The sequence below is a fragment of the Ruegeria sp. CDSA021 genome (assembly GCF_059612325.1).
This window is the reverse complement of sequence record NZ_JBXWQJ010000013.1, coordinates 1-54118: the sequence shown is the minus strand read 5'-3', so window position 1 is coordinate 54118 and position 54118 is coordinate 1. Positions and strand designations below refer to the sequence as shown.

66 protein-coding genes (1 of these 66 cut by a window edge) are annotated in these 54118 nt (G+C 58.0%); 36 read left to right on the top strand and 30 right to left on the bottom strand.

Annotated elements, in window-relative coordinates; translation table 11 throughout:
• The 3 genes from AC2FLD_RS16810 to AC2FLD_RS16800 form a co-directional block, all read left to right on the top strand.
• A protein-coding gene (locus tag AC2FLD_RS16810) for a chromosome segregation SMC family protein (RefSeq protein WP_496671014.1) crosses the window boundary here: on the top strand, window positions 1–2713 show its 3' portion. Its footprint begins 743 nt before the window's first position; the window shows 2713 of its 3456 coding nt (coding positions 744–3456); its start codon lies beyond the left edge, outside the window; the stop codon is at window positions 2711–2713.
• 53 nt (window positions 2714–2766) lie between these two features.
• Window positions 2767–3117 carry a hypothetical protein gene (locus AC2FLD_RS16805; RefSeq protein WP_050605248.1) on the top strand — a complete coding sequence of 117 codons (351 nt, stop codon included), beginning with the start codon at window positions 2767–2769 and terminating at the stop codon, window positions 3115–3117.
• 223 nt (window positions 3118–3340) lie between these two features.
• Window positions 3341–3679, top strand: a complete 339-nt coding sequence (locus AC2FLD_RS16800; protein ID WP_496671166.1) for an acyl-CoA thioesterase — start codon at window positions 3341–3343, stop codon at window positions 3677–3679.
• A 6-nt stretch (window positions 3680–3685) separates the two neighbouring features.
• Here the strand turns inward: AC2FLD_RS16800 and AC2FLD_RS16795 are convergent, their stop codons facing one another.
• Genes AC2FLD_RS16795 through AC2FLD_RS16785 form a run of 3 tightly spaced genes read right to left on the bottom strand, consistent with a single transcriptional unit; the run spans window position 3686 to window position 6743 of the window.
• Window positions 3686–4849, bottom strand: coding sequence for a lytic murein transglycosylase (locus AC2FLD_RS16795; RefSeq protein WP_496671017.1), 1164 nt, complete (start codon window positions 4847–4849; stop codon window positions 3686–3688).
• Between the two features lie 11 nt (window positions 4850–4860).
• Window positions 4861–5781, bottom strand: a complete 921-nt coding sequence (gene cbiB, locus AC2FLD_RS16790; RefSeq protein WP_496671020.1) for an adenosylcobinamide-phosphate synthase CbiB — start codon at window positions 5779–5781, stop codon at window positions 4861–4863.
• Window positions 5778–6743, bottom strand: coding sequence for a threonine-phosphate decarboxylase (locus tag AC2FLD_RS16785; protein ID WP_496671023.1), 966 nt, complete (start codon window positions 6741–6743; stop codon window positions 5778–5780). The genes cbiB and AC2FLD_RS16785 overlap by 4 nt, the downstream gene beginning before the upstream one ends.
• A 185-nt stretch (window positions 6744–6928) precedes the next feature.
• On the opposite strand from AC2FLD_RS16785, the gene AC2FLD_RS16780 reads away from it, so the two are divergent.
• Window positions 6929–7291 carry a response regulator transcription factor gene (locus tag AC2FLD_RS16780; RefSeq protein ID WP_050605244.1) on the top strand — a complete coding sequence of 121 codons (363 nt, stop codon included), beginning with the start codon at window positions 6929–6931 and terminating at the stop codon, window positions 7289–7291.
• On the opposite strand, the gene AC2FLD_RS16775 is transcribed toward AC2FLD_RS16780, so the two are convergent.
• Window positions 7273–8262 carry a glutathione S-transferase family protein gene (locus tag AC2FLD_RS16775; protein ID WP_496671026.1) on the bottom strand — a complete coding sequence of 330 codons (990 nt, stop codon included), beginning with the start codon at window positions 8260–8262 and terminating at the stop codon, window positions 7273–7275. The two genes, AC2FLD_RS16780 and AC2FLD_RS16775, sit on opposite strands and share 19 nt — an antisense overlap.
• Before the next feature lie 212 nt (window positions 8263–8474).
• Here AC2FLD_RS16775 and AC2FLD_RS16770 point away from each other — a divergent pair, with 212 nt between their 5' ends.
• Window positions 8475–8828 carry a hypothetical protein gene (locus AC2FLD_RS16770; protein ID WP_496671029.1) on the top strand — a complete coding sequence of 118 codons (354 nt, stop codon included), beginning with the start codon at window positions 8475–8477 and terminating at the stop codon, window positions 8826–8828.
• Here AC2FLD_RS16770 and AC2FLD_RS16765 read toward each other — a convergent pair.
• Window positions 8825–9319, bottom strand: a complete 495-nt coding sequence (locus tag AC2FLD_RS16765; RefSeq protein ID WP_496671032.1) for a L,D-transpeptidase family protein — start codon at window positions 9317–9319, stop codon at window positions 8825–8827. The two genes, AC2FLD_RS16770 and AC2FLD_RS16765, sit on opposite strands and share 4 nt — an antisense overlap.
• Before the next feature lie 36 nt (window positions 9320–9355).
• Window positions 9356–10528: a MalY/PatB family protein gene (locus AC2FLD_RS16760; RefSeq protein ID WP_496671035.1), complete on the bottom strand. Its 1173-nt coding sequence runs from the start codon at window positions 10526–10528 to the stop codon at window positions 9356–9358.
• Between the two features lie 94 nt (window positions 10529–10622).
• On the opposite strand from AC2FLD_RS16760, the gene def (AC2FLD_RS16755) reads away from it, so the two are divergent.
• The 6 genes from def (AC2FLD_RS16755) to speB are packed head-to-tail and all read left to right on the top strand — an operon-like array spanning window position 10623 to window position 13912.
• The gene (gene def / locus AC2FLD_RS16755) at window positions 10623–11141 is read left to right on the top strand and encodes a peptide deformylase (RefSeq protein ID WP_496671038.1); all 519 of its coding nucleotides are present in this window, start codon (window positions 10623–10625) and stop codon (window positions 11139–11141) included.
• Window positions 11138–11632 (top strand): peptide deformylase, encoded by a 495-nt coding sequence (gene def, locus AC2FLD_RS16750; protein ID WP_050605239.1) that lies wholly within the window; start codon window positions 11138–11140, stop codon window positions 11630–11632. The genes def (AC2FLD_RS16755) and def (AC2FLD_RS16750) overlap by 4 nt, the downstream gene beginning before the upstream one ends.
• A gap of 2 nt (window positions 11633–11634) precedes the next feature.
• A complete protein-coding gene (fmt, locus tag AC2FLD_RS16745) occupies window positions 11635–12549 on the top strand; it encodes a methionyl-tRNA formyltransferase (RefSeq protein ID WP_496671041.1) in 915 nt (304 codons plus the stop codon).
• A 6-nt stretch (window positions 12550–12555) separates the two neighbouring features.
• Window positions 12556–12792: a hypothetical protein gene (locus tag AC2FLD_RS16740; protein WP_170344822.1), complete on the top strand. Its 237-nt coding sequence runs from the start codon at window positions 12556–12558 to the stop codon at window positions 12790–12792.
• A 1-nt stretch (window position 12793) separates the two neighbouring features.
• Window positions 12794–13030: a GlsB/YeaQ/YmgE family stress response membrane protein gene (locus AC2FLD_RS16735; protein WP_496671045.1), complete on the top strand. Its 237-nt coding sequence runs from the start codon at window positions 12794–12796 to the stop codon at window positions 13028–13030.
• Window positions 13031–13090: 60 nt separating this feature from the next.
• Window positions 13091–13912, top strand: coding sequence for an agmatinase (gene speB / locus AC2FLD_RS16730; RefSeq protein ID WP_496671048.1), 822 nt, complete (start codon window positions 13091–13093; stop codon window positions 13910–13912).
• Window position 13913: 1 nt separating this feature from the next.
• Here speB and AC2FLD_RS16725 read toward each other — a convergent pair whose 3' ends face one another.
• From AC2FLD_RS16725 to AC2FLD_RS16695, 7 genes are all read right to left on the bottom strand, one after another.
• The gene (locus AC2FLD_RS16725) at window positions 13914–14516 is read right to left on the bottom strand and encodes a COG3904 family protein (protein WP_496671053.1); all 603 of its coding nucleotides are present in this window, start codon (window positions 14514–14516) and stop codon (window positions 13914–13916) included.
• A 65-nt stretch (window positions 14517–14581) separates the two neighbouring features.
• A complete protein-coding gene (locus tag AC2FLD_RS16720) occupies window positions 14582–15205 on the bottom strand; it encodes a trimeric intracellular cation channel family protein (RefSeq protein ID WP_496671061.1) in 624 nt (207 codons plus the stop codon).
• On the bottom strand, window positions 15202–15669 hold the full coding sequence (gene rnhA / locus AC2FLD_RS16715) for a ribonuclease HI (protein ID WP_496671063.1): 468 nt from the start codon (window positions 15667–15669) through the stop codon (window positions 15202–15204). The genes AC2FLD_RS16720 and rnhA overlap by 4 nt, the downstream gene beginning before the upstream one ends.
• Window positions 15662–16249, bottom strand: a complete 588-nt coding sequence (locus AC2FLD_RS16710; RefSeq protein WP_496671066.1) for a class I SAM-dependent methyltransferase — start codon at window positions 16247–16249, stop codon at window positions 15662–15664. Before AC2FLD_RS16710 ends, rnhA begins: the two co-directional genes overlap by 8 nt.
• The gene (locus AC2FLD_RS16705) at window positions 16246–16698 is read right to left on the bottom strand and encodes a DUF3429 domain-containing protein (protein ID WP_496671069.1); all 453 of its coding nucleotides are present in this window, start codon (window positions 16696–16698) and stop codon (window positions 16246–16248) included. The genes AC2FLD_RS16710 and AC2FLD_RS16705 overlap by 4 nt, the downstream gene beginning before the upstream one ends.
• Window positions 16695–17645: a 4-hydroxy-3-methylbut-2-enyl diphosphate reductase gene (gene ispH / locus AC2FLD_RS16700; RefSeq protein WP_496671072.1), complete on the bottom strand. Its 951-nt coding sequence runs from the start codon at window positions 17643–17645 to the stop codon at window positions 16695–16697. Before ispH ends, AC2FLD_RS16705 begins: the two co-directional genes overlap by 4 nt.
• 188 nt (window positions 17646–17833) lie before the next feature.
• Entirely contained in the window at window positions 17834–18409 is a 576-nt protein-coding gene (locus tag AC2FLD_RS16695; RefSeq protein ID WP_050605228.1) for a LabA-like NYN domain-containing protein, read from the bottom strand.
• A gap of 139 nt (window positions 18410–18548) precedes the next feature.
• Between AC2FLD_RS16695 and folK the strand changes: the two genes are divergently transcribed.
• The 11 genes from folK (at window position 18549) to AC2FLD_RS16640 (ending at window position 26865) form a co-directional block, all read left to right on the top strand.
• On the top strand, window positions 18549–19118 hold the full coding sequence (gene folK / locus AC2FLD_RS16690) for a 2-amino-4-hydroxy-6-hydroxymethyldihydropteridine diphosphokinase (protein WP_496671075.1): 570 nt from the start codon (window positions 18549–18551) through the stop codon (window positions 19116–19118).
• A 94-nt stretch (window positions 19119–19212) separates the two neighbouring features.
• Window positions 19213–19566 (top strand): DNA-directed RNA polymerase subunit omega, encoded by a 354-nt coding sequence (rpoZ, locus tag AC2FLD_RS16685; RefSeq protein ID WP_050605226.1) that lies wholly within the window; start codon window positions 19213–19215, stop codon window positions 19564–19566.
• 26 nt (window positions 19567–19592) lie between these two features.
• Window positions 19593–21725, top strand: coding sequence for a RelA/SpoT family protein (locus tag AC2FLD_RS16680; protein WP_050605225.1), 2133 nt, complete (start codon window positions 19593–19595; stop codon window positions 21723–21725).
• 16 nt (window positions 21726–21741) lie between these two features.
• The gene (locus AC2FLD_RS16675; RefSeq protein WP_496671078.1) at window positions 21742–22434 is read left to right on the top strand and encodes a DUF2062 domain-containing protein; all 693 of its coding nucleotides are present in this window, start codon (window positions 21742–21744) and stop codon (window positions 22432–22434) included.
• Window positions 22434–23180 (top strand): pyridoxine 5'-phosphate synthase, encoded by a 747-nt coding sequence (locus AC2FLD_RS16670; RefSeq protein ID WP_496671081.1) that lies wholly within the window; start codon window positions 22434–22436, stop codon window positions 23178–23180. Before AC2FLD_RS16675 ends, AC2FLD_RS16670 begins: the two co-directional genes overlap by 1 nt.
• Complete coding sequence (locus AC2FLD_RS16665) at window positions 23177–23800, top strand: LysE family translocator (RefSeq protein ID WP_496671084.1); 624 nt, start codon at window positions 23177–23179, stop codon at window positions 23798–23800. The genes AC2FLD_RS16670 and AC2FLD_RS16665 overlap by 4 nt, the downstream gene beginning before the upstream one ends.
• 64 nt (window positions 23801–23864) lie before the next feature.
• The gene (locus AC2FLD_RS16660) at window positions 23865–24332 is read left to right on the top strand and encodes an ABZJ_00895 family protein (RefSeq protein WP_496671087.1); all 468 of its coding nucleotides are present in this window, start codon (window positions 23865–23867) and stop codon (window positions 24330–24332) included.
• Between the two features lies 1 nt (window position 24333).
• Entirely contained in the window at window positions 24334–24753 is a 420-nt protein-coding gene (gene acpS, locus AC2FLD_RS16655; protein ID WP_050605221.1) for a holo-ACP synthase, read from the top strand.
• A 60-nt stretch (window positions 24754–24813) separates the two neighbouring features.
• Window positions 24814–25653, top strand: a complete 840-nt coding sequence (gene lepB, locus AC2FLD_RS16650; protein WP_496671089.1) for a signal peptidase I — start codon at window positions 24814–24816, stop codon at window positions 25651–25653.
• Window positions 25650–26342, top strand: a complete 693-nt coding sequence (rnc, locus tag AC2FLD_RS16645; RefSeq protein WP_496671092.1) for a ribonuclease III — start codon at window positions 25650–25652, stop codon at window positions 26340–26342. Before lepB ends, rnc begins: the two co-directional genes overlap by 4 nt.
• 4 nt (window positions 26343–26346) lie before the next feature.
• Window positions 26347–26865, top strand: coding sequence for a GNAT family N-acetyltransferase (locus tag AC2FLD_RS16640; RefSeq protein ID WP_496671095.1), 519 nt, complete (start codon window positions 26347–26349; stop codon window positions 26863–26865).
• Window positions 26866–26867: 2 nt separating this feature from the next.
• Here the strand turns inward: AC2FLD_RS16640 and AC2FLD_RS16635 are convergent, their stop codons facing one another.
• Window positions 26868–28250: a multicopper oxidase family protein gene (locus tag AC2FLD_RS16635; RefSeq protein ID WP_496671098.1), complete on the bottom strand. Its 1383-nt coding sequence runs from the start codon at window positions 28248–28250 to the stop codon at window positions 26868–26870.
• 160 nt (window positions 28251–28410) lie between these two features.
• On the opposite strand from AC2FLD_RS16635, the gene era reads away from it, so the two are divergent.
• Both era and AC2FLD_RS16625 read left to right on the top strand, forming a co-directional pair.
• Window positions 28411–29319, top strand: coding sequence for a GTPase Era (gene era, locus AC2FLD_RS16630; RefSeq protein ID WP_496671100.1), 909 nt, complete (start codon window positions 28411–28413; stop codon window positions 29317–29319).
• Complete coding sequence (locus tag AC2FLD_RS16625; RefSeq protein ID WP_050605215.1) at window positions 29316–29645, top strand: DUF1491 family protein; 330 nt, start codon at window positions 29316–29318, stop codon at window positions 29643–29645. The genes era and AC2FLD_RS16625 overlap by 4 nt, the downstream gene beginning before the upstream one ends.
• Window positions 29646–30086: 441 nt before the next feature.
• Here the strand turns inward: AC2FLD_RS16625 and AC2FLD_RS16620 are convergent, their stop codons facing one another.
• Window positions 30087–30623, bottom strand: coding sequence for a VOC family protein (locus tag AC2FLD_RS16620; protein ID WP_496671103.1), 537 nt, complete (start codon window positions 30621–30623; stop codon window positions 30087–30089).
• Between the two features lie 165 nt (window positions 30624–30788).
• A complete protein-coding gene (locus AC2FLD_RS16615) occupies window positions 30789–31040 on the bottom strand; it encodes a hypothetical protein (RefSeq protein ID WP_050605213.1) in 252 nt (83 codons plus the stop codon).
• A 194-nt stretch (window positions 31041–31234) separates the two neighbouring features.
• Here AC2FLD_RS16615 and recO point away from each other — a divergent pair, with 194 nt between their 5' ends.
• Window positions 31235–31960, top strand: a complete 726-nt coding sequence (gene recO / locus AC2FLD_RS16610; protein ID WP_496671106.1) for a DNA repair protein RecO — start codon at window positions 31235–31237, stop codon at window positions 31958–31960.
• Here the strand turns inward: recO and AC2FLD_RS16605 are convergent.
• From AC2FLD_RS16605 to AC2FLD_RS16595, 3 genes are all read right to left on the bottom strand, one after another.
• The gene (locus AC2FLD_RS16605) at window positions 31944–32336 is read right to left on the bottom strand and encodes an META domain-containing protein (protein WP_496671109.1); all 393 of its coding nucleotides are present in this window, start codon (window positions 32334–32336) and stop codon (window positions 31944–31946) included. The genes recO and AC2FLD_RS16605 overlap by 17 nt on opposite strands.
• Before the next feature lie 37 nt (window positions 32337–32373).
• Window positions 32374–32928: a hypothetical protein gene (locus tag AC2FLD_RS16600; RefSeq protein WP_496671112.1), complete on the bottom strand. Its 555-nt coding sequence runs from the start codon at window positions 32926–32928 to the stop codon at window positions 32374–32376.
• Window positions 32929–33165: 237 nt separating this feature from the next.
• A complete protein-coding gene (locus tag AC2FLD_RS16595) occupies window positions 33166–34857 on the bottom strand; it encodes an acyl-CoA dehydrogenase family protein (RefSeq protein ID WP_496671115.1) in 1692 nt (563 codons plus the stop codon).
• Between the two features lie 144 nt (window positions 34858–35001).
• On the opposite strand from AC2FLD_RS16595, the gene AC2FLD_RS16590 reads away from it, so the two are divergent.
• Window positions 35002–35766, top strand: a complete 765-nt coding sequence (locus tag AC2FLD_RS16590; protein WP_496671118.1) for a sulfite exporter TauE/SafE family protein — start codon at window positions 35002–35004, stop codon at window positions 35764–35766.
• Between the two features lie 4 nt (window positions 35767–35770).
• On the opposite strand, the gene AC2FLD_RS16585 is transcribed toward AC2FLD_RS16590, so the two are convergent.
• The 3 genes from AC2FLD_RS16585 to AC2FLD_RS16575 all read right to left on the bottom strand — a co-directional run bounded on the left by AC2FLD_RS16585 (window position 35771) and on the right by AC2FLD_RS16575 (window position 38615).
• Complete coding sequence (locus AC2FLD_RS16585) at window positions 35771–36325, bottom strand: hypothetical protein (RefSeq protein ID WP_496671121.1); 555 nt, start codon at window positions 36323–36325, stop codon at window positions 35771–35773.
• A gap of 24 nt (window positions 36326–36349) precedes the next feature.
• Window positions 36350–36736 carry a hypothetical protein gene (locus AC2FLD_RS16580; RefSeq protein ID WP_496671124.1) on the bottom strand — a complete coding sequence of 129 codons (387 nt, stop codon included), beginning with the start codon at window positions 36734–36736 and terminating at the stop codon, window positions 36350–36352.
• A 280-nt stretch (window positions 36737–37016) separates the two neighbouring features.
• The gene (locus tag AC2FLD_RS16575; RefSeq protein ID WP_496671126.1) at window positions 37017–38615 is read right to left on the bottom strand and encodes a phosphoenolpyruvate carboxykinase; all 1599 of its coding nucleotides are present in this window, start codon (window positions 38613–38615) and stop codon (window positions 37017–37019) included.
• Between the two features lie 342 nt (window positions 38616–38957).
• Between AC2FLD_RS16575 and AC2FLD_RS16570 the strand changes: the two genes are divergently transcribed.
• The 7 genes from AC2FLD_RS16570 to AC2FLD_RS16540 are packed head-to-tail and all read left to right on the top strand — an operon-like array spanning window position 38958 to window position 44379.
• A complete protein-coding gene (locus AC2FLD_RS16570; RefSeq protein ID WP_050605206.1) occupies window positions 38958–39662 on the top strand; it encodes a response regulator transcription factor in 705 nt (234 codons plus the stop codon).
• Between the two features lie 58 nt (window positions 39663–39720).
• Window positions 39721–41412 (top strand): ATP-binding protein, encoded by a 1692-nt coding sequence (locus tag AC2FLD_RS16565; protein WP_496671169.1) that lies wholly within the window; start codon window positions 39721–39723, stop codon window positions 41410–41412.
• Between the two features lie 3 nt (window positions 41413–41415).
• Window positions 41416–41886, top strand: a complete 471-nt coding sequence (locus AC2FLD_RS16560; protein ID WP_496671129.1) for an HPr kinase/phosphorylase — start codon at window positions 41416–41418, stop codon at window positions 41884–41886.
• Window positions 41883–42764, top strand: coding sequence for an RNase adapter RapZ (gene rapZ / locus AC2FLD_RS16555; protein WP_253276898.1), 882 nt, complete (start codon window positions 41883–41885; stop codon window positions 42762–42764). Before AC2FLD_RS16560 ends, rapZ begins: the two co-directional genes overlap by 4 nt.
• On the top strand, window positions 42761–43153 hold the full coding sequence (locus AC2FLD_RS16550) for a PTS sugar transporter subunit IIA (RefSeq protein ID WP_496671131.1): 393 nt from the start codon (window positions 42761–42763) through the stop codon (window positions 43151–43153). Before rapZ ends, AC2FLD_RS16550 begins: the two co-directional genes overlap by 4 nt.
• A gap of 16 nt (window positions 43154–43169) precedes the next feature.
• Entirely contained in the window at window positions 43170–43439 is a 270-nt protein-coding gene (locus tag AC2FLD_RS16545) for an HPr family phosphocarrier protein (protein WP_050605202.1), read from the top strand.
• A gap of 40 nt (window positions 43440–43479) precedes the next feature.
• The gene (locus AC2FLD_RS16540; RefSeq protein WP_496671134.1) at window positions 43480–44379 is read left to right on the top strand and encodes a lysophospholipid acyltransferase family protein; all 900 of its coding nucleotides are present in this window, start codon (window positions 43480–43482) and stop codon (window positions 44377–44379) included.
• A 50-nt stretch (window positions 44380–44429) separates the two neighbouring features.
• Here the strand turns inward: AC2FLD_RS16540 and AC2FLD_RS16535 are convergent, their stop codons facing one another.
• Window positions 44430–45305 (bottom strand): 3-hydroxybutyryl-CoA dehydrogenase, encoded by an 876-nt coding sequence (locus AC2FLD_RS16535; protein ID WP_496671137.1) that lies wholly within the window; start codon window positions 45303–45305, stop codon window positions 44430–44432.
• A 164-nt stretch (window positions 45306–45469) separates the two neighbouring features.
• Between AC2FLD_RS16535 and AC2FLD_RS16530 the strand changes: the two genes are divergently transcribed.
• Window positions 45470–46273: a DUF6473 family protein gene (locus AC2FLD_RS16530; protein WP_496671140.1), complete on the top strand. Its 804-nt coding sequence runs from the start codon at window positions 45470–45472 to the stop codon at window positions 46271–46273.
• 52 nt (window positions 46274–46325) lie between these two features.
• Here the strand turns inward: AC2FLD_RS16530 and AC2FLD_RS16525 are convergent, their stop codons facing one another.
• From AC2FLD_RS16525 to AC2FLD_RS16500, 6 genes are all read right to left on the bottom strand, one after another.
• The gene (locus tag AC2FLD_RS16525) at window positions 46326–47255 is read right to left on the bottom strand and encodes an electron transfer flavoprotein subunit alpha/FixB family protein (RefSeq protein ID WP_496671143.1); all 930 of its coding nucleotides are present in this window, start codon (window positions 47253–47255) and stop codon (window positions 46326–46328) included.
• Complete coding sequence (locus AC2FLD_RS16520) at window positions 47255–48013, bottom strand: electron transfer flavoprotein subunit beta/FixA family protein (protein WP_050605198.1); 759 nt, start codon at window positions 48011–48013, stop codon at window positions 47255–47257. The genes AC2FLD_RS16525 and AC2FLD_RS16520 overlap by 1 nt, the downstream gene beginning before the upstream one ends.
• 271 nt (window positions 48014–48284) lie before the next feature.
• A complete protein-coding gene (locus tag AC2FLD_RS16515) occupies window positions 48285–48857 on the bottom strand; it encodes a cob(I)yrinic acid a,c-diamide adenosyltransferase (protein ID WP_496671146.1) in 573 nt (190 codons plus the stop codon).
• Entirely contained in the window at window positions 48858–49061 is a 204-nt protein-coding gene (locus tag AC2FLD_RS16510; RefSeq protein ID WP_050605196.1) for a twin transmembrane helix small protein, read from the bottom strand.
• Between the two features lie 77 nt (window positions 49062–49138).
• Window positions 49139–49966 (bottom strand): SDR family NAD(P)-dependent oxidoreductase, encoded by an 828-nt coding sequence (locus tag AC2FLD_RS16505; protein WP_496671149.1) that lies wholly within the window; start codon window positions 49964–49966, stop codon window positions 49139–49141.
• 69 nt (window positions 49967–50035) lie between these two features.
• The gene (locus AC2FLD_RS16500; RefSeq protein WP_496671152.1) at window positions 50036–50683 is read right to left on the bottom strand and encodes an SH3 domain-containing protein; all 648 of its coding nucleotides are present in this window, start codon (window positions 50681–50683) and stop codon (window positions 50036–50038) included.
• Window positions 50684–50888: 205 nt separating this feature from the next.
• Here AC2FLD_RS16500 and AC2FLD_RS16495 point away from each other — a divergent pair, with 205 nt between their 5' ends.
• Window positions 50889–53237 (top strand): DNA topoisomerase IV subunit A, encoded by a 2349-nt coding sequence (locus tag AC2FLD_RS16495; protein WP_496671155.1) that lies wholly within the window; start codon window positions 50889–50891, stop codon window positions 53235–53237.
• A 97-nt stretch (window positions 53238–53334) separates the two neighbouring features.
• Window positions 53335–53928, top strand: coding sequence for a hypothetical protein (locus AC2FLD_RS16490; protein ID WP_050605193.1), 594 nt, complete (start codon window positions 53335–53337; stop codon window positions 53926–53928).
• An 8-nt stretch (window positions 53929–53936) separates the two neighbouring features.
• Here the strand turns inward: AC2FLD_RS16490 and AC2FLD_RS16485 are convergent.
• Window positions 53937–54118 (bottom strand): hypothetical protein (locus AC2FLD_RS16485; protein WP_496671158.1); only part of this gene is annotated, 182 nt, incomplete at its 5' end.

The following is a 54118-nucleotide window of genomic DNA, read 5'->3' as shown; positions in this document are numbered from 1 at the left end:
AGAAAAGTTGCGCGAACGGATCACCGAAGCCTCCCGCGCCGAGGCTGAAGCCCGAGCGGCCGCCGCCAAACGGTCCGAGATCGAAGAAGCCCTGCCACCTTTGCGGGAAGAAGAGGCCATTGCTGCGGCTGTTCTGCAACGTCAGCAGGTGCAGCGCGATCAGCTTTCGGATCAGGAAACCCGCGCGCGGCAGACCATTGAGACACTGACGAACCGTATTCAGCAGCTTGGCAACGATATTGAGCGTGAAACCGGTCTGAACCGCGACGCGGGTCAGATGATCGAGCGTCTGGAATGGGAAGCGCGCGAGCTGACCAAGGCAGCCGAAGGTCATGATGAGAAAGTGGCCGAAGCGGCAGAAATCGCGCGCGAAGCGGCCTCGATCCTGCAGGACCGCGAAGACCACCTGTCGCAACAGACCGAAGATATGGCCCGCCTTGTTGCCCGGCACCAATCGGCGCAACGTTTGGTCGAAGACAGTCGCAAGACATTGACCCGGTCCGAGGGCGAAGAGGAAAAAGCACGGCACGCAGTGGATGAGGCCAAAACGGCCCTGACCCGCTCCAGCGAGGCGTTTGAAGCCGCGCAGGAGGGCGAGGAAGAAGCGCGCGAAGCAGCAGAAGCCGCTGACGAGGCACTGGCTGTCGCCGACGAGCTGCGCAACGAAACGCAAGCGCGCGAGGCCGAAGCGCGTGCACAGCGTTCTGAGGCTGAAGGCGAACTTGGAGCGATCCGTGCCGAAACCACCGCCCTGGCCAAGCTGGTGGAACGTGACACCGCCGAAGGTGGCCAAGTGCTGGATCTGCTGCGCGTAGAGCCGGGCTTTGAAAAAGCCCTGGGCGCGGCCTTGGCCGATGATCTGCGTGCGCCGCTGGTCGAGGGCGATGGCCCCTCCGGTTGGGTGCAGGTGGCGGGTTATGACAGTGATCAGCAGTTGCCGGATGGGGTCGAACCGCTGGCGCTACATGTATCTGGCCCGGATCGTCTCAGCCGTCGGATTGCTCAGATTGGCCTTGTGGATGCGGATCAGGGTGCACGCCTGCAGGCGGCGCTGAAACCGGGTCAACGGCTGGTGTCCCGCTCGGGTGATCTGTGGCGTTGGGACGGCTTCCGCGCATGGGCCGAAGATGCCCCAAGCGCAGCAGCGCTGCGGTTGGAGCAGCTCAACAAACTGGAAACGCTGAAGCAGGAATTGACACGCACCGAGGCGCAAGCAGATGGTGCCCGCGCTGCGCATGAGGCGCTGTCGCGCCAATTGGCAGACGTGACCGAGGCCGACCGTCGGGCGCGCGAAGCTCGCCGTGCTGCTGATCAGCGCATGGCTGAAACCGCGCGTCTGCTCAGCCGGGCCGAAGCGGATCGCAATCTGGCGCAGGGAAGGCTGGAAACCCTGACTCTCACCGTGGATCGCCACAAGGAAGACGCCATGGCGGCCCGCGCGCAATTGCGCGAAGCTGAGAGTGCATTGAGCGGTTTAGGTGAACTCGACAGCGCCCGTGCCGAGGTCGAAGACATCAAACAAACCGTCGAAGCGGCGCGGATCACAATGCTGACCCACCGTTCGACCCATGATGAGCTGCGTCGTGAGGGGGACGCACGCACTCGCCGTTCGCAGGAGGTCACAAAAGACCTCAGCGGATGGCGGCACCGATTGGAAACTGCAGAAAAGCGGATTTCGGAATTGGCCGAGCGCAAGGAAAGCTCGGAAGAAGAACTGACCGAAGCCATGGCAGCGCCCGCAGAAATCGCCGAAGCGCGGGAAGAGTTGAACGAACTGATCGAAGCGGCTGAAACGCGTCGGGCAGAGGCTGCTGACAAGCTGGCCGAGGCTGAGACCCAGCAGCGAGAGATTGTTCTGGCTGAACGTGAGGCTGAACGTTTGGCCTCGGAAGCGCGTGAAACCCGTGCGGCGGCTGAAGCACGCTGTGATGCGGCCAAAGAAAGCGTCGTCGCTGCAGCGGAACGGATCGCTGAAGATCAACAGCTGACCCCGAACCAACTGCTGAACCAGTTGGACGTGAACCCCGACCAGATGCCTGCTGCGGATGTACTGGAATCAGAGGTGAACCGCCACAAGCGCCAACGTGACGCAATGGGCGCGGTGAACCTGCGGGCTGAGGAAGACAGTAAAGAAGTTCAGGAAGAGTTCGACACGCTCAGCAGCGAAAAAGCAGATCTGGAAGAGGCCATCAAGGCCCTGCGCAGCGGTATTGCCAGCCTCAACCGCGAAGGGCGCGAGAGGTTGCTGACCGCGTTTGAACAGGTGAACTCGAATTTCGCGATGCTGTTCAAGCATCTCTTCGGCGGTGGCGAGGCCAATCTGGTCATGGTCGAAAGCGACGATCCGCTGGATGCTGGCCTTGAGATCATGTGCCAACCGCCGGGCAAGAAACTGTCGACCCTCAGCCTGTTGTCGGGTGGAGAACAAACCTTGACCGCGACCGCGCTGATTTTCGGCGTGTTCCTGGCCAATCCCGCGCCGATCTGCGTGCTGGACGAGGTCGACGCGCCGCTGGACGACGCCAACGTCACGCGTTTTTGTGACCTACTGGATGAGATGTGCCGCCAGACCGATACGCGCTTCCTGATCATCACTCACCATGCAGTCACGATGGCGCGGATGGACCGGCTTTTCGGCGTGACCATGCAGGAACAGGGCGTCAGTCAGTTGGTTTCGGTTGATCTGAAGAAAGCCGAGCAGATGGTCGCCTGACCGCTCACTGCAAATTTATGACGGTTGTGGCTGTATCGCGCTAACTTGGGAACATGACGCGTTTTTTGATCCCCGCCCTAATCGCCGCCAGCCCGGCCTTTGCCACAGACTGGTCTGTCAAATCCGGGGATGTTCCCCTGACATCATCAGAACTCGACGCTTTGGCGGGCCAAACGTTCACCTTCTACGATGACGGTCAGGCCAAATTCTCGGCTGGAGGGGCCTATTCCTTCACTTATGCCAGCGGAGACTCGGCCTTTGGGACCTATTCCATTGCCGAGGATGGCAGCGTTTGCATCGCTTATCGAAATGGGTTCAGCCGATGTGATCTGTATGTGCACAGCGGCGAGAGGCTGATCTTAATCGACGAGAAAGGCGATCGGTATCCGGTTCGACCCGAGTAAACCGGTGTGTGATCGCGGTCCAAAGACAAAGCACAAGATAGGGACTCTCTTCATTTTGACGATAAAACTTGTCAGATTGTGCGGACGATCTTTCCAGCCAAAGGCCCATGAGGGGATATAACCTGTGACAGAAGACTACGACAAACGCCTCGCTTTGGGAAAACAACGCGGATCGCATGGTCGTCAGCAAGACAAAGGTGTTCTGGTCATTCGAACGATTGCGATGCCCGCCGACACCAATCCGGCGGGTGACATTTTTGGCGGATGGTTGATGTCACAAATGGATCTGGCTGCGGGCAATATGGCAGCGCGTGTGGCGCAGGGACGATCGGCGACCGTTTCCGTCGAGGCGATGCAGTTCCTGCAACCGGTCAAGGTTGGGGACGAAGTGACGCTCTATGCAACGCTGGTCCATGTCGGACGCACATCCATACGCGTTCATGTGGATGTTTGGGCGCGTCCCAGACAATCCGACAATGGCCAAAAGGTAACGGATGCGGATTTCGTCTTTGTTGCCTTGGATGAGACCGGGGTGCCACGCCCTGTGTTTGAAGACGGTTGAAGCCGACTAAAGGCGGTTCAACAACTCAACTGTCGGCCACGCGTCTGCAGGCAGGCCCAAGCGTTGCTGTTCCGCCTGCACGGCGGCCCGCGTTCCAGCTCCCAGAATGCCGTCGACTTTGCCGACATCATAGCCCTTGGCCTGCAACTTGCTTTGTAGCTGCTTCATTTGTGCGCCGTTCAAACCTTGCGCCGGATTGCCTGCATCATAGATCTGCGCGCCTTCAAGTCGTGTGCCGAAATAGGCGGCTGTCACAACGTAGACAAAGCTTTGGTTCCACTCGAAATAAACGTCGAAATTGGGATAGGCTAGGAACGCTGGCCCGTTGCGTCCCTGTGGCAGGATCAATGAGGCTGGCAGATTGGCCAGCGACCCGCTGCGGGCCTGTATGCCCATTGCTTGCCAATCAGCCACCGAGCGTGGTTTGCCGGGGCCAGACAGGGACCAATCCATTTGTGTGGGCACTGTGACCTCTTGCAGCCACGGTTCGCCCGCACGCCAACCCAGATGCGACAGCATCTTGGCCCCGGACATCAGCGCATCAGTGGCCGAAGTTTTCAGGCGAACATGCCCGTCACCATCTCCGTCGACACCGTTTTCCAGAATGTCACGGGGCAGCATCTGGACCATGCCAATCTCTCCGGCCCATGCGCCCGTTGTACGGGCAGGGTCGAAATCACCGTTCTGATACAGTTCGATGGCAGCAAATATTTGCGGGCGGAACAGTTCGGGCCTGCGGCAGTCATGCGCCAACGTCACCAGCGCGTTGCGGGTGTTATAGTTCCCCTGAAACGCACCATAGTCTGTTTCAAACGCCCAAAAGGCCAGCAGCACCCCGCGCGAGATGCCATACTCGCGCTCGATCCGGTCAAACACAACGTCGTGTTCGCGCGACATTGCCTGCCCACGTTCGATCCGATTTCTCGTGATCAGAAGGCGTGAAAATTCGATGAACGGTTTCTGGTACACCCCCTGCGCACGGTCCGCCTTCAGCACCGCATTGTCCTGCTGCACGCCATTGAAAAACGCGTTCACGGTGGATTTATCAAAACCCTGCTGCACAGCCTCGGCTTTTAACCCCTTAACGAACGAATTGAACCCGCCACCACATTGGGCCAGAGCAGGAGAGGCAAACAGAGCTGCGGCGATCAGACCGGAAAGAAATCGCATGAAGGGACCCGTCAGAAAATCAGTTTGACCCCAACCGACACTGACACGAGCCCAAGCGCAAGCCCCCAAACGCACCACAACATGTGACATGCGCGGAAGACTTCCGCCGCGCCGATGTCGTGCGGCGCATCGCCGTTGACCCAGGCCAGATCCCTGACCTGCCCGTCATAGCTGCGCGGTCCGGCAAGGGCGACGTTCAACGCGCGGGCCATGGCGGCCTCGGGCCAGCCTGCATTAGGCGAGATATGGCGGCGCGCATCCCCTACAATTTCGCGCCAGCGCGACCGCTGGCCGGAGAGCGCCACGATCAGCACACAGGTCAGGCGGGCAGGGATCAGGTTCAGCAGGTCGTCGAACCGGGCCGAGGCCCAGCCAAACGCGCGGTACTTTTCATTGCGATAACCGATCATGCTGTCGGCGGTATTCACGGCTTTGTAGACAAGCAGCCCGGGCAAACCGGCGACCAGAAACCAGAAAGCAGGCGCAATGACGCCGTCGCTGAGGTTTTCCGCCGCGCTTTCGATGGCCGAGCGCGCCACCTGCGCCTCGGTCATGTCCCGCGTATCGCGTGAGACGATCATGGCCACCTGTGCCCGCCCTTCAGCCAATGAGGTCAGCAGCCCGTCACCCACCGCACGCACATGTGCAACTAGCGATTTCTGTGCCAGCAGGATCGCACAGAGCAAGACCTCGACAACCGGCCCCAGCAGAGACAGCGCCCAGCCCAGCCCCAATGCACCGCAGACCAGCAGGGCAAGCACACCCACCCCTTTCAGCCGACGTCCGGCCCCATGGTTCAAACGTTTATCCAGCCAGCTGATCAGATTGCCGATCATCACAGCCGGGTGTTTGACGCGCGACCAGAGCCAGTCGGGTTCTCCCAGCGCTGCGTCCAGAAACATGGCGCAAACCAGCATCAGGCCAAGGCTCACAGCGCGGTCTCCAGCCGATCCCACCCGTCCGCAGGCGGAAGCCCGAGACGCAGATAGGTGGTTGAATAAGGAAAGACGCGGCTCCAGATATGGCTTTGTGCCAGTCGATTCTGCCATCCAGCGGCGTCGTCAACCTGATAAAGCCGGAACAGACTGGTGCCACCGATGACCCTGGCCCCCTTGGCTGTCACCAGAGCGTCCAACAGGGCGGCCTCATCATCCAATCGCGCACGTGTATTGTTTGCCCAGCCATTGTCCGCCAGGGCCTGTGTTCCAACCCTCAGGGCAGGGCCAGACACAGACCACGGGCCCGTCAGATCGTTCAGCCGGTTGATCATCTCTGGCTGCCCGATTGCAAAGCCCAAACGCATCCCGGCCAGTCCCCAGAACTTGCCAAAGCTCTTCAGCACGATAACGCCGGTGCGGTCTGCCAGATGGATCAAGGACGCGTCCGGCATGACGTCGCAAAAGCTTTCGTCAATCACGGTCAGCGGGGCAGAAACATCGCTTTCCTTCCAGATACGACCGTCGGGATTGTTCGGATGCACGATTACGCGGGCATCTCCGGGTGTATCAGCTTGAACGGTCCAACCCTGTGCCGAAAAGGCGGCGGCGTGTTCGTTATAGGTGGGCGGCGTGATCTGCACGGCGCCTGTCGTGGCAAGCGCGGGAATGCGTGCGATGATGGCCGATGCGCCCGGTGCGGGCAGGATCGCCGCGCCCTCCGGCACATTCCAGAACCGGCGTGCGGCATCTGAAAGTCGTTCAAAGGCCCCGTGATCCGGCAGTTCAGCCCAATCACCGGCGGTTAGCCCAGAAACCTCGTAAGGATGCGGGTTGATGCCGGTCGACAGATCGATCCAGTCGGAGCGTTGACCACCATACCTGACAATCGCCCTGTCCAGCCCTCCACCGTGGTCGCGCGCCGCGCGTGGGTCCAGACCGTGATCCAATGTGCTCATTTGCTCTCTCTGCGGGAAATGACCGATTTTTGCGCGTTTCAAGCGGATTTTTGCCTCTTACACAAGCAAATCCGCCAGTTCACGGAGCTGTGGGGCCGCTGTTAACACTTTGTTAAGGAAATAACGAGATCACGGACCACGGGGGTCGGCACCAATCACCATATCAAGTGCCGAGGTTGTTGCAAATGAAAGTTCTGATTGTTGAGAGTAATCCCGATCTTGGTCGGGTCTGGAAAAGGCATCTGGAAAGGCAAGGCGCCGAGGTCACGCTGGTCGAGACGCAGGAGGCCGCCATTCTGGCGCTGTATGGCACGGATTTCGAAATCATCGTGCTGGATCTGGTTTTGGAAACCGGCAGCGCTTTGGCCGTGGCCGATTTCGCCAGCTATCGCCGCCCCGAGGCGCGGGTGATCTTTGTCACCAACACCTCCTTCTTCTCGGATGGGTCGATCTTTGCCCACAGCCCGAATGCCTGCGCTTATGTACAAAGTGAAACGCCGCCAGAGGATCTGGCGGCGATGGTCGAACACTACGCTGCAGGTCGCTGATCGCGGCCATGCGGCTCTGCATAATCCAGCACCGGGTTCACCGGAATAATTCGATGCGGATTGATGCTGTCGTGGCTGTAGTGATAATGGCGCACGATGTGGTTCATGTTCACCGTCTGCGCGACACCCGGCCACTGGTACAGCTCACGCGTATGGGCCCATAGGTTCGGATAATTGATCAGACGCCGCTTGTTGCACTTGAAATGCAGGTGATACACTGGGTCGAAGCGGACCAGAGTTGTGAAAAGCCTCCAGTCGGCCTCGGTGATCCGGTCCCCCATCAGATAGCGGTTGCGGGACAAACGGTCTTCCAGCCAGTCCAATGTGTCGAACAGCGGCCCCACAGCGGCGTCATATGCCGCTTGCGAGGTGGCAAAGCCGGACTTGTAGACACCGTTATTGACGTCTGAATAGATGCGCGCATTGACCTCTTCGATCTCGCCCCGCATCGCTTCGGGCCAGTAATCTTCGGTATTGCCGGTCATCCCGTTGAATGCCGAATTGAACATGCGGATGATTTCCGAGCTTTCGTTCGAAACGATTGTCTCGTGCTGTTTGTCCCACAGGATCGGCACCGTGACGCGACCGGAATAAGAAGGATCGGCCCTGGAGTAGATCTGATGGGCATAATCCAAGCCATACAGGTCGTCACCGGCGGCACCATGATTGTCGGTTTCAAACGTCCAGCCTTTGTCCAGCATGTCTGGATGCACGACCGAGGCCGAGATCAGATCGCTCAGCCCTTTCAATTCGCGAAAGATCAGTGTGCGATGTGCCCAGGGGCAGGCGTAGCTGACATAGAGGTGATAGCGCCCGGCTTCCGCTTTGAACCCGCCCTTGCCTGACGGCCCTGCACTGCCATCGGCTGTCAGCCAGTTGCGAAACTGCGCGGCGCTGCGTTTGAACGCCCCGCCCGTGGATTTGGTGTCATACCAGGTGTCGTGCCATTTTCCGTCGACCAGCAGGCCCATTTCTTTTCCTCCGCAAAAGCGTTTCGCCAAAGATAGGCCCATGCCCGGCATCTTCCTATCCGAACACTCGCGCAAGAGCTCTGCATTGTCGCACAGTCGGGGTCGGGATTTCTGTGCAACAGACTTCGGATAGAACGTGATCTGTGATGCGGTTCACTGGATTTTTACAACTCTTCCCGCACAATAGAACTCATAAGCGGGGGAACGGATTAATGAGTACCTATGTTTCAAAGGAAATACGCGCCGAGTTGGACGCGGCCCGAATCGCCACGATGAAGAAAGCCAGCCGTTTGCGGGTGGAAATGGGCAACAATACATACAAAATTCTTAAATTGTGGAAAGATGGATTTACGGTTGAGACCCAAACCACCCCGCGTCTGCGCGGGCTGGTCGATATCTATGATGGGGCAAACCATCTTTACCAATGCCTGATCGTCGCGGATGAGGACGAAGGTGGTGAAATGCGGTATGAATTCAAACGCAGCACCGCAGCCCATGACAGTGCCCCGCTGGATTTCTATCGCGCGCCGGATGCACCGATTGCCCTATTGGGGCACGAGGATTAGGGCCGGATTTCGACGGTCGTGCCGGTTTCGGTCAGGCTCCAAAGCTGCGCCATTTCGGCATTCGACAGTGCAATACAGCCCAATGTCCAGTCTCCGGGCAGGGTAACACCGACCACACCGTTTGGTTGCCCATGGATGAAGATGTCTCCTCCGGGGTCCTCACCCTTCAGACGTGCGCGTTTAATGTCATCGGGTTGTGGATAGTCTATTCCTAGTGACAGGTGAAAGGCGCTGTTCGGGTTGCGTCGATTAATTTCAAAAAGCCCGATAGGGGTTTTTCCGTCCCCTTCGATCTGCTTGTCTCCGTCCGGGGCAAAACCTAACGAAATGTCGGCCTGCATCACCACTGCCCCGTCCAGCGAGGCAGTCAGGCGGCGGGCGGATTTCTCAATCAGGATATGGTCAATACGTGTGGCTTCGGGCGCCAGCGGAGGGGCCGGCGGGCGCGGGCCATAGCGGTGCCAGCCAAACCAGCCGGCACCTAGTGTCAACAGAATGAGACATATCAGCCCCAACCGACGCATGTCTTATTGCAGATCCCCGAAGGCTCGTTTCAATCGCGCGCAAGCTTCCTCGACCCGCGCCCGTTGCGTTGCGAGGTTGAACCGTTCGAACGTCTCTCCACCAGCGCCAAAACCAGGACCTGACGAAGTTGCAATCCGCGCATCCTCGCGAAGGCGGCGGACAAACTCGTCATGATCCATACCGGTGCCCGAGAAATCGACCCAGGCCAGATAAGTCGATTGCAACGGCATCGACCACAGGCCTGGAATTTCGGCAATGGTCTGATCGAACAGACGGCGATTGCCCTCCAGATGCGCGATCTGGGCATCCACCCATTTGGCCCCCTTGGGGCTGTAGGCGGCGGTGATCATCGCCACACCCAATGCGCCGGGGTCGTAGTCCAGCGTCTGCAACCGATGCTTCATGGTCGCGCGCAGTTTGGGATCAGGAATGATCATGTTGCCGGTGCGTTGCCCGGCGATGTTGAATGTCTTTGACGCAGCGGTCAGCGTCACAGTCCAGGGTCGTGCATCCGGGGCCGCAACATCCATCGGTACAAATTTGGTGCCGGGGTAGACCAGATCGTGGTGAATCTCATCCGACACTAGGATCAACCCATTGCGTTCGGCAAACGCGGCCACGGCGCGCAGCTCCTCCGGCGTCCAAACCCGACCCGACGGATTCTGTGGCGAACACCACAGCAGCATCGTCTCGGATCCATCCAAACGCGACTGAGCGTCCTCAAGATCAAGGCCATAGCTGTCGCCTTCACGCACTAGCGGGCATTCCACGACTTTGCGGCCCGATTTGTTCACCTTGTGGGCAAACTCATGATAAACCGGGGTGAAGATCACGATGCCATCGCCCGGCTTAGTCCAGACATCCAGTGACAGCGCAATTGCGTTGCCCAAGCCTTGGGTCGTCAAAATCCAATCGGTGTCGATCTCCCAGTCGTGGCGAGTTTTCATCCACCATTGAACCGCAGCCAGATAGTCCGGGTGCATCCAGGAATAGCCGAACACGCCAAGATCTGCCGCTTTGCGCACCGCATCGATCACGCAAGGCGCTGTTTGGTAATCGGAATCGGCCGTCCACATGGCCAGCCCATCCTCGGGTGAAACACCATACAGCGTCTCCATCTTGTCCCATTTTGAACTGTTGGTGCCCCGGCGGTCGATCAGGTCGTTGAAAGTCATGTCTGCTCCGTTCTGTTGGTCGAAAGCTAACCGCAAATCGGGCAGGTGCAAGGGGGGCGTTGCGGCGCGGGGCGGGATGGCCTAAATCAGCCTCATGAAACGCAATATCCTGATCCATCCCGACCCCCGCCTGAAGAAGGTCTGCGCGCCTGTGGACGACCTTACGGACGAGCTGCGCAAACTGGCCGACGACATGCTGGAAACCATGTATGATGCGCCCGGCGTCGGCCTGGCCGCGCCTCAGATCGGTGTGCTGGACCGGCTGATCGTGATTGATTGCGTCAAGGAAGAGGGCGAGACACCGCGCCCCCTGATCATGTTCAACCCCGAGGTCGTTGCGTCTTCGGATGAAATCAGTGTTTACGAGGAAGGCTGCTTGTCCATCCCCGATCAATACGCCGAAGTGACCCGCCCCAAGGTGGTCGATGTCACCTGGATGGATCAGAACGGCAAGCTTCAGCAGGAAACCTTTGACGGGCTTTGGGCGACTTGTGTGCAGCATGAGATCGACCATTTGAACGGCAAGCTGTTCATCGACTATCTCAAGCCGCTGAAACGGCAGATGATCACCCGCAAGATGCAAAAGCTGAAACGCGAACGGACCCGGACATGACCGTCCGCCCCTGCCTGCCATGGCCCGACAAACGCCTGCGCACCAAAGCGGATGAGGTGGTTGAAATCACTGATGCGATCCGGGCCATCTGGGATGACATGATCGACACGATGGATGCGATGCCCGGTGTTGGCCTTGCTGCGCCGCAGATCGGCGTGATGTTGCGCTTGGCTGTGGTCGATGGGTCGGCAGAACGGGGCAAGGCTGTGCGTCTAGCTAACCCGGAAATTCTGCACAGCTCGATCGAGCTGCGCGAACATGAAGAAGCCAGCCCAAACCTGCCCGGCGTGTCGGCCAAGATCAAACGACCGCGTGCAGTAACGGTGAAGTTCCTGAATGAGCAGGGCATGGTGGATCGCCGAGATTTTGTTGGCATAGACGCCACCAGCGTGCAGCATCAGATCGATCATCTGAACGGACGGATGTTTTTCGACCGGCTCAGCAAGGTCAAACGTGACATGCTGCTGCGCAAAGCCAAAAAGCAGGGGTAAAGATGCGCGTTGTCTTCATGGGAACCCCGGATTTCTCGGTGCCGGTTCTGGATGCACTGGTCGACGCCGGGCATGAGATTGCCGCCGTCTATTGCCAACCCCCACGCCCCGCCGGTCGTGGCAAGAAAGACCGCCCAACGCCCGTTCATGCCCGGGCCGAGGCTCTGGGCTTGCGCGTCCGCCATCCGGTTTCGTTGAGATCAGCCGAGGAGCAGGATGCCTTTGCCGCGTTGAATACGGATGTGGCCGTGGTTGTGGCCTATGGCCTGATCCTGCCACAACCCGTTCTGGATGCGCCCAAGCAGGGTTGCCTGAACATCCACGCCAGCCTGCTGCCGCGCTGGCGCGGGGCTGCGCCGATTCATCGGGCGATCATGTCCGGCGATACCGAGACAGGCATTTGCATCATGCAGATGGAGGCTGGTCTGGATACAGGCCCGGTTCTGCTGCGGCAGGCAACTGCGATCGAACCAGAAGAAACAACCGCGCAACTGCATGACCGGCTCTCAACCATGGGGGCGGCGCTGATCGTCGATGCGCTGGCTAAGCTGTTGGATCTCACGCCTGAACCTCAGCCTGAGGACGGCGTGACCTACGCTTCCAAGGTCGACAAATCCGAAGCCCGCGTCGACTGGACACGTCGGGCGGTCGAAGTCGACAGGCAAATCCGGGGCCTATCACCCTTTCCCGGTGCATGGACCGAGATGGAGGGTGAACGCATCAAACTGCTGGCGTCGCGTTTGGTGGACGGGCAGGGCACTCCGGGGGAGGTTCTGAATGATGATCTGTACGTGGCCTGCGGGCAGGGTGCTGTCGAACTGCTGCGCTTGCAAAGGGCAGGCAAAGGCGCGCAGGATAGGGAAACCTTCCTACGGGGCTGGGCAATACCCACCGGCACTCGGCTGTCTTCGGAGTAAAGCCATATGTTCATGGTGATGATGGGCACCGTCGTAATTGCCGGGATTGTCGGATACCTGTCCGAACAGACCGGTTTTACCCATAACGGCTATTTGCAATCCATCATCATCTGTGTGGGCGGGGCGTTCCTGTTCTATTTCGTGCGTATCATGTTCGGGATCAGCTTTGGCCCGCCAGGTCTGGATGCGGTGATATCGTCCGTTGGTGCCCTGATTATCGTTCCGACCCATTGGAGGAAATGAGATGCCCATCGTTGTGTTGATCATCATCGGTGCTGCGGCAGGGTTCCTCGCCACCCGTTTGATGCGGATCGAGGCGGATATCCCGACGACTATGCTGATCGGCATCGTTGGGGCCTTGATCGGAGGGCTTCTGCTGCGGTTTCTGCTAACCGTCATGGGCTGGCTGTCAGGGTTTGTCGGGGCGGTCCTTGGGGCATTGCTGGTGATCTGGATCTGGCAGACCTATCTGCGCCGTTAACGCCTTGACCTTGCGCCAACTCTTCGGCCAGATCGCGTTCAACGACAAGGGAGGCTGTCGATGCAGCACGATCTGAAACCGGGTGACGTTGCTCTGATGGGCGTTCCACTGGACCTGCATTCCTCGTTCCTGCAAGGCCCTGCCTTCGCCCCTGGACGCATTCGCGAAGCGTTACATTCCGGTGCCGCCAACCTGACCGCCGAGGATGGCACCGACTTGGGCGCGACCGAGCGATTCCGAGATACCGGCGACTTGGACGTTTTTGAGATGCGCGGTCAGGAGCCGATTGACCGGATCGAAGCTGAAGCTGCCAAGCGTATCGTAACCGGTGCACGCCTGTTGTCGCTGGGTGGCGACCATTCCGTGGCCTATCCATTGATCAAGGCCCATGCGGAGAAGTACGAAGGGTTGAATATCCTGCATATCGACAGCCACCCCGATCTGTACGACGAACAGGATATCGGCCCGTTAGGCCATGGCTGCCCTTTTGCGCGCGTGATGGAAAACTGCCCGATCAAGCGGCTGGTCCAGGTCGGCATCCGTACCATGAACACGCATCAGCGCGAACAGGCCGACAAGTTCGGGGTCGAGGTGATCGATATGCGCAACTGGAGCCCCGACCTGCAGATTTCCTTTGATGGCCCAGTTTACCTGTCACTGGATCTGGATGCGCTAGACCCGGCCTTTGCCCCGGGCGTCTCGCATCACGAACCCGGCGGGCTGAGCACGCGCGAAGTCATCAACCTGATCCACCGTTTCGAAGGCCAACTGGTCGGGGCCGATATTGTCGAGCTCAATCCGCATCGCGACCCCTATGGTATGACCGCGATGGTGGCCGCAAAATTCGTCAAGGAAATCGGTGCGCGCTTGATGACGCGCTGATTTATCGCGCGTCGCACTCCGTGGCCGAGCTAAGTGCCGGGGCGACTCTGGTGGTCATCTCGTAGCGGTTCGCCTCGGCGGCGGTCATCCAGTGCATACTGTCGGCCGGGGCAGCATAAAGCGTGTACCAATAAAATTCCTCATCCACGCCTATGTCTTTGAAATAGTCCAGGTATCGGTCATGTTCCGGGTCATCCTTGGGCAATTCGGTGGCCACCAGCCCGGATCCGGCCCAACTGTGAACGCCGACACAGGCCCCCGGTTGCAACACGCGGCGCTCTCCAGCCAGGAAAAGGTCGGTACCTCCGCTGGCGACCAGACCGTTTGAGGGCACGATTGTATCGAAACCGGCCCTGCGCACCGCGCGGCTGAAGATGACATTGGCGTCATCGTCCACGGATCCTTCGATGTACTGCAGGACCAGTGTTCGGGCTTCGGGGTTTTCAGCGATGGCCTCCTCAAAAGCGGATAGCGTTGTTTCATCAATTGTGCCCGAGGCAATGATCTGGTCGCCCTGCGCCACAAAACTGACAGGTGTGTAGTATTGCCCGCACGAGGCGAGCAGGGCCAGACAGGCGGCAATGGATGTAAGTCTAAAGGTCACGTTGGCCTCCGGGCTGCGCTTCCCAAATGGGTATCAGCACACTGCTTTGACGTCCACCGACAGGCTTAGTTGCGCGGTGGACGACTTTTGTAGACGGGCAATTGCCAGCCAAATATCAATGATCCGGCTCGCAACGCCCAGCAGACCAACGCGCAGAGAGCCAGTGCAAGCGCAGGTTCTGTCCCTAAACGGACAGCCAACACCGCCGTCAGCGCGCCAGTAAATGCGCAAGAGACATAAAGCTCACCCTGTTTCAGCACCAGTGGTACCTCGTTGCAGACCACATCACGCATTAGCCCGCCCAGACATCCGGTCGTCACCCCCATCAGCACGACAATGATACCGGATTGATCCAGAGAAAACGCAGCGCCAGTTCCGGCAGCAACGGCAACCGACAGTGCAAAACTGTCCAGCCAAACCAGCCAGTTGTAACGGCTTTCCATCAAATGAGCGGTAAAGAACACCAGAACCGCGGCGGCAACGGCGATCAGTATGTAGTCCGGTTGGCCGACCCAGAAGATAGGGTGCCGGTCCAACAACAGATCACGCACTGTACCGCCTCCGACTGCGGTCAGACAGGCCATGAAAGCAAACCCGACCAGATCCAGCTGGGCGCGGCTGGCCACCAAGGCCCCGGTCAGCGCAAAGATCAGGACCGAGGCGTAATCCAGCAAGGATAGCGAGGTCACGCCTGCGCCTTCTTGGGTTTGAACGGCGCCATGCCTGCGCGGGCCAACTCATCGGCCTTTTCGTTCTCGGGGTGGCCCGCATGTCCCTTGACCCACTCCCAGGTCACATCATGCCGTTCTTGCGCTTCGTCCAGACGTTGCCACAGATCGACGTTCTTGACCGGTTTCTTGTTCGAAGTTTTCCAACCGTTCCGCTTCCAGCCAAAGATCCAGCCGGTGACGCCGTTCTTCACATACGCGCTGTCGGTCACGATGGTGATCGTCGACGAGCGCTCCAGCGCCTCCAGCGCGCTTATGGCGGCCAGCAGTTCCATCCGGTTGTTGGTTGTCTCGGCCTCGCCCCCGTTCAGCTCACGTTCTTTTAGAACGGTGTCCCCGTCCATCGCGCGCAGCAGCACGCCCCAGCCTCCGGGGCCGGGATTGCCGGAACAGGCTCCATCGGTATAGGCAAACAAATCAGGCATGAGCAAACACCAGTATAAATCCGTCATAAGACCCGGCCAGACCCTTGCCCATCCCCTTGACGCTGCGGTCAATCGTGAACCCAGCCTGGGTCAGAGCGCCTTCGATCTCGGCCTCGGTATAATATGTATAATAGCGATCCAGTTCGTCCCTGTGTTCGCCAGTGCCCAGCTTCATTCCCAGAAACAACTGGCCTTCGGGCTTTAGGGCGTTGTGGATCGCCTTCAGGTGGCGCGGGAAATCTGCGCGCGGCGCGTGCAGCAGCGAAAAACTGGCATAGACACCGTCATAGACCAAGGTCTCGGTCACGTCATCAAACGTGCCGAGATGCGCGTCTACTCCGTTCTCACGGGCATGGTCCACAAAGGCAGGCGTCGCGTCCAGCGCCCTTACCTTTAGACCCTGGCGCATCAGGAAACCGCTGTCTGACCCGGGCCCGGACCCCAGATCCAGCACATAACCACCCGCACAGACTGCATCGGCAAATTCCTGACGCGCCTCGAGCTGTTCGGGGGGCAACGGGATGTTCAGATATTCGGCCACCCTGGGGGTATAGGCGTTGATCGTGCGTTTGTCGGTCACAGGTAAACTCCGACGGCAAGGCTGGCGACAACGACGGCGGTCAGCAGGATGCGCAACCGCATCCACCAGACCGGTGTCAGCCGCCAATAAGAAAACAGGGCATCCAGCACCAGCAAACCGGCAAACCCGTACATCAGGTTCGTGCCCGCCTGAACCGGCCCGCCGCCTGTCATGAAAAAGGCCCATAGCGCGGGCAGGACAGACAGGGTGTAACATAGACCCGCCTTGCTGCCTGAGGTCTTGGTGGCAAAACCCCAAAGAACACCGGACATAAAACTCAAGATGACAGAGCCATAGAACAGCTGCACGTACGGTCCCACAAAACGCGCGCCAAGGTTCTGCGCACCCCAGGCGTTCAGGTCGCCGTTCAGATAGGTCAAAGCGCCCCAGACAAAGGGAATCAGCCCCGCCAGCCCCAGAAAGAGCGGTGCCTTTGGTACTCCGATCACACCGGTTGCCTCAGGACACGGGGGACTTTGAACTCGATGTTTTCGACGGCTGTCTCAACCAGTTCGACGGTGACATCGTAATGCGCGCGGAACGCGTCGATCACCTCGTTCACCAAAAGCTCGGGGGCCGATGCGCCCGCAGTGACGGCCACGGATGAGATACCCTCCAGCGCGCGCCAGTCGATCTCGGAGGCGCGCTGCACCAGCTGCGCATATTCGCAGCCCTCGCGAGAGGCGACCTCGACCAGACGGCGGGAGTTCGACGAGTTCGGCGCCCCTACAACTAGCAGGGCGTCCGCCTTGGGGGCCACGGCCTTGACGGCCTCTTGCCGGTTCGTGGTGGCATAGCAGATGTCTTCTTTGTGTGGTCCGACAATGGCCGGGAACCGGGCCTGAAGCGCAGCTATGATGTCTTTGGTGTCATCAACTGACAGGGTTGTCTGAGTAACAAAGGCGAGTTTTTCGGGGTTACGCACGTCAACCGTGGCCACATCCTCGACGGTTTCGACCAGCAACACATCGCCCTCGGGTAGCTGTCCCATGGTGCCAACGGTCTCGGGATGGCCCTTGTGGCCGATCATGATCATCTGCAGCCCCGCATCTGCATGGCGCTGTGCCTCGATGTGCACTTTCGAGACCAGCGGGCAGGTTGCATCCACATAGATCATCTCGCGTTTAGCGGCCTCGGCAGGGACCGATTTCGGCACGCCATGGGCGGAAAAAATCACCGGACGATCATCTGGGCATTCGTGCAGTTCCTCGACAAAGACAGCACCCTTGGCCCGCAGCCCGTCGACGACAAATTTGTTATGCACGATCTCGTGGCGCACATAGACCGGAGCCCCCCATTTCTGCAGGGCCATTTCCACGATCTTGATGGCGCGATCCACACCGGCGCAGAAACCCCGGGGGGCTGCAAGGTAAAGTGTCAGCGGTGGCTGTGTCATTGGGTGTCTCCTTGAGGCACAGGTAAGTCTTTTCCTGGCCTTGGTCCAGACAGGAGATCGTCATTCAACTGACACGAATCGATGCTAGCCAAGAGATGTTTCAGCACCTGTACATAGTTAAGGAAGCGCGGCCAGGACTTCGGTCCTGACCGCGCAAATTTTACCCCATCAGTAATGCGTATTTCAGATCAGCTGTTGCTGGCCATCGCGACATTGCGCGGCTCGGCCGGCATTTCACGTGGCGGGCGGCCGATCACGTCGCGCAGATCTTCCAGTTCGATGAAGTTGTCCGCCTGTCGGCGCAGCTCGTCCGAGATCATCGGAGGCTGGCTACGGATGGTCGACACGACAGACACACGCACGCCCTGACGTTGCAGGCTGGCAATCAGCGGGCGGAAATCCCCATCGCCCGAGAATAGCACGATATGATCCACACGAGGCGCAAGTTCCATGGCATCGACAGTAAGCTCGATATCCATGTTCCCTTTGACTTTCCGACGCCCCATGCTGTCGGTGTATTCCTTGGCCGGTTTCGTGACCATGGTGAAGCCGTTGTAATGCAGCCAGTCAACCAATGGACGGATCGGCGAATATTCGTCGTTTTCCAGGAGCGCTGTGTAATAGAAGGCCCGAAGCAACTTGCCACGGCGCATGAATTCCTGCCGCAGAAGTTTGTAGTCTATGTCGAAACCGAGTGCTTTTGCCGCAGCATAAAGATTCGAGCCGTCGATGAACAGCGCTAGCCGTTCGTCTTTATAAAACATAAATAGTCCCTTTCGGTATAATCCAGATCGCGCCGTTAAGTGAGTGAGTGAGTGATAAATTGGCGCGTTCTGATCATGCTATAATTAGAACTTTTGGCAGTTATCGCAAGTATGCAATGCGTCGAATGTAGGGTGCTGGATGAGCAATTCTTTGTCAAATGCCGTTATTGCACTGGGTGCAAATCTCAACTTGAGAGGAAATGGGCCTGCCGTTACCCTTCAGAGCGCCCTTGACGCCATTTCGCGTCAGGATCTGGTGATTCGCGCAGTCAGTAGGTTTTTCGCGACACCTTGCTTTCCCGCAGGCGCGGGCCCGGATTACGTGAATGCTGCGGCTCTGATCGCCACCGAGCAGTCTCCGGCCGAGCTTTTGCGCGGCCTGCACGCGGTTGAGCATGAGTTCGGGCGCGAACGGGTGCAGCGTTGGGGAATGCGGACACTGGACCTCGATCTTGTGTGTTTTAGCGATCAGGTGTTGCCGGATCGTGCGCTGTTCGATCACTGGCTGACCCTGTCACCTGAGGCGCAGCAGCAAAAGGCCCCGGATCAACTGATCCTGCCGCATCCGCGCCTTCAGGACCGTTCATTTGTGCTTGTGCCCATGGCCGATATCGTCCCTGACTGGCGTCATCCAGTTCTGGATCGCACGGTTTCACAGATGGTCGCCGATCTGCCTGCGGACGAAGTTGCAGCGGTCACGCCACTGTGATCCTTGCAAATGCAGCATTTCCTGCTTGTCAAGGCGCGGATTCGCGCTTAGATAAGCCCCTTCCTGACATGGATTCAGAAACGGAGAGCGCCTCATGGCCCGCGTGACGGTTGAAGATTGCGTAGACAAGGTTCCAAACCGGTTCGAACTGGTGATGCTTGCCGCCCATCGGGCGCGCGAGGTATCCGCCGGTGCTGCGATTACTGTTGACCGCGACAACGACAAGAACCCTGTCGTGTCCCTGCGCGAAATCGCCGACGAAACCCAAAGCGCGGATGAACTGCGCGAGCGCCTGATCGAGGCCAACCAGACCCAGATCGAGGTCGATGAGCCGGAAGAAGATCAGATGGCACTGCTGATGGGTGCCGAATCGGACAAACCTGCCATGGACGACATGTCCGAAGAAAAACTCCTGCGCGCTCTGATGGAGGCCCAGGGACAGGGGTAAGCCCTAAAAGCGAAGGTGCGGACCGGATGATTTCTGCTGACGACCTGATTGCGCTGGTCCGCAACTACAATCCCAAGACGAATGCTGAACGTATCACACTGGCCTATGAATTCGGTCAGCAGATGCATGAGGGGCAGGTCCGACATTCCGGCGAGCCCTATTTTACCCATCCCGTTGCCGTTGCCGCCATCCTGACAGAACAGCGTCTGGATGATGCGACCATCATTACGGCGCTGCTTCACGACACGATCGAAGACACCAAAGCCAATTATGGCAAGGTGGCCGAGCTGTTTGGGGATGAAGTCGCCAAGCTGGTTGACGGTGTTACCAAGCTGACCAACCTGCAACTGTCCAGCCGTGAGACCAAGCAGGCTGAAAATTTCCGCAAGCTGTTCATGGCCATGTCCAAGGACCTGCGAGTCATTTTGGTCAAGTTGGCAGACCGTCTGCATAACATGCGCACGATCAAGGCAATGCGCCCAGAAAAGCAGGTGGTTAAAGCGCGCGAGACGATGGACATCTATGCGCCACTTGCGGGCCGGATGGGTATGCAATGGATGCGCGAAGAGTTGGAAGACCTCGCTTTCCGTGTCCTGAACCCCGAAGGCCGCCAATCGATCATCCGGCGTTTCATCACGCTGCAACGCGAAACCGGTGACGTGATCCATCGGATCACCGGCGATATGCGGCACGAGCTGGAGAAGGCGGGGATCGATGCCGAGGTCTTTGGCCGCGCCAAGAAACCCTATTCGATCTGGCGAAAGATGCAGGAAAAGGATCAGGGCTTCTCGCGCCTGTCCGATATTTACGGCTTTCGCATCATCACCCAGACCGAAGAGGACTGCTATCGCACACTTGGTGCGATCCATCAGCGCTGGCGCGCGGTACCGGGGCGGTTCAAGGATTACATCAGTCAGCCGAAGTCGAACGGCTACCGTTCGATTCATACCACGGTGTCGGGGCGTGACGGTAAAAGGGTCGAGGTTCAGATCCGCACCCGCCAGATGCACGACGTGGCTGAAACCGGCGTTGCAGCGCACTGGTCTTATCGCGACGGGGTACGTACCGAGAACCCGTTTGCCGTTGACCCGGCCAAGTGGATTTCCAACCTGACCGAGCAGTTCGACAATGAGGAAGATCACGAAGACTTCCTCGAGGCCGTCAAATTGGAGATGTATTCCGACCAGGTGTTCTGCTTCACGCCCAAGGGCGATGTGGTGAAACTGCCGCGCGGGGCGACGCCGATTGATTTTGCCTATGCAATTCATACACGGATCGGCCATGCCTGTGTTGGGGCCAAGGTGGACGGCATCCGTGTGCCGCTTTGGACGCGGCTGAAGAACGGCCAGTCGGTTGACATCATCACTGCAGACGGTCAGACGCCGCAGGTCACATGGCTTGAGATTGCCGTCACTGGCAAGGCCCGCACCGCCATCCGTCGCGCCCTGCGCGAGGTCGACCGGGAGCGGTTCATTAAACTGGGCAAGGAACTGGCGCGTTCAGGCTTTGAGCACGTTGGGCGCAAGGCCACTGAAAAGACGCTAGACACCGCAGCCAAACACCTGCGTCTGAAAGATCGGCACGAATTGCTGGCCCGTCTGGGCAGCGCTGAACTTACGGCGCATGAGGTGGTTCAGGCCGTCTATCCCGAACTGGCCAAAGACGACGGCGATGCCATTCCGCTGCGTCGTGCCGTCATCGGCCTTGAACCGGGGCAGAAATTCGATCGCGCGCCGTGTTGCCAGCCTCTGCCGGGAGAGCGGATCGTTGGCATCACCTACCGTGGCAAGGGCGTGGTGGTGCACGCCATCGATTGCGACCGGCTGAGCGAGTTTGAAGGCGAACCCGAGCGCTGGGTCGATTTGCACTGGCATTCGGGCACCCACCCAGCCGTCTATAGCGCGACGCTGGATCTGACTATTGGCAATGATGCCGGTGTTCTGGGGCGTATTTGCACATTGATCGGCGAGAAAAAGGCCAATATCTCGAACTTGGAATTTGTTGACCGCAAACCGGATTTCTACCGTCTGCTGATCAATGTCGAACTGCGCGACCTTGAACAGTTGCATTCGCTTATGCTGATGCTCGAGGCGGAAAGCGACGTCGCGGCGGTCGAAAGGTATCGGGATCAGGCCAAATCCGCGGTTGCAGCTGGCTGAGAAGGGGTGAACACGCGTGGTATTCAAGCGACGAGACCGACGCTCTCCTGTTCAGGTCGCATCGGATTTCGTCTATCCGCGTGGCGGGTGGACCCGCGCCTTTCATTACGTGAAACACCGGGTCCGGCGGCTGCCTGACACTCCAGACAGGATCGCGCGCGGCATCGGGGCAGGCGTTTTTGCCGCGTTCACACCGTTTTACGGGCTGCATTTTCTGGTAGCTGCAATCGGCGCCAGGCTGTTCAAGGGCAATCTTCTGGCCGCTCTTAGCGGCACGTTTTTCGGCAACCCTTTGACTTATGTGCCGATTGGGGTGATCTGTCTTCAGACCGGGCATTTCCTGTTAGGCACTGAATACGAAGAAGGTGACACGCAGGGCCTGATGGGCAAATTTGCTAACGCTATCGGTGACCTCAAGAACAATTTTCTGGCGCTGTTTACGGATCGCGTGGCCGACTGGCACGGGTTAGCACAGTTCTACGATGACGTCTTCTACCCCTATATGATCGGCGGTATCATTCCCGGCATCGTGGCAGGTGTGCTCTGCTATTATCTCAGCTTGCCGCTGATCCGCACCTACCAACAGCGCCGTCGCGCCAGGATCAAGGCGAAGTTTGATCAAATCAAACGTTTGGCCGAAGAAACGGCTGCCGTTCCCCCGTCAAAGCCACTAGGCTCGGCCGAAAAGTCTACAAAAGGAATCGAGTGATGTCTGAGAACCACTTGCGTCTGGGTGTGAACATCGATCACGTCGCCACCGTACGCAATGCGCGGGGTGGGGCTTATCCCGATCCGCTGCGCGCCGCCAAACTGGCGGAAGAGGCAGGCGCCGACGGCATCACCGCCCACTTGCGCGAAGACCGCCGCCATATATCGGACACCGATATCGACGGGCTGATGGAAGTTCTGTCGGTGCCGCTGAACTTTGAGATGGCAGCTACGGACGAGATGCAGAAAATCGCCCTGCGCCATAAACCGCACGCTGTCTGTATTGTCCCCGAAAAGCGCGAGGAACGCACCACCGAAGGCGGACTTGAAGTCGCGCGCGAGGAAAACAAGTTGGCCCATTTCATCGCGCCACTTCGGGATGTCGGCTGCCGCGTATCGATTTTCATCGCCGCTGATCAGCGTCAGATCGAGGCGGCGCATCGCATTGGTGCCGAAGTGATCGAATTGCACACCGGTGCCTATTGCGACGCCCACGCAGAGGGGCGCGTGGACGATGCCGCGCAAGAGCTTGATTCGCTGCGTCAGATGTCTGCGTTTGCCCATTCGCTGGGGCTTGAGGTCCATGCAGGCCACGGCCTGACCTATGACACGGTTAAGCCGGTTGCGGCTTTCCCTGAGGTGAAAGAACTGAATATCGGCCACTTCCTGATCGGTGAGTCAATCTTTCTGGGTCTCACCCCCGCCATTCAGGAAATGCGCCGCCTGATGGACGAGGCCCGCGCGTGATCACGCCCGGCTTTGTCGCCATCTGGCTGGCTTGGCTGATGGCTGGCGGCTCTCCGGGGCCTGCCACGATGGGAATTGCCGGAACCGCCATGAACGAAGGCCGCCGCGCCGGTCTGGTCTTCGCGTTGGGCATCTGTGCCGGGTCCGCCGCTTGGGGCATTGCCGCAGCACTTGGCCTGTCTGCGATCATGCTGGCCAATGTCTGGGTGTTCGAAGTGATCCGCTATGTCGGTGTGGCCTATCTGGGCTGGCTGGCCCTTAAGGCTCTGCGCCGCGCGATGACCTCGGACGAGGTCGCATTGGGCAAACCGGTCACTGGTTCTCTGCCGACGATCTTCGCCAAAGGCGCGGCAATTCACCTGACCAACCCCAAAGCAATCCTCAGCTGGAGCTCGATCTATGCCATCGTCGCACCCAATGATGCCAGCCTGTCGATGCTGCTGGGCTATTTCGCCATGCTCTATGCGGGCTCATTGCTGATCTTCATCGGCTACGCCTTCCTGTTTTCATCCGAACGCATGGTCCGCACCTACCGCCGCGCCCGCCGTTGGTTCGATTTTGCCTTTGCGGGGTTCTTCGGTGTGGCGAGTTACAAGGTATTGACGGTGCGGTTGTCGTGAAGGAACTGGCGGCTATGCAGCGTGGAGGTATAAAGCACCTCGATATTCGGGAAATGATTTACAAATGACAACGATCAGCCTTTCAAGGTACACGTTTTGGTTTTTTGTTTTCCGAATTCTGGTGCCAGTGATTGCAGTTTTGTTCCGCTTGCGTACGGGAATTGACATTACTTTTCACGGGTTTCTGGTCACGTTGCTGCCAGTGGTCTTGGCTGCCTTCATTGTTGGCCGCAGATTCAAACTCCAAAATCTAAGAGCGATCAACCGCAGCGAAGCGCGGCGCTTTGCATTTGCAGCAACGGCCAGAGTCTCCGTTGTTGATTTACTGGTAACTTTCGGTTTTCTGTTGTTACTTGGGAGGCCAGAAATGGTGGAAGCATACGTCTTCTTTTTCACCGGAGAATATGCTGTCTTTTTCATCAGCTTAGCAGTGATGGCACTTTCGGCCGTATTCATTCTCAACTGGTGGGTCGTCAGACTTGCGTCGCGTGTCTTTCGTGGAGCAAAGAACATTCAAGCTCAGGCTACCTGAAATGATCCTCGGCATCGGCACAGACCTCGCAAATATCGACCGCATTCAGGGCACCCTCGACCGTTTCGGCGACCGGTTCCGCAACCGTGTCTTCACCGAGACAGAGCAGCGCAAGGCAGACCGTCGTGCCGATACCGCGGGCACCTATGCCAAACGCTGGGCCGCGAAAGAGGCGTGTTCCAAGGCGCTGGGCACCGGTTTGCGCATGGGCATTTCGTGGAAGGACATGGCCGTCACCAATCTGCGCACCGGCCAACCTGTGATGCATGTGACCGGTTGGGCCGCCGAACGCCTGAAGGAAATGACCCCCGAAGGGCACGAGGCGATCATTCACGTCACCCTGACCGATGATCACCCCTGGGCGCAGGCCTTTGTAGTGATCGAGGCGCGTCCGCTTCAAGATCACGCCACGCAGCCTTGACTTGCCTCCATCCCCCCCGCATGTAGCAGCGAAGCCAAGCAAAGAACTGGAGAGAGCAGTATGGCCGAGGAAGCCAAGACCGGAAATCCCGTCTGGGAGACGATCAAAACCATCGTCTACGCCCTGTTGATTGCCGGCGTGTTCCGCACCCTCTTCTTTCAACCGTTCTGGATCCCCTCGGGCTCGATGAAGCAGACGCTGCTGATCGGTGATTTCCTCTTCGTCAACAAGATGGCTTATGGCTATTCCTACGCATCCTGTCCCAGCCTGATTATTCCCAGCGTTGGTCTGAATGTGGATGCCGAAGATATCTGCGGCTGGATGCAGGGCGAAGACAATACCCGTATCTGGGGCGGTGATCCCGAACGTGGCGATGTCATCGTCTTTCGCCATCCGGTCACCGGGCGCGACTATATCAAACGCCTGATCGGTCTGCCGGGCGATCGTATACAGGTTCGCGACGGTCAGATTATCCTCAACGGTACTCCGGTTACCCAGCAGCCTGACGGTGTGTTCACAGAAATCGCCGAGCCGCAAGGGCCACAGCGCCTGCGCCCGCGCTGCGAAAACGGACCTGTTGGTATCGGCGGGACATGTGAAAAGACGCGATTGATTGAAACCCTGCCCAACGGTGTGTCTTATGACGTGTTGAACATTGGCAATCAGAGATCGGACAATACAGGCATCTATACCGTGCCCGAAGGCCACTATTTCTTCATGGGTGACAACCGCGACAATTCCAGTGACAGCCGCCTGCCGCAATCCGCCGGTGGCGTGGGTTATGTGCCTTATGAAAACCTGATCGGTCGGGCCGACCGGATCATGTTCTCGTCCGCGGGCCGGTCGATGCTGTTCTTCTGGACCTGGCGCGGAGATCGGTTCTTCAAGGCGGTCAATTGAAGCTTTCGGCTGAAATAAAGGCGTTCCAGCAGCGTTTGGGGTATGAGTTCGCCAACCCCGAACTGCTGGTGCGCGCGCTGACCCATGGCTCGGTCTCGTCGAATACCCGACCCGACAATCAGCGGCTCGAATTTCTCGGCGACCGCGTACTGGGCCTTGTCATGGCCACCGCGCTGCTTGAGGCCGACAAAAAGGCATCCGAAGGCCAACTGGCCCCTCGGTTCAACGCGCTGGTCCGCAAAGAGGCCTGCGCTGACGTGGCCCGCCAGATCGATCTGGGCGCGGTATTGAAACTGGGTCGGTCCGAGATGCTGTCTGGCGGCCGCCGCAAACAGGCCCTGCTGGGCGACGCGATGGAGGCCGTGATCGCCGCCATTTACCGCGATGCCGGGTTCGAGGCCGCCCGCGATGTTATCCTCGCCCTTTGGGGGGACCGTGTCCACACGGTCGAGGCCGACGCACGCGACGCCAAAACCGCGCTGCAGGAATGGGCACAGGCCCGTGGACAAAAGCCGCCCTCTTATATTGAGGTCAAACGCAGTGGCCCCGACCACGCGCCGATCTTCACCATCGCTGCACGCCTTCAGGACGGCGCCGAGGCGCAGGCCACCGCCGGATCCAAACGTCAGGCCGAACAGGCAGCTGCAAAGGCGCTGCTAGAGCAGTTGAACCCGGCCGGTTCATCCTAAGGACATGAAGCTCAGATCAGCCCAGAAGGCAGATGCCGCCAGTTTGGCAGCTTTGTCGATCGAAGTCTGGATCGGTACCTATCTGCGGCATGGCGTGAGTTCGTTCTTCGCTGAATTTGCACTGAGCGAATTCACAACAGCACGGTTTGAAGCGGTTATCGACGACGGGGCGGACCTTTTGGTGGTCTCGGAAAACCGGGACGGTATTGATGGGTATATTCGGTTGTCAGAAGGTAGCATTGCACCTGTTGACGGACTGTCCGATCTTGAGATCGTGACGTTTTACGTGCAGCCGCGCCATCATGGAAAGGGCATCGGTTCCGCTCTGTTGCAGGTGGCGATTGACTATTGTCGGGATAAAGGCCGGACTGAGATTTGGCTGACGACCAATTCCGAGAACACTGCTGCCATCGATTTCTATCTGTCTAAGGGGTTCCGGCAGGTTGGCATCACGCATTTCCGTATCGCAGACCAAGCCTATCCGAACCACGTTCTGGCATTGGACATGTCAGCGTTGGGCTAAGGTCAGACCACCCGGATGAACCCGGCCAGCCCGGTTTTCTGATGCTCGATCACATGACAATGAAACGCCCAGTCGCCGGGATTGTCAGCAACCAGCGCGATATCAATGATCTCGTCTTTTAACAAAAGCACCGTATCGGACACCAACGGTGGCAGTTTGCGCAGATTTGACTTTAGCGGGACAAAAGCAAGCCCGTGCAGGTGGATCGGGTGCAGATTCGGAGACTCATTACGCAGTCGCAGAACATAACTCTTATCCTGTTCAAGCACGGCCAGCGGTCCGGTTCCTGGTGCTGCATCCCCGGGCCACGGCGTGCGATTAATGGACCAGAAACTGTAGCCCAGCGACCCGCAGAACCCGTCATTGGGCGCACCACCTTCGGGTGTCCAGCCGAACACGAATTCATGCATCTCGGCTTGGTCCAGGTTAGGGCGCAGAACAGGGTTGGTACGCAAAGGGCGCAATTCCTTCAGATCGCGTGCCGCGGATTGACCGGTCGCCCGCAAACGCGCCATTGCGCGATGCTTTTGCCCTGGGAATTTGGCCATCAACGCCGCCGATTGCCCTTCATCCTCTGGCATTCGCACGGCAAAATCCACCCGCTGACCAGGGCCAAACAAAAGCGGTTCGTCGGCGGTGGGTAAGGCGAGGTCAACCTCAACTGGATGCCCGTCCCACGCAATGATCCGGGCCACGGCTCCTTCAAGATGCAGCCTGTAGATGCGGGTTGTGTCCGTATTGACGACGCGCAATCGCACAAGGGTGCCTGCCGCGTGATCATATACCGCCTCTGTCCGCCAGTTCGCGGTTTGAACATTGCCAAATGTGCCCGCTCGCGCAGCTCCACGCGCGGTATATGCGGGTAGAAATGCGCCCTCCTCGTCCAGCCTGAAATCGCGCAGATTGATCACCTGCTCGCTGTCGAAACCGGGGTCTTCCAGCTCGGCAATCACCATCACACCGGTCAGCCCATGGGCCATCTGATCCATCGTCATACAATGGGGGTGATACCAGTGTGTCCCCGCATCCGGAGGTGTAAATTCATAGGCAAAGCTCTCACCCTCACCGATGGGCATCTGGGTCAGATAAGGCACCCCGTCCATCTTGTTGGCAATGCGCAGCCCATGCCAGTGCATGGCGGTGTAATCGGGCAGGGTATTGCGCACCGTCAGGCGCATTGCCTCGCCCTGTCGTCCGTACAGAACCGGAGGCGGTGCATCAGGGGATAGGCTGACCATCCCCGTGGTCAGCTGATCGCGTAACCGATAGTTGGCGGACTGCAGCACCAGTTCCTGCGCATCGTTGCCTGCGGCCAGAGACAATCCTCCCAACCCTACGACGCCGGCGGCGGCACTGCTTCCAAGAAGAAACTCGCGACGTTTCATGAAAACCTCACTGAACGGATCTGATGCCGGGCTGGGAATGGCTGGGCGTCTGCGTCCGTCCTGCCACCCTGCGTGCATGGCTGCAATGCGACAAATCCCTCTGGCCCGCCGGACCTTTCTGTTATAGGGGTGCGCACTTGCAAACAGGATCGCAGGACACATGACCACACGCGCCGGATTTATCGCCCTGATCGGAGAGCCAAACGCAGGCAAATCCACCCTTCTGAACCGAATGGTCGGGGCCAAGGTCTCGATCGTGACGCATAAGGTGCAGACCACACGCACCCGCATCCGAGGTGTGGCGATGGAGGGCGACGCGCAGCTGGTGTTCGTGGACACGCCGGGCCTGTTCAAACCCCGCCGCCGTCTGGACCGCGCCATGGTCGCCGCCGCCTGGGGCGGGGCAGCAGATGCGGATGTTGTTGTGCTTATGGTCGAGGCGCATCGTGGCATCACTGAAGGGGTTGAACGCATCCTCGAAGGTCTGGAAGAGATCGGACAGGGCCGCACAATCGCTCTGGCGATTAACAAGATCGACAAGGTACCGTCCGAAAAGCTGCTGGCGCTGACCAGCGAGTTGAACGCGCGCTATCCGTTTGCCGAAACTTTCATGATCTCGGCTGACAAAGGCCACGGCGTTGATGATCTGCGCAAGTGGCTCGCCGCGGAATTGCCCGAAGGTCCGTGGCTGTATCCTGAAGATCAGATCGCCGATTTGCCGCTGCGTATGATCGCGGCTGAAATGACGCGCGAAAAGCTGACTCTGCGCCTGCATCAGGAATTACCGTATCAGTTGACCGTCGAGACCGAAAATTGGGAAGAGCGCAAAGATGGCTCTGCCAAAATCGATCAGGTCATCTATGTTATGCGCGACGGCCACAAAGGCATCGTGCTGGGCAAAAAGGGTGAGACCATCAAGGCCGTCAGTCAGGCCGCACGGGCCGAGTTGGAAGAATTCCTGGATCGTAAGATCCATCTGTTCCTGCAAGTGAAAGTCCGGCCCAACTGGCTGGAAGAATCCGAGCGCTATTCGGAAATGGGCCTGGATTTCAAAGACGGCAACGCATGACGCGCCTGACGGCTGAATTCTGGGTCCACGCCTATCTGGCGCGGCTTCGATTTCAGGAGATCCCGGCCTTTGTTGTGGCCCATGGTGACGACACTGCAGGGGCCGTTCTGGTCAAGCTCAATACGCTGGACGGGCAGGCCGTCGCTTTCCAACGCAGCTTTGACCTGATGAGCGGTGAACGCAAATGGATCGAACTTTCCAGCGGCCCCGAGGCAGATGTGGACACCGCGATCACCAAACAACGCAGCTTTGACCCTGATCTCTGGGTGCTTGAGGTTGAGGACCGGCAAGGACGGCATATGCTGGGTGAAGAGGGGTTGGAATGACCTTTGATGGGCCTTTGACACCGGCATCAAAGCGACTTTTTGGGATGTTGTTTTTGGCAGGTTGGGGCTGATCTGCCTTCGAGACCAAGTACGGTGATGGGGTGTTTTCGTGGCTGAAACACGTTCTGAGAAACTGGAAAAACCGCAACTCGGCCTCTCTGCCACGCTTTCGCAGCTGGTCACGCTCTAGTTTACCCATTCTGAACACGCCATAGGTCCATCGTTGCCGTCCCAATCTCTGTGTGCTGGCCTGTCCGTGCTATGGTTTGTCTATGAGCCGGTGCTATGCAAGTTGCAGGTCTATGTGGGCAATGGCATCTTGATGTTGCTGAACCTGCTGATGGTCAGCGGTATTCTGATCCATGCTGGAGTGACGTTCCGAGGCCAAGGAGGCTCCAGATTCGTTCCCGCCACCGAGCCCGCAAATCTTATACGACGCCATCAACCCACGTCGCCAAAATAGACAAAGCTCATCTTGTTCCCATCTGGGTCGCGAGCATAGGCGCCAAAGAAGTTCGGACCATATTGGGGACGATCATCCGGGTCACCTTCGTTTGAGCCACCATTGGCCAGTGCAGTCGCGTGTGCGTCTCGTACTTCATCTTCGCTTTGGCATAGCAGACCGACCATGTTGCCATTTCCGATCGTTGCAAGTTCTTTATCGAATGGAGTTGCGACCCACATGCATCCGCCACCACGCAGCTCATAGCATACCGCGTGCGGCATATATTCGGCGACGACTTTCCCACCTATTTTCGGCACCACCGCATCGTAATAAGTGCGGGCTTTGGCGACATCATTTGAACCAATCATCACGTAGTTAAGAGACATTTCAGGATTCTCCCTCAAAGAACATAAAGAGAACATTAGTGTCAAAACTGGAATCGAGCAATGCGTTTTTTTGAGTTTGCTGCGATGACGAAACTCGGCCCAGCCAAGCTCGGCAATTGGCGGGGTTTCGATAAGACCTTGGACCAACTGTCTTCCTGTTTCATAGTTAGTGCAGCGGCCTTAAGGCTTGTTAGGCAGTTCTCTGGAGACGTAATTGAACCAATTGTGGGGCGGTGAGAATGCGATATCCTGCAGGGCCTTAAAAACAAAAAGGCGATAAGTGCGATCCCGCACCAGTCTCACGGCCATGGGTCACGCGTTGTGCTCTCCGTTCCACCCGTCTTCGTACTCACCCAACACTCTGGAAATCTGAAGCAATGCTGAGAACAACCGAGCGTAAACATCCCTTGATAGCATAAGTTTATTGTCGTCCAGCACCTGCACCAGATCGACAACGGACGAGGCAAATGTCTCATAAACATGTATGTCAGCTTCCGTTGGATCATGAGTCCAGATGTTACGTTCTTCGTAATAAGCAACTGGTTGCGGTTCGTCATCGATCATAGAGCGGCCCCTTCGTTTGAAGCGCAGTTGGGGCGGCGCGCGCATGCGCACAAGGTGGCTGGCAGGAAGTCACAAAACTATGGCTGTTTCTGAAAAAAGCCCTGAGCGATAGGGGCAGTAAAGGTTCTACTCTTGCGCCCGAACACTGCATGGGATTTGCTGCGGTTCAACCCAAGCAGCAACAGGGCTGAGTTTTGGACTGGCGCGATCACGGCATACTCCTGACTTCTCGGCGCCATGGTGAAACGGCGGCGATAATCGAAGTCTTTACCGAGGTTCACGGACGTCACGCTGGAGTGGTGCGCGGCGGGACCAGCCGCAAGGTCGCGCCCATTCTACAACCTGGTGCGCAATTGGATGTGCTGTGGCGGGCGCGATTGGAAGAGCATCTCGGCACCTTTCAAGTCGAGCCCTTGCGGTCCCGCGCGGCGGCGGCATTTTCAGGGCGATTGGCCTTGTCCGGGCTCAATGCCGTTGTGGCGTTGTTGTCCTTTTGCCTGCCCGAACGCGAACCGCATCCGGCCCTTTACAAGAGAACCGAACAGTTGATGGACCTGCTGGGGCAGGATGAGATCTGGCCGCTGGCTTATCTGCGTTGGGAAATCGCGTTGCTGGATGAGCTGGGCTTTGGTCTTGACCTGACCGTTTGCGCCGTGACCGGTGTGACAGAAGGGTTGGTTTACGTTTCACCCAAAACGGGCCGCGCCGTCAGTACGAACGGGGCCGGCGAATGGGCGGACAAGCTGTTGCCTTTGCCGCCCTGCTTGCGCGGGGAAGGCACCGCGCCGGACACCGAGATCGCGGACGCCCTGCGCACGACCGGATATTTCCTTGAACACCGAGTCGCCCCGTCGCTGGGGCATAATCCGCTGCCCGAGGCGCGGGCGCGGTTCGTGGATCAGGTCACTCGGCGGCTGTGAACACCATCTCATTCCCGTTCTCATTGCGCAGGATCAGCACGTCGCCGGATACTTCGGACTGGGTCATGACCAAGAGGGCGGCGAAATAAAACCCTTCGGCCTCAAGCCCTGCACACGCAGCCCGCGTGGCGTTCAGGTCTTTTATCTCAAACCAGGGGTAGGGCGCGTTCAGAGTGCCGCCATAGCTGTTGCAGGGGGCATTGCCTGCAATCTTACCCTCTTCTGGAAAGCGCAACAGTGCGCTGGCCTCATAGGGCCGCCCATCAATTTCCTGCAACACCCAAGTCTGCCCAGCCGCGCCATAGGCGGAGACGGTTTCGTCCTGTTCACATTGCAACAGGGCCAGCAGGGGCAGGGTCAGGATCAGGCGGATCATTTCAGGGTCTTAATCCATTCGGGGTGTCGCGAAAACCTCAATAGGGGATCGCGCCGCTCAGCAATTCCTGCCGCACCTCAAGTCGTGGCCTCCAGTTGTATTTCGTATCCTCGCGCACGGGCGCCCAGTACAGCGCCCCACTGTTCCGCCACGGGTCCAGGATGATGCCGTCATACATCGAATCCCCCTTCGCGCTGATCAACGCTGAATGATGGATGATACGGAACTGCGTCGGCGGCGACGTGACCCAATGCAGATCGAGCGTACGGAAGTTTTCCTGCCGCAGACGCGCGGTCATGGCCTGCGCCCAATCATTGCACAGGCCAAACTCGCGAAAGCCGTTGGCGATCTTGGCGTTGTGAATGATGGCTGGATCAGTGATGTTCCATTCCTGCGCCAACTGTTGGGAATAGGTGTAGGAGATCGTGGCAGCCTGTTGCGCTTCGACGGGATCAACCTGGGGCCCGAGCGACTGGATGGCTTGTGCCAGCGCTTCGATATCGCTTTGGGTGGTGGTCGGCTGACTGACGGCGCAACCGCCAAGTACAAGTGCAGCAAGGGTCGCCCAAAGCGCAAAAATTTGTCGGGTCATTTTATGCTCACCATTCCTCGGCCGGGGCCTGTTTCGCTGGGTGCTCTACCGGGGTTCAAAACAGATGCAAAGGGGAAGTTTGCACAGCCGAGCGCCTTAAAGCGGACGAGCGCCGGATGTATCCCGTTTTCTACGCGCTGAAATTCTGGCGGCGGTTGTGTGTGCAAAGCCACCAAGCCAAGAAAAAGACCCGGCGCAATGGCCGGGCCAGTTGGGGAAACGGGGTGCTGACAAAAGTTACCCAAGCAGCCGGCGTGCGATGACCTGCGCCTGAATCTCAGCAGCCCCTTCGAAAATATTTAAGATGCGCGCGTCACACAGAACGCGGCTGATTTTGTATTCCAGCGCAAAACCGTTGCCGCCGTGAATCTGCAGCCCGTTATCGGCGGCGGCCCAGGCCACTCGGGCGCCCAGCAACTTGGCCATACCGGCTTCCAGGTCACAGCGCTGGCCGTGGTCTTTCTCCCACGCGCTGAAATAGGTCAGCTGACGTGCAATCATGATCTCAACCGCCATCATCGCCAGCTTACCCGAGACGCGCGGAAAGTTGATCAGCGATTTGCCGAACTGTTTGCGGTCGATCGCGTATTGCATGGCAATATCCAGCGCGCTTTGCGCCACGCCAATGGCGCGGGCGGCGGTCTGGATGCGGGCGGATTCAAAGGTTTCCATCAACTGCTTGAACCCCTTGCCTTCTTCACCACCCAGCAGGTTTTCACCTTTGACCTGGAAGCCATCAAAGCCCAGTTCGTATTCCTTCATGCCGCGATAGCCTAGAACTTCAATCTCACCGCCAGTCATGCCGGGGGTTGGGAAAGGGTTCTCGTCGGTGCCCGGGGTCTTTTCGGCCAGGAACATCGACAGGCCGCGGTGGTCGGTGCTGTCCGGGTTCGTCCGCGCCAGCAGGGTCATGACGTGGGTGCGTGCGGCGTGGGTGATCCACGTCTTGTTGCCGGTGATCTGATAATCGCCGTTTTCATCCTTCACAGCGCGCGTGCGCAGGCTGCCAAGGTCCGACCCGGTGTTGGGCTCGGTGAACACGGCAGTGGGCAGGATTTCGGCGCTGGCCAGTTTTGGCAGCCAATTGGCTTTCTGCTCGCCCGTGCCACCGGCAATGATCAACTCGGCCGCAATTTCGGACCGCGTACCCAGCGAGCCAACACCGATATAGCCGCGCGACAGCTCTTCTGACACCACGCACATCGAGGCTTTGGACAGGCCGAACCCGCCAAATTCTTCGGGGATGGTCAGGCCAAAAACGCCCATTTCGGCCAGTTCTTCGATGATCTCCAGTGGGATAAGTTCATCTTTCAGGTGCCAATCATGGGCGTATGGTTCGACCTTTTCCTGTGCATAGCGGCGGAATTGGTCGCGGATCATCTCAAGTTCTTCGTCCAACCCCGAGGTGCCGAACATGGTGGCGCCAGCCTGATCCTGCATCAATTCGACCAAACGGCTGCGCGCAGCCTGAGAGTTGGCCTGCGCCATCAAGGTCTGCACTTCAGTCGATTGAAAGCCCGACAGCGCGTCCCAGCCAAGGCCCATATCCTGAAGGCGTACAACTTCGCCCTGGTTCATCGGAATGCCGCCGGCGACCTGATGCAGATATTCGCCAAAAGCGATCTGGTGCAACAGCTGTTCGACCTCGCCGAACTTACCATCGGCATGCAGAGCTTCGGCCCAGCGTTGCATCTGTTGCAGTGACTGAGCGTAGGTGGCCAGCCAAGCCAGACCATGCGCGGCAGTCTGGTTCGCCTCGATCAATGCGCCGGAAACGCGGCCATCCGCAGTGACCATGCCACGCACCGACTCGCGGGCTTTTTCGAACACCGCGTCTACCGCTGGCACGGCGGTCCGGGTCAAATCCAGAAGATCGGGCAAAACTGCAGCAGTTGTCATCTCGGTCATATCCTGTCCGTCGTGGGCCATGAATCGCGTCCTTTCCTCGGTCGTCTGGTCATATCATGCTGCACGTGCAGCGCAACAAAAATACTTATTACGCAGCAGAAAAGTTCAAATATTACTCGATCATTTTTGCAATGCAGAAGAAATTCCAGATGGTATCTAGAGGGAATGACCTTGTTTTCCATTCTTTCTCCGCAAGACCTGATGTTTGCCATGGCCGTTGCGTTTGCCGCCGGATGGATCAAGGGCATCGTTGGTTTCGCCATGCCCATGGTTATGGTGTCAGGGCTGAATTCCTTTCTTACCCCGGAGCTGACCCTGGCGGGGCTTATTCTGCCAACACTTGTGACAAATGGACTTCAAGCCCTGCGCGGTGGCGCAGCGGCCGCCTATTCCTCGATCCTGAGCTTTCGGGTGTTCCTGATCGTCGGTGGCCTCATGTTGGTCCTGAGCGCGCAACTTGTCACAATGATGCCTGGTTCCGTCTCGCTGCTTCTGATCGGTGGCATGGTATCGGTATTCTGTTTGTTCCAGGTGCTGGGGGTCCGGCTTGTTCTGAACCAACCATCGGTCAGAATTGAGGCTGCTGTTGGGGGTGTGGCAGGTTTTGCTGGCGGTATGTCAGGTGTTTGGGGGCCGCCAACAGTTGCTTATCTGATGGCCTTGAACACGCCCAAAAAGGAACAGATCCGTATTCAAGGTGTTATTTATGGGCTTGGGGCGGTGCTGTTGCTTGCCGCTCATCTGGGGTCCGGCATCTTGCGGGCAGAAACACTACCGTTTTCCGCCATACTGATCCTTCCCGCTTTGGCGGGGATGTGGGTCGGTACCAAGCTGCAGGACCGAATCGATCAGGCCAGTTTTCGCAAGGCGACCCTGTTTGTGTTGTTGGTGGTTGGTTTGAACCTGCTGCGACGCGGGTTGATGGGCTGATGCCTTAACCCGGGCGCTTGTCGACAAAGCGGAACGCGAAATAAAGCCCCAGCATCAGAAAGAATAGGCCAGAGATATCTCCGATGAGAAAGGCAATGTATTCGACCGTTGCGCTGCCAAAGACCAAATTGGTCAGTGCCGAAACGAGAACGGATGTAATGACGCCCACACCCATGACGCAAATCCAGCAGGGTTTCCGATCAGGGCGCGGGAACAGGTCCCATCCCACAGCCTTGAACAAATAGAACACTGCCGGAACCGTGGTGACTGCAATGGCAATGGCCAGCAGACGGCTGGGCAGGAATACGTCCGAGCCCCCCAGATAAGCGAAGACGATGAACACGCCTGGCAATAGGGCAAAGATTGCACGCCATCCTAAAAGCCATGCACAGAGAACCCGCACACCATGCGGAAGAAACAACAGGCTCGCCCGGCTTGGATATTCCGGAAAATACAAGTTCTGAAGAGGCATCAGAACGGTGAAAGTCAGGGCGGACGCCGCCACATAGGCCAACGAGGCCGCTGCCGTTTCAATCGCCCAGGCACGCAGGGCGATCATCGCACCTCGCGTGTCTGACTGGCGTCATCTGGGTGCATGAACGATGTACCGTCCCCGGTTTGCGCTGCCGCTCTGCGAAAGATACCCTTTTTTCACCAGCGATTTCAGAGCGCGAAAAAAGGTCGGGCGTGACACGCTTTGGACCAGAGTATGCTCGATCAAACCAAACGTGCGCACTTCCTGGTCGGATTTGGAAAGCTCTTCGGCGGCGTAATAAATATCGCGCTCAACCGGAGATAGTTTTTCCAGACCCAGCGTCCTCTCCATGCTTTGCATCAGTTTGCGAAGTTCGGTGAGCTTCGAGACTTCCGTCATGTTCTTACCTACAATTTCCTGTGCCAATTGCCGCCCTTCTGCGACGATACGCGCCACGCTGACCATAATGCTGATCAGCAGGTCCCATGTTGACACTCATCCCCATTTACCTACACTAGGTACCTGATTAGGTTGCTCAATCCAGCGCTGTGAGTGTGCGCATATGAGCAGCCCCAAAGTTCTTTCAGTCAACGCCCGGCGCTGATGTGCCGGGCTTTTTCGTTTCTTCGATACGTACAGGTACCTTAGATCGCAATTTGACACAACGAACTTGTATGTGCTTTTTGTGACATACAACCACTAGTTGATAAAACTAAATGTCGTCGACATCGAAAAAGGGACCCACAGGCCCCTTGTTTTCTTTTCCAACACCTTGTCAGCCAATTGCGACAGCTTTGATGTCGTCGTCAATGAACGGCAGGTATTGCTCAAAGTTCTCAGCAAACATCTTAACCAGTTTCTCGGCCTGCTTGTCGAACGCGGCCTGATCGTCCCAGGTCCGGCGTGGGTCCAGCAGAACCTCGGCAACACCCGGTACAGAGACTGGTACGTCAAAGCCGAAATTTGCATCCTTGCGGAACTCGGCATCACGCAGCGAACCTTCCAGTGCGGCGGTCAGCAGGGCACGAGTGGCCCGGATCGGCATCCGGCTGCCCACGCCATAAGCACCACCTGTCCAGCCGGTATTCACCAGCCAGCAGGTCGCGCCGTGCTGGGCAATCTTGTCACGCAGCAGGTTGCCGTATTCTTCCGGCCGACGCGGCATGAACGGTGCGCCAAAGCAGGTCGAGAAGGTGGGTTGCGGTTCGGTGACGCCGCGTTCGGTCCCAGCAACCTTCGAGGTGAAGCCTGATAGGAAGTGATACATCGCCTGCGCCGGGGTCAGCCGCGCGATCGGCGGTAGAACACCAAAGGCATCGCAGGTCAGCATGATGATGTTCTTGGGATGCCCCCCCAAGGCGCTGCTGGAGGCATTGGAAATATACTCCAGCGGGTAGGCGCAACGCATGTTCGCGGTCAGCGAATCGTCGTCGAAATCCAGCTCTTTTGTTTCGGGATCGAAGACCATGTTTTCGATCACGGTGCCGAACTTGCTGGTGGTTGCATAGATTTCGGGCTCGGCCTCGGCGTTCAGGTTGATCGTCTTGGCATAGCACCCACCTTCAAAGTTGAAGGTACCGCGATCCGACCAGCCATGTTCGTCATCACCGATCAACACGCGTGACGGGTCGGCGGACAGGGTGGTCTTGCCAGTGCCAGACAGGCCGAAGAACACGGCGGTGTCGACCGGGTTGCCAACGGCGTGGTTGGCCGAGCAGTGCATCGGCATCACGCCTTTTTCGGGCAGCATGTAGTTCAGCAAAGTGAAAACGGACTTCTTGTTTTCACCAGCATATTCTGTGCCACCGATCAGGATCAGCTTGCGATCGAAGTTCAGGGCAATCACCGTTTCACTGCGGCAGCCGTGTTTTGCCGGGTCGGCCTGGAAGCTGGGGCAGTTGATGACGGTGAAGTCTGCGGTGAACTCGTCCAGATCCTCACGATCTGGTCTGCGCAGCAAGTGGCGGATGAACAGGTTGTGCCAGGCCAGCTCTGTGACCATTCGTACATTGATTGCGTATGCTGGGTCTGCGCCACCGACAAGGTCCTGCACGAAATAGTCGCGACCTTTCATATGGGCCAGCATGTCTTCGTACAGCGCGTCAAAGCCTTCGGGGCTCATCTCGGCGTTGTTTTCCCACCAGATGGTATCGACGACACTGTCGGTTTTGACGACGTGCTTGTCCTTGGGTGAGCGACCGGTGAATTTGCCGGTCGTGACCAGAAATGCGCCACCATTGCCAAGTGTACCTTCGCCGCGCTTCAGCGCTTCTTCGATCAGCGCCGGTTCCATGAAGTTATAATAGACATTGCCCAGACCCTCGATGCCCTGATCTTCGAGGCGGAATTGCGGGTTAACCCGTCCAGATGTCATGTGTGTCTTCTCCTGTGGCGGCGCACGGGGTGTGACCCGGAAGCGCCATTGGGGCAGTGAGCCGGAAAACCGGCGGCTGGGCGCCTCTTATCACGGTCGTTTGGGGCATGAACAGGCGGGTTGACGCAGTTAGCGCAACCAAGTCCGAGTTTAGCGCCATCACAATTTCAATGTTCGAAATGCAGGCAGATTTTTGCGGGCATCAAGGCAAATATGCCGCAGACCTGCCGCAACAAAGGCACGATTCGAGGTTACGGATTGATTCGGCGTCTTAAAACCGCCAACAATGCCTTACAAATAAGCGAATTATTGCGTGAGTGAGCAGGAATAGGGGTGAGCCCGATGTCAAAGATTGCACTGGTGGATGACGACAGAAACATTCTGACGTCCGTATCCATGACGCTCGAAGCCGAAGGTTTCGAGGTTGAAACTTATAATGATGGCCAGGCCGCGTTGGATGCGTTCAACAAAAAGCTGCCGGACATGGCCGTGCTCGATATCAAGATGCCGCGCATGGATGGCATGGATCTGCTGCAGCGGCTGCGTCAGAAAACGCAGATGCCAGTGATCTTCCTGACGTCGAAAGATGATGAAATCGACGAAGTTCTGGGCCTGCGCATGGGCGCGGATGACTATGTGAAAAAGCCCTTTTCGCAACGGTTGCTGGTGGAACGCATCCGGGCATTGCTGCGTCGGCAAGAGGCGACAACCGGTGATGCGGTTGCAGCCAACAGTAATGATACAAAAGTCATGGAGCGCGGCGACTTGCGAATGGACCCGCTGCGCCATGCGGTCAGCTGGAGAGGGAATGATGTGTCCCTGACCGTGACCGAGTTCCTTCTGCTGCAGGCGCTTGCCCAGCGTCCTGGCTTTGTCAAAAGCCGCGATCAACTGATGGATGTGGCCTATGACGATCAAGTTTATGTGGACGACCGAACGATCGACAGCCACATTAAACGCCTACGCAAGAAGATGCGCGCGGCCGACCCCGAGTTTTCGGCGATCGAAACCCTGTATGGGATCGGTTACCGGTACAACGAAGAATAGGCGCGACGACTGCAAGAGGTAATGGGCTCTCGTGCGCGACACTGAAGAAGCCACAGAAATGCGCGACGGCGATGTCGTTCTCGGGGATGATTGGGTCATCCCCCAAGATTCCGAGTCCGCCGAGCTTAGGGAGAAGAGGTCCCGGAGAAGCCTGTATTCTCTGCGCGGCTCACCCTTGGCGCGCAAGATCATCACCTTCAATCTGATCGCCCTGGTCATTCTGGTCACTGGGCTGCTCTATCTAGACGATTCGCGGAAAGAGAAGGTGCAGCAGACCGCACGCAATCTGCTGGGCGATGCGCAGCTGGTCAGCAACGTCTTTGAAACCCAGCTGCGCCAAGGTGCTCAAAGCGCGCCCCAAAATGCTGGAAGCTTGGACGTCAAAGATACGCTTTCAGGGCTGACGTTGCCCGAAGGCGGTGAAGTTTTTGTATACGACGCAAGTGGTACATTGATCGGTTGGACACGTGGAGCGCCGCAGGCATCCGAAATGCCGGTTCTACTACGCTCTGATTCTGACTTGCAGACCGGCAGTACTGTAATCAGCGACACGTTGAACGCGGTCTGGATCGGTTTGTCCAAACTGTTCAATTGGTCGACCGAAGCAGAATCCCCGACATTGGCGCAGCGCGTGCAGGCAATCATTCCGCAGGCGCTTGCGGGACAAGCGCAGGTTCAGGCGGTTTCGGACGAGGCTGGTGAAACGGTGATCGTTGCCGCTGCCCCAATCCTATCCGAAAATACCTTTGCCGGAGCCGTTGCCATCACAGGCCCGGCAGGTGAGATCGACGCACTTGCCCGCCGCGAACAGGAACGTATCCTTCAGATGTTCGTGGTGGCCCTGCTGGTTTCTGTGGGCCTGAGCCTTGTGCTCGCCTCGACCATCGCCAACCCGTTGGCGGATCTAGCGGCGGCGGCTGAAATGGGCAAGGACCGGGGCACAGGGGTCAATCCCGGTCGCATCCGCATTCCGGACCTCAGTGCGCGCCCGGACGAGATTGGACGGCTCAGCCGCGCCCTGCGCGGTATGGTGACTGCGCTCTATAATCGGATAGACGCAAACGAACAGTTTGCCGCTGACGTGGCGCATGAAATCAAAAATCCGCTGGCCAGCCTGCAATCTGCAGTTGGCACGCTGCGCATGGTCAAGCGTGAGGACCAAAAAGACAAGTTGCTGGACGTGATTGAACATGATGTCCGGCGTCTTGACCGTCTGGTCAGCGATATTTCGAACGCGTCGCGTCTGGATGCGGAATTGGTCAAGGAAGAAGAGCAGCCCTTTGATCTGCTTAAATTGCTGGGCAATCTGGGTCAGTACTTGGGTGAAGATGCCCGATCCAAAGGCATCGATTACATCACCGACCTGCCGCCAGAACCGATCATCATTGACGGACTCGAAGCCCGGCTGGCGCAGGTTTTCGTGAACCTCATTACCAACGCCATATCCTTTTGCGAGGAAAACGACGCCATTCGCGTCTGGGTTCGTCAGCGCGACAACCGCGTGCTTGTCGTGGTCGAAGACACCGGGCCGGGCATCCCCGAGCAGGCACTGACCAAAGTGTTCAAGCGCTTCTACTCGCAACGTCCGGCAGAGCATTTCGGTAACAACTCGGGCCTTGGGCTTGCGATCTCGAAGCAGATCGTCGAGGCACATGGCGGTGTGATCTGGGCCGAGAACATCCGCCCGACCGAGGCCGATATCACTTCGGATCCGCTGGGTGCGCGCTTTGTGGTGGGGTTGCCCGTTTAACCGATGCAAGCCGCTTTGCTGTCAAACGCCAAAGACCGGGACAAGGCGTGTATTCACGCCTCCTGCGTGTCTGTTGCCGGACGAGGGATGTTGGCTATCGGAGCTTCAGGCACGGGGAAATCCGGGCTGATGTTGCAGATGATGGCCTATGGCGCAGAGCTTGTTGCAGATGACCGCGTGACCCTTGAAATGCGCGGCGATCAGGTCTTCGCATCCGCTGTCCCGCAAATCCGCGGCTTGATCGAGGCGCGCCATATCGGCCTGCTCATGGCCCGGACGACCGGGGCGGTACCATTGGATTATGTGGTGGATCTGGATCAAAGCGAACCCAAGCGCTTGCCCGAACAGGTCACCGTTCAGGTCCTGAGGCAAACTGTTCCCTTGCTTCGAGGTGCGGGTGTCCCCAATTTGGCTGCAGCGTTGATGCAGTTGCTAAGAGATGGGCGTGTAAATCCGGAATGGCCGACAACATGACTTCACAACGGAGGATCGTATTGGTCACTGGCCCTTCCGGGGCAGGCCGGTCCACCGCTATCCATGTGCTGGAAGATCTTGGTTTTGAGGCCATTGATAACCTGCCGATGGGGCTGCTACTGCGTCTGCTCGATAGTGCAGACAGCGACCGTCCGATGGCGCTGGGCGTTGATGCCCGCAATCGGGACTTCTCGACAATCGGATTTATTGAGCTTGCCGAAAAGCTGGGCCGGATGGCGCACGTGGATCTGACCGTTTTGTATCTGGATTGCAGCGATGACGTCCTGCTGCGTCGGTTTTCGGAAACCCGCCGCCGTCACCCGGTCGCAAGAAATGCCGGCCCCGAAACCGGCATCCAGCGCGAAAAAGAACTGTTGACCCCGATCCGCGAGATTGCGGATACGCTGATCGATACCAGTCTTCTGAACGTCCATCATTTGCGCGAAGAGGTCGAGACCTGGTTTGCCCCCAAAGGCGGGCGGCACCTTGCGGTCTCGATCGAATCCTTCTCGTATAAGCGCGGGCTGCCGCGCGGGCTGGATATGGTGTTCGATTGCCGGTTCCTTGCCAATCCCTATTGGCGCCCAGAACTGCGTGCGGCGGATGGTCGACACCCGGACGTCGCGCACTATGTGCAATCGGACACAACCTATTTGCCGTTTTTTGACCGCGTGATGGATTTGCTGACCTTGTTGATGCCCGCATTTCGGGCCGAAGGCAAAGCGCATTTGTCTGTGGCCTTTGGGTGTACCGGAGGGCAACACAGATCTGTTGCAATGGCAGAAGCAGTCGCAAATGCCCTTGCAGAGGGCGGTCAGCAAGTGGCAATTAGACATCGCGAGATGGAACGCCGGACGTTGAATGTGAGGTCGGATTGATCGGAATCGTGATCGTTGCGCATGGGGGATTGGCCCGGGAATACCTGGCCGCTACTCAGCATGTGGTCGGGCAGCAACCCGGTCTGATGGCTATCGCCATCGAAGCCGAGCACGACCGCGATGAAAAACAGGCCGAGATCTGCCAAGCCGCCGACAGCGTGGACATGGGCGATGGGGTTGTTGTCGTCACAGATCTGTTTGGAGGAAGCCCGTCGAATCTCAGCCTAAGGGCCTGCACCCCTCAGGATCGGCGGATTCTTTATGGTGCGAACCTGCCTATGCTGATCAAATTGGCCAAAAGCCGCCACCTGCCCATCGGCGATGCCGTGCGTCAGGCCATGGAGGCTGGACGGAAATACATAAATGCACAAAATGTGACATTGGAATGAAACCGGATTGACGACTATGACCAACCGAAGCTTTAAAATTATCAATGAAAAGGGCCTGCACGCCCGCGCCTCGGCTAAGCTGGTCGAGGTCGTGGAAGGGTTTGATGCCCATGCCGAGGTGTCAAAAGACGGACTTTCTGCCTCAGGCGACAGTATCATGGGTCTTTTGATGTTGGCAGCATCGCGCGGAACAACTATTGACGTCGAGACGTCCGGGCCGGATGCTGAGGCATTGGCAGAAGCTCTGGAAACGCTTGTGAACGACAAGTTCGGAGAGGGGTTCTAAAGCCACCCCGCCGGGACAGGAAGAACGGGAAGACCAGGAATTGGCGGAAACGACGCACGAGACCAAGACAAGCCCGGTGGTGGATGGGACCGCAGATCAGGGCGAGATCTACGACCGTAGAACTCTGACCTATGCGAACTCTTTTGACGATGCCTGGACTTCGACCGCCATTCGGGCCATCGAATGGTGCACTGGTAAGCTGACCATTCTGCGCATGGTCAACAAGTTCGAAAGAAAGAACGAATACTATCGCGGCCAGCGGTTTTGGGGTGGTGCCCTCAAGACTATGGGAATCGACCTGACCACACCGCAAGAACAGATTGCCCGCATTCCCAAAACCGGCCCTGTCGTGGTTGTTGCCAACCATCCGCACGGTATGGTCGACGGTATGATCCTGGCTGAGCTGATCGGACAGGTGCGCAGCGATTATCGTATTCTGACCCGCTCGGTCCTGACCGGTCTTGATGAGGCCGCGACATCTTTCATGATCCCGGTTCCTTTCCCGCACGACCCCGAGGCACAGGCCAAAATGCTGGAGATGCGTGGTAAGGCCATGGAACACCTGAAGAACGGCGGTGTAGTGGCCCTGTTTCCGTCGGGTGTGGTGATGTCTTCGGACAGCTGGTTTGGCCCTGCTATCGAACGAGAATGGAACGTGTTCACGGCCAAGATGATCCGCCGCTCGGGCGCGCAGGTGGTGCCGATTTTCTTCCCGGGCAGAAACTCGCGCTCGTACCAGATCGCCAACAAATTGTCGCCGATCCTGCGACAGGGTCTGCTGCTGCATGAGATCGTCCGGTCCTGCAATAAACCGCAGTCGCCAGTCATCGGCGATCCGATCTCAGATCAGGACATGGAACTGCTAGAGCGCGACCCGCGTGGTTTCATGACCTGGCTCAGAAACCACACCATGGCTCTGGTGAAATCAAGCAAAACCTGATCAGCGCTCTTTCGGGCTAATTATCCCGGGTTGGGGGGCTGGCCCCCGAACTACCGGGTCGGAACCGGAATCTCACCGCGATAGTCATAGAATCCACGTTCGGTCTTGCGGCCCAACCAGCCAGCCTCGACATATTTCGTCAGCAGCGGACAGGGGCGGTACTTGGTATCGGCCAGCCCATCATGCAAGACGTTCATGATTGCCAAGCAGGTGTCCAGTCCGATGAAATCCGCCAGCTCCAGCGGCCCCATGGGATGATTCGCGCCCAGCTTCATCGATTGGTCGATAGACTGTACGCTTCCGACGCCTTCATACAGCGTATAAACGGCCTCATTAATCATCGGCATCAGGATCCGGTTGACGATGAAGGCCGGGAAATCTTCGGCGCTGGCGGCCGTTTTACCAAGGCGATCGACCACGACCTTACAGGCGCTGAAGGTTTCTTCGTCCGTTGCAATGCCGCGGATCAGTTCCACCAGTTGCATGACAGGCACCGGGTTCATGAAGTGAAAGCCCATGAACCGCTCTGGCCGGTCGGTGCGGCTGGCCAGGCGTGTGATTGAAATGGACGATGTGTTCGACGTCAAAATTGTATGTGGCAGCAGATGTGGTTGCAGGTCTTCGAAGATTGCCTGTTTGATTGTCTCCCGCTCTGTCGCGGCCTCGATGACCAGATCGGTCTGACCAATACGGGGTAGTTCCAACGTGGTCGCGATCCGTTCTAAGGCGGCCTGCATGTCGTCGTCACTGATCTTGCCGCGAGAGGCTTGGCGCGCCATGTTGCCTTCGATAATAGTCACGGCGTTATTCAGCGCGTCCTGGCTGACATCGTTCAGCAAGACCTCGTATCCCGCCAATGCCAGAACATGGGCAATCCCATTGCCCATCTGACCCGCGCCAATTACTCCGACCGATTGTATTTCCATGTCCAGCTGCCTCTGCCCTGAAGGTTATCGCGACAGTATCGGCAGAGCGGGGCAGGCGGCAAGGGGATCGAACCTGTCAATTTCGCTTCAAATGCGCGCATTAGGGTTTTCTCAACACCTAAGGCCGCAAGATGGCAACCGGGTGAAAAAACGGGCGGCTTGATATGAGCTTTCATCAATCTGGTGGCGGAGGAGAGGCCGCCTGTCAATACAAGGAATCCAAGTTGTGGTTTAGGGGGCCACCGGGTGATTTGTGCGAGCCATATGTGGCCTGCCTGGGGGGAGAGGAAACCTTTGGCCGGTTTGTGGAGCGTCCGTTTCCAGCCGAGCTTGGGAAACGGTTGAAGCTGCCATGCATCAATTTCGGCAGCCTTTTTTGTGGTGTTGAGGCCATGCTGCGGGATCCGGCACTATTGAAGCTGGTAAAAGCGTCAGAGATTTGCGTATTGCAGGCACCCGATCTGCCATGCCAGTCGAACCGGTTCTACCGGGTGCACCCGCGCCGCAATAATCGTTTCTTGGAGCCCTCGCACGATCTGGTACAACTATATCCGGAGGTCGATTTCACGGAAGTCCATTTTGTGCGGCATCTGTTGGATCGGCTGCGCACTAACCAAGACGCCCGTTTCGAAATTGTCGCGCAAGAACTGCGAGACGCTTGGTTGCGCGCTTGTTCAGAATTGATACGCCGCATAAAGCCGCCGGTCATTCTGCTTTGGCTGCATGTGCAGAGGCAGACGGGTATGCATAGCGATCCTGTCTTACCGGATGCCGCGATGATCGAACAGCTTCGGTCCCTTTGTACCAGCGTTGTTGAATGCTCGGTTCGCGTGGCGGCGGAGTCAGACGCGTTGGAGGACGTGTTGTTTGGGACGTTGCAACAGCCGATGGCTGAGCATGTGATTGGCCCGTCTGCGCACAGAGAGATTGCCGCGAAACTGTTACCTGTTTTGCGCGACCTGAACTGAAAAGGCCCGCCTTTTGGCGGGCCTTTGAAGACGTGTTGTCAAAATCTTGGGTTTAGCCGAGTTTTTCGGTGAGTTCCGGCACGGCCTGGAACAGGTCTGCAACCAGTCCGAAGTCGGCGACCTGGAAGATCGGCGCTTCTTCGTCTTTGTTGATCGCCACGATGACCTTTGAGTCCTTCATGCCAGCCAGGTGCTGGATCGCGCCCGAGATGCCAACAGCGACATACAGGTCCGGTGCAACAACCTTACCGGTCTGACCTACCTGCCAGTCGTTCGGAGCATAGCCCGAGTCAACAGCGGCGCGTGATGCGCCTACAGCAGCGCCCAGCTTGTCGGCCAGACCCTCGATCAGTTTGAAGTCCTCTTCCGAGCCGACACCACGGCCGCCCGAGACAACAACACCGGCCGAGGTCAGTTCCGGACGGTCGCTTTCGGCGACCTTGTCCTCGACCCAGGACGACAGACCCGGGTTGTCGCCGACCGAGATGGTTTCAACCGCCGCCGAGCCACCTTCACCCGCTGCGTCAAAGCTGGCGGTACGCAGGGTGACAACCTTTTTGGCGTCGTTCGATTTCACCGTCTGAACCGCGTTGCCCGCGTAGATCGGGCGCTCGAAGGTCGAACCATCGACCACGCCGGACGCATCCGAGATTACCATGACATCCAGCAGCGCGGCCACGCGCGGCATCACGTTCTTGGCGTCGGTGGTGGCAGGGGCAACGATATGCTCGTACCCATCAGCCAGACCCACGATCAGGGCTGCGGTTGATTCCGCCAGGCGATGACCCAGCGAGGCATCTTCGGCCACCAGAACCTTGGACACGCCATCGATCTTGGCGGCGGCTTCCCCAGCAGCGGCGGCAGAGCCACCAGCGGCCAGAACGGTGATGTCACCCAGTGTTTTCGCAGCGGTCACGGCCTTTGCGGTCGCATCCAGCGCCAGTTCACCGTTGTTGACTTCGGCAAGCAGAAGTACAGCCATTACACAGCCCCCGCTTCTTTGAGTTTCTCGACCAGCTCGTCGACCGAGCCCACAACGATACCAGCAGCGCGTGCCGGGGGTTCGTCGGTTTTGACAATCTCCAGACGCGGCGTGACGTCGACGCCGTAATCGGCGGCGGTTTTCTCGTCCAGCGGCTTTTTCTTCGCCTTCATGATGTTGGGCAGCGACGCATAGCGCGGCTCGTTCAGGCGCAGATCGACGGTCACGATGGTCGGCATCTTGACGCTGATGGTCTGCAGACCGCCGTCGACTTCACGGGTGATCCGGGCAGCGTCGCCTTCGATGTCCAGCTCGGACGCGAAGGTGCCTTGGCTCCAGCCCAGCAGGGCCGACAGCATCTGGCCGGTGGCGTTCATGTCGTTGTCGATCGCCTGCTTGCCCGCCAGAACGATGCCGGGCTGCTCTTCCTCAACCACTTTGGCCAGGATTTTGGCAACGGCCAGAGGCTCGATATCAGTGTGTACGTCGTCAGCCGCTACAACCAGGATGGCGCGGTCTGCACCCATGGCCAGCGCGGTGCGCAGGGTTTCCTGCGCCTGCTTCACACCGATCGAAACAGCAACGACTTCGTCAGCCTTGCCTGCTTCTTTCAGGCGAATCGCCTCTTCAACAGCAATCTCGTCGAACGGGTTCATCGACATTTTGACATTGGCGAGATCAACACCGCTACCGTCCGCTTTCACGCGGACCTTCACATTGTAGTCAATCACGCGCTTGACAGGCACCAGTACCTTCATTGTAGCGCTTTCTCCTCAAAAAAACGGTAAGCCGCGAAGGCGACTCCACCAATGCTCTCGAGGGACTAGATAGCGCCTGCCGCAGTGGCGCAACAGAGCAAAATCGTCACGTCATGCCGCCGGGACGTCGCGTTTCGCAATTTTTTTGCTTTAAGGCGAAAGATTGTTACCCACAGAATTGGTATTTCGTGGTCTGCAGTTCACGCCCAGCCTTCTGGCTGGGGCTTCGCCTTTCCGGTCTCCATGGTGTCCACTGGCCACCGCGCCGCCTTCAGCGGTTCGCGCCCGGAACCCACAAAACGTCGTCTTTCCCGTTGGTGTTTGCGCAACGAGCGGCCACAAAGAACCAGTCGCTCAGCCGGTTGAGATATTTGACAGCTACGGCGTTGACGGGCTCTATATTCGTCAGTTCGACGGCAAGACGTTCTGCCCGGCGCGATACGGTGCGACACACGTGCAGATGCGCGGCCAGACGCGAGCCACCGGGCAGGATGAAGCTGCGCAGCGGTTCCAGCGCTTCGTTCATTGCATCAATCTCGGCCTCGAGCCGGTCGATCTGAGAAGGTATGACGCGCAGGGGCGGATAGTCGGCCTCGGCATCCTTATCCATATCGGGACGGCAGAAATCCGCGCCCAAATCGAACAGGTCATTCTGGATGCGAGACAATGCTGCGTCGACTTCACCTTCGGCTTCGGACCGGGCCACGCCCACAAAGGCGTTCAACTCATCCACCGTGCCATAGGCGGCAACGCGGCCTGCGTATTTGGCCACACGTTCACCATTGCCCAGGGCCGTTTTGCCGTCGTCGCCCGTGCGCGTATAAATCTTGTTGAGAACGACCATTTATTGCACCCCTTGTCCGCGCAGATAGACGAAAAGCACGATCAGCACCACGGCAATGAACTGAAAGAGGATGCGCAGCCGCATCATCTTGTTGCTTTTCTTTGCGGCTTCCATGCCGCCTTTGCCGAAATTCGCGATGCCTAAGGCCAACACAACGACAACCGCCGCCATGGCCAAAAGCAGAACGACCATCAAAAGGTCCATTACAAGTCACCGTCCGGTTTTTTCGATTATGCCCCATCTAGCGTCAGGGCGTCAAAAAGCGAACGGGAAATTTCGTCTCAGATGTCTGACAGTATGCGGTCGGTGGCCTTGGTGGGCAAAACTCGGCGCAGAAGGCCGGCGATGTAGGTCGGCGTCGTCACGTAATAGCGCGGCTTCGGGCGCCGGGCTTCTACCGCGTAAGCCAGTTTGTCAGTCACGGCTGAGGCGGGCAGCTCGAATCGATCTGGGCCGTTGCTTTCATAGAGCCGTTTCAACAGCGAGGCTTCGTATTTTGCACGTAGGGCCGAGTTTTCCCAATCAATGAATCTTTCGAACATCGGGATTGCTTTTTCCCTGAGTTTCGAGGTGATTGGTCCAGGTTCGATCAGGACGACGTGAATCCCGGTATCGCGCAACTCCAACCGCATCGTATCGGTCAAGCCCTCGATGGCGTATTTGGTGGCGACATAGGCTCCGCGCCAGGGAAAGGCGACAAGGCCCAGAACCGAAGAACACTGAACAATTCGGCCATGGCCCTGTTCCCGCATGACGGGAATCACTTGGCGTGTCAGCTCATGCCATCCGAAGACATTGGTTTCAAAGATATGGCGCAATCCGTCGGTTGGAACGTCTTCGACCGCCCCTGGCAGACCATGGGCGCCGTTGTTGAACAGGGCATCCAGAGTACCGCCCGTGGCCTCAAGCACAGATGATAATCCTGACGTGATGCTTTCGGTGTCGGTATAGTCGATTCTGGGGCTTTCAAAGCCTTGCGCACGCAAACGATCGCAATCGCGTTGTTGACGGCAGGACGCAAAGACACGCCAGCCGCGTGCACGCATTCCGTGTGCTGCATCCAGGCCTATGCCAGAAGAGCATCCTGTAATGAGTATCGATTTCTGCATGAGCCTTCCGAACCTGAACCCCACCCATAGCTATGGCGGGGTTTGTGGCAGGGCAATGATGCTCGGACGTCAGTTTGTTGTTTTCCGGACAAGTGATGCCGAAATCCATCCAACTTGTTGCTCGGGCAACACGCGTAGGCGTAACCACCCTGTGCCCGATTCGCTCAAGACTTCGACCTGTTGGCCAATGCGAGCCTTGCCGATGATTGGGTAGATGGTCCCAGGGCCATCGCGCAAGTTTACGCGGGTGCCCGAAATCTCGCGAATGTCTTTTGGGGCTTCAAGGGGTGCGGGCAGATCAACGGTTGGCAACTCAGCATCGGTCGCAACCTGTTCAAGCGAAGACACGCCTTCTTCCAGAGAAGCCAAGGTCAGGGTCACGTTTTCATCGCTAAAAAGCGAAGGATTCGCCCTCAGCCCTGCTGCGACCTGCGACAGCAGTGCTTTGGTTTCCTCTTCACCCAGTTGGGCCGTGGCTTCATCCGGCTCCACTGTGGGTTCAGGTGTGGGTAAGGGTACATGTTCGGGCTGGATGGATGCTTTTGTTACCAGGCTCGTCGCTGGTGCGGTTTCGATAACAGGGCGGACTGGTTTCGGCGCAATAGCAACACGTTCCGGTTCGGCTTCGCGTATGCCGCGCGGTTCGAAGTCGGGACCTCCACTCATCACATAAAAGGTCCAGCCAAGAGCGGCAAAGGTAACTAGCAACAGGCGCATTGTGGCCATCCCCCAATGGTAATCGTAACATCAATAAAAAGGCAGCAGTTCAATTGATGAAAGCTTACCATATTTTCAGCGATGAGTCGAAAAACGGGGGAAAACAACCACCTGTCTCCCCCTGTTGCAAAAAGCGCGACTTGTCCCCAGCTAAATACCTGCAGCTTGCTTTACCAAGACGCGCTTGCGTCGTATCACATCATATATGAACGATACCATCGACGACCCCAACATGGAGACCCCTGAGAATGGGGGCGAGATAGCCGAACCGCTCCGCCGCGCGATTGGCGAACGCTATCTGACCTATGCTCTGTCCACCATCATGCACCGGGCCTTGCCCGACGCGCGTGACGGTTTGAAGCCGGTTCACCGGCGAATCCTCTATGCGATGAGAGAGCTGCGACTAAGTGCAACCGGAGGATTCCGTAAGTCGGCCAAGATTTCGGGCGACGTGATGGGTAACTATCACCCGCACGGCGATGCTGCGATCTATGACGCGATGGCGCGCCTGGCGCAGGATTTCAACGTCCGTTACCCGCTGGTCGACGGGCAGGGGAACTTTGGCAATATCGACGGCGACAACCCGGCGGCCTCACGTTACACCGAGGCGCGGATGACCATCGTGGCCGAAGCGCTGCTTGAGGGTCTGAACGAAGATGCCGTCGACTTCCGCGACAACTATGACGGCACACTGACGGAACCGGTCGTGCTGCCTGCGCAGTTTCCGAACCTGCTGGCCAATGGGTCCAGCGGCATCGCGGTCGGGATGGCGACAAATATTCCGCCGCACAATATCTCGGAACTCTGCGACGCCTGTCTGCATCTGATCAAGACGCCGGATGCCCGCGACGATACGCTGTTGAACTACGTCCCCGGTCCGGATTTCCCCACCGGCGGTGTCATTGTCGAACCGTCCGAGAATATCGCGCAGGCCTATCGCACCGGGCGCGGGTCGTTCCGCCTGCGCTGTAAGTTCGAGGTCGAGGATCTGGGCCGTGGCCAGTGGCAGATCGTGGTCACCGAGATCCCCTATCAGGTTCAGAAATCCAAGCTGATCGAAAAGATCGCGGAACTGATCCAGACCAAAAAAATCCCGATCCTCGCCGATGTCCGTGACGAATCTGCTGATGACATCCGCCTGATCCTCGAGCCGCGTTCCAAGAACGTGGACCCCGAGGTGTTGATGGGAATGCTCTATCGCAACTCGGACCTTGAGGTGCGGTTCAGCCTGAACATGAACGTGCTGATCGACGGTGTGACGCCCAAGGTCTGCTCGATGAAGGAAGTTCTGCGTGCCTTCCTTGATCACCGGCAAGAGGTGCTGCTGCGCCGATCGCGTCATCGCATGGCTAAGATCGACCATCGCTTGGAAGTGTTGGAGGGCTTTATCGTTGCCTTCCTGAACCTCGACCGTGTGATCGACATCATCCGCTACGACGACGACCCCAAGGCGGCGCTGATGCGCGAGGATTGGGGCATCGACCACGTCCGCGCCACCAGCGAGGCCGACTATGTCTCGCCGAAACCGGGCGAGGGCGAGCTGTCCGAGGTTCAGGTCGACGCCATCCTCAACATGCGTCTGCGTAGCCTGCGCCGTCTGGAAGAGATGGAGCTGGTTCGCGAACGTGACGCGCTGATGGAAGAGCGCGCAAATCTCGAAGATCTGCTGGCAGATCCGGCGCTGCAATGGGCCAAGATTGCAGAGCAGCTGAAAGAGACCAAGAAGACCTTTGGCAAAGACTACGAAGGCGGCGCGCGTCGGTCTCAATTCGCCGAGGCGGGTCAGGTCGAGGAAGTGCCGCTTGAGGCAATGATCGACAAGGAACCGATCACGGTTGTCTGCTCTGAGATGGGCTGGATTCGCGCCATGACCGGCCATATCGACCTGAAGCGCGAGTTGAAGTTCAAGGATGGCGACGGCCCGCGTTTCATCTTCCATGCGGAAACCACCGACCGCTTGCTGGTGTTTGCCTCGAACGGGCGATTCTACACGCTCAGCGCCGCGAATCTGCCCGGTGGGCGAGGCATGGGAGAGCCGCTGCGCCTGATGGTCGATCTGCCGAACGAAGCACAGATCATCGACATCCTGATCCACAAACCGGGGCGCAAGCTGCTGGTGGCGTCAGATGCAGGCAATGGCTTCATGGTGCCCGAGGATGACGTACTGGCCCAGACCCGCAACGGTAAACAGGTGCTGAACGTCAAAAGCGGCGAAACGGCGATGATCTGCAAACCGGTTGCAGGGGACCATGTGGCCGTGGTGTCTCAGAACGGCAAGTTCCTTGTGTTCCCGGCAGAAGAGCTGCCCGAGATGACTCGCGGCAAGGGCGTACGACTGCAGAAATACAACATGGCGCGAGGGCGACAGGGCACGCTGGAACTGGATGGCGGGTTGTCGGATATTACGACCTTCAATTGGGAAGAGGGCCTGAAATGGTCAATGGGTGGTGACAAGACTAGACACGAGGCGGATATGACCCAGTGGCTGGCCAAGCGTGCGAGCGTCGGGAAAAAGCCGCCCTATGGCTTCCCACGGGACTATAAGTTTTCGTGATCTGGCGGCCACAACAGTCAATTTCTGCCGATACGACTTTGCACAGGCCGTGTCGGTGCGCTACATCCCGTAAAACAGGCCTATCGAGAAGAGACACATGTTGCGAATTCTGACCCTGATTACCGGATTGGCCCTGATGGGCGCGTGTACGCAGACGCAGGTGTACGAAGAACCCGAGAGCCTTGGGGAATTCAAACTGCGCGTGAATTACGCTTTTGCTGAAAAAGCAAAAAAAGGACCGGTGTCGCGGGACGCCACTCCAAAGGAGTGGGAGGATGCCATTCAAAACGCGGTGGACATTCGTCTGGGTCGCTACGTGGGCGCACAGGAATATGACATCGGTATCAGTCTTGAAGGCTATATGCTGGCCCCTCCCGGCGTGCCCGTGATCTATAATCCAAAAAGCACGGCAATTGTTCTGGTGAACGTCTACGACGTCCGTAAGAAAGAGTTCCTGGCCAAGGGCAAACAGTTTCAGGTTCTTGAAGACACAACCGGTGAAAGTGCTCTGGCCGGCTCGGGTCACACCCGCACGAGAGAAGAGCAAATGGACGGTCTTGCACTGAAAGTTGCCGACCGAGTCGAAGAATGGCTGGCCGAAGAACACAAGGAAAACGGCTGGTTCGACCGACGGCCTGACCTGATCCAGCCGCTGGAATCTGTCGAACTCACTCAAAATCCGGCGTCTTAGCTCGCTTTTCAGGCAGGATGTGCTTGATTTTCCCCTTTGAACCAAATATCTCGCGCGCGCAGATGTAACCACGGGACCAAGGGTCCCCCAAATCGCAAAAGGGCGCCTGAGGAATGGCAAAGGAAAAGTTTGAGCGTAATAAGCCGCACGTCAACATCGGCACGATTGGCCACGTTGACCATGGTAAAAC

What these genes read in the sequence shown, in the direction of transcription:
- def (WP_496671038.1), top strand. Translation starts at nt 10,623, where the DNA reads ATGAAACGCAATATCCTGATCCATCCCGACCCCCGCCTGAAGAAGGTC.
- AC2FLD_RS16520 (WP_050605198.1), bottom strand. Translation starts at nt 48,013, where the DNA reads ATGAAGGTACTGGTGCCTGTCAAGCGCGTGATTGACTACAATGTGAAG.
- AC2FLD_RS16510 (WP_050605196.1), bottom strand. Translation starts at nt 49,061, where the DNA reads ATGGACCTTTTGATGGTCGTTCTGCTTTTGGCCATGGCGGCGGTTGTC.
- AC2FLD_RS16795 (WP_496671017.1), bottom strand. Translation starts at nt 4,849, where the DNA reads ATGCGATTTCTTTCCGGTCTGATCGCCGCAGCTCTGTTTGCCTCTCCT.
- AC2FLD_RS16670 (WP_496671081.1), top strand. Translation starts at nt 22,434, where the DNA reads ATGTCTGAGAACCACTTGCGTCTGGGTGTGAACATCGATCACGTCGCC.
- AC2FLD_RS16530 (WP_496671140.1), top strand. Translation starts at nt 45,470, where the DNA reads ATGAGCTTTCATCAATCTGGTGGCGGAGGAGAGGCCGCCTGTCAATAC.
- rapZ (WP_253276898.1), top strand. Translation starts at nt 41,883, where the DNA reads ATGACTTCACAACGGAGGATCGTATTGGTCACTGGCCCTTCCGGGGCA.
- AC2FLD_RS16640 (WP_496671095.1), top strand. Translation starts at nt 26,347, where the DNA reads ATGAAGCTCAGATCAGCCCAGAAGGCAGATGCCGCCAGTTTGGCAGCT.
- AC2FLD_RS16500 (WP_496671152.1), bottom strand. Translation starts at nt 50,683, where the DNA reads ATGCGCCTGTTGCTAGTTACCTTTGCCGCTCTTGGCTGGACCTTTTAT.
- AC2FLD_RS16775 (WP_496671026.1), bottom strand. Translation starts at nt 8,262, where the DNA reads ATGGGCCTGCTGGTCGACGGAAAATGGCACGACACCTGGTATGACACC.
- AC2FLD_RS16570 (WP_050605206.1), top strand. Translation starts at nt 38,958, where the DNA reads ATGTCAAAGATTGCACTGGTGGATGACGACAGAAACATTCTGACGTCC.
- AC2FLD_RS16495 (WP_496671155.1), top strand. Translation starts at nt 50,889, where the DNA reads ATGAACGATACCATCGACGACCCCAACATGGAGACCCCTGAGAATGGG.
- acpS (WP_050605221.1), top strand. Translation starts at nt 24,334, where the DNA reads ATGATCCTCGGCATCGGCACAGACCTCGCAAATATCGACCGCATTCAG.
- AC2FLD_RS16525 (WP_496671143.1), bottom strand. Translation starts at nt 47,255, where the DNA reads ATGGCTGTACTTCTGCTTGCCGAAGTCAACAACGGTGAACTGGCGCTG.
- AC2FLD_RS16565 (WP_496671169.1), top strand. Translation starts at nt 39,721, where the DNA reads ATGCGCGACGGCGATGTCGTTCTCGGGGATGATTGGGTCATCCCCCAA.
- AC2FLD_RS16505 (WP_496671149.1), bottom strand. Translation starts at nt 49,966, where the DNA reads ATGCAGAAATCGATACTCATTACAGGATGCTCTTCTGGCATAGGCCTG.
- AC2FLD_RS16785 (WP_496671023.1), bottom strand. Translation starts at nt 6,743, where the DNA reads ATGAGCACATTGGATCACGGTCTGGACCCACGCGCGGCGCGCGACCAC.
- AC2FLD_RS16770 (WP_496671029.1), top strand. Translation starts at nt 8,475, where the DNA reads ATGAGTACCTATGTTTCAAAGGAAATACGCGCCGAGTTGGACGCGGCC.
- AC2FLD_RS16635 (WP_496671098.1), bottom strand. Translation starts at nt 28,250, where the DNA reads ATGAAACGTCGCGAGTTTCTTCTTGGAAGCAGTGCCGCCGCCGGCGTC.
- AC2FLD_RS16590 (WP_496671118.1), top strand. Translation starts at nt 35,002, where the DNA reads ATGACCTTGTTTTCCATTCTTTCTCCGCAAGACCTGATGTTTGCCATG.
- AC2FLD_RS16735 (WP_496671045.1), top strand. Translation starts at nt 12,794, where the DNA reads ATGCCCATCGTTGTGTTGATCATCATCGGTGCTGCGGCAGGGTTCCTC.
- AC2FLD_RS16490 (WP_050605193.1), top strand. Translation starts at nt 53,335, where the DNA reads ATGTTGCGAATTCTGACCCTGATTACCGGATTGGCCCTGATGGGCGCG.
- AC2FLD_RS16615 (WP_050605213.1), bottom strand. Translation starts at nt 31,040, where the DNA reads ATGATCGATGACGAACCGCAACCAGTTGCTTATTACGAAGAACGTAAC.
- AC2FLD_RS16600 (WP_496671112.1), bottom strand. Translation starts at nt 32,928, where the DNA reads ATGACCCGACAAATTTTTGCGCTTTGGGCGACCCTTGCTGCACTTGTA.
- AC2FLD_RS16545 (WP_050605202.1), top strand. Translation starts at nt 43,170, where the DNA reads ATGACCAACCGAAGCTTTAAAATTATCAATGAAAAGGGCCTGCACGCC.
- AC2FLD_RS16515 (WP_496671146.1), bottom strand. Translation starts at nt 48,857, where the DNA reads ATGGTCGTTCTCAACAAGATTTATACGCGCACGGGCGACGACGGCAAA.
- ispH (WP_496671072.1), bottom strand. Translation starts at nt 17,645, where the DNA reads ATGACACAGCCACCGCTGACACTTTACCTTGCAGCCCCCCGGGGTTTC.
- AC2FLD_RS16625 (WP_050605215.1), top strand. Translation starts at nt 29,316, where the DNA reads ATGACGCGCCTGACGGCTGAATTCTGGGTCCACGCCTATCTGGCGCGG.
- AC2FLD_RS16780 (WP_050605244.1), top strand. Translation starts at nt 6,929, where the DNA reads ATGAAAGTTCTGATTGTTGAGAGTAATCCCGATCTTGGTCGGGTCTGG.
- AC2FLD_RS16595 (WP_496671115.1), bottom strand. Translation starts at nt 34,857, where the DNA reads ATGGCCCACGACGGACAGGATATGACCGAGATGACAACTGCTGCAGTT.
- AC2FLD_RS16805 (WP_050605248.1), top strand. Translation starts at nt 2,767, where the DNA reads ATGACGCGTTTTTTGATCCCCGCCCTAATCGCCGCCAGCCCGGCCTTT.
- speB (WP_496671048.1), top strand. Translation starts at nt 13,091, where the DNA reads ATGCAGCACGATCTGAAACCGGGTGACGTTGCTCTGATGGGCGTTCCA.
- AC2FLD_RS16605 (WP_496671109.1), bottom strand. Translation starts at nt 32,336, where the DNA reads ATGATCCGCCTGATCCTGACCCTGCCCCTGCTGGCCCTGTTGCAATGT.
- folK (WP_496671075.1), top strand. Translation starts at nt 18,549, where the DNA reads ATGAGCAATTCTTTGTCAAATGCCGTTATTGCACTGGGTGCAAATCTC.
- AC2FLD_RS16575 (WP_496671126.1), bottom strand. Translation starts at nt 38,615, where the DNA reads ATGACATCTGGACGGGTTAACCCGCAATTCCGCCTCGAAGATCAGGGC.
- rnhA (WP_496671063.1), bottom strand. Translation starts at nt 15,669, where the DNA reads ATGCCTGATTTGTTTGCCTATACCGATGGAGCCTGTTCCGGCAATCCC.
- AC2FLD_RS16800 (WP_496671166.1), top strand. Translation starts at nt 3,341, where the DNA reads ATGCCCGCCGACACCAATCCGGCGGGTGACATTTTTGGCGGATGGTTG.
- AC2FLD_RS16660 (WP_496671087.1), top strand. Translation starts at nt 23,865, where the DNA reads ATGACAACGATCAGCCTTTCAAGGTACACGTTTTGGTTTTTTGTTTTC.
- def (WP_050605239.1), top strand. Translation starts at nt 11,138, where the DNA reads ATGACCGTCCGCCCCTGCCTGCCATGGCCCGACAAACGCCTGCGCACC.
- lepB (WP_496671089.1), top strand. Translation starts at nt 24,814, where the DNA reads ATGGCCGAGGAAGCCAAGACCGGAAATCCCGTCTGGGAGACGATCAAA.
- AC2FLD_RS16535 (WP_496671137.1), bottom strand. Translation starts at nt 45,305, where the DNA reads ATGGAAATACAATCGGTCGGAGTAATTGGCGCGGGTCAGATGGGCAAT.
- AC2FLD_RS16585 (WP_496671121.1), bottom strand. Translation starts at nt 36,325, where the DNA reads ATGATCGCCCTGCGTGCCTGGGCGATTGAAACGGCAGCGGCCTCGTTG.
- AC2FLD_RS16680 (WP_050605225.1), top strand. Translation starts at nt 19,593, where the DNA reads ATGATTTCTGCTGACGACCTGATTGCGCTGGTCCGCAACTACAATCCC.
- fmt (WP_496671041.1), top strand. Translation starts at nt 11,635, where the DNA reads ATGCGCGTTGTCTTCATGGGAACCCCGGATTTCTCGGTGCCGGTTCTG.
- AC2FLD_RS16760 (WP_496671035.1), bottom strand. Translation starts at nt 10,528, where the DNA reads ATGACTTTCAACGACCTGATCGACCGCCGGGGCACCAACAGTTCAAAA.
- AC2FLD_RS16695 (WP_050605228.1), bottom strand. Translation starts at nt 18,409, where the DNA reads ATGTTTTATAAAGACGAACGGCTAGCGCTGTTCATCGACGGCTCGAAT.
- AC2FLD_RS16560 (WP_496671129.1), top strand. Translation starts at nt 41,416, where the DNA reads ATGCAAGCCGCTTTGCTGTCAAACGCCAAAGACCGGGACAAGGCGTGT.
- rpoZ (WP_050605226.1), top strand. Translation starts at nt 19,213, where the DNA reads ATGGCCCGCGTGACGGTTGAAGATTGCGTAGACAAGGTTCCAAACCGG.
- era (WP_496671100.1), top strand. Translation starts at nt 28,411, where the DNA reads ATGACCACACGCGCCGGATTTATCGCCCTGATCGGAGAGCCAAACGCA.
- AC2FLD_RS16740 (WP_170344822.1), top strand. Translation starts at nt 12,556, where the DNA reads ATGTTCATGGTGATGATGGGCACCGTCGTAATTGCCGGGATTGTCGGA.